At 45.9% G+C, this 57,671-nt stretch carries 54 protein-coding genes and 1 tRNA gene (2 of these 55 cut by a window edge); 25 read left to right on the top strand and 30 right to left on the bottom strand.

What is annotated here, in order from left to right; translation table 11 throughout:
* The 3 genes from bicA to QUA80_RS04935 all read right to left on the bottom strand — a co-directional run.
* Nucleotides 1–159 carry the start of a bicarbonate transporter BicA gene (gene bicA, locus QUA80_RS04945; RefSeq protein WP_333421963.1) on the bottom strand. The gene continues 1,515 nt to the left of window position 1, outside the view, so the window shows 159 of its 1,674 coding nt (coding positions 1–159); it begins with the start codon at nt 157–159; its stop codon lies beyond the left edge, outside the window.
* A gap of 486 nt (nt 160–645) precedes the next feature.
* Complete coding sequence (locus QUA80_RS04940) at nt 646–1,593, bottom strand: glycosyltransferase family 2 protein (protein ID WP_333422036.1); 948 nt, start codon at nt 1,591–1,593, stop codon at nt 646–648.
* 243 nt (nt 1,594–1,836) lie between these two features.
* The gene (locus QUA80_RS04935) at nt 1,837–2,307 is read right to left on the bottom strand and encodes a tetratricopeptide repeat protein (protein WP_333421961.1); all 471 of its coding nucleotides are present in this window, start codon (nt 2,305–2,307) and stop codon (nt 1,837–1,839) included.
* A 75-nt stretch (nt 2,308–2,382) separates the two neighbouring features.
* Between QUA80_RS04935 and QUA80_RS04930 the strand changes: the two genes are divergently transcribed.
* The gene (locus tag QUA80_RS04930) at nt 2,383–3,807 is read left to right on the top strand and encodes a glycosyltransferase family 4 protein (protein ID WP_333421960.1); all 1,425 of its coding nucleotides are present in this window, start codon (nt 2,383–2,385) and stop codon (nt 3,805–3,807) included.
* A 37-nt stretch (nt 3,808–3,844) separates the two neighbouring features.
* On the top strand, nt 3,845–5,752 hold the full coding sequence (locus QUA80_RS04925) for a hypothetical protein (protein WP_333421958.1): 1,908 nt from the start codon (nt 3,845–3,847) through the stop codon (nt 5,750–5,752).
* A 304-nt stretch (nt 5,753–6,056) separates the two neighbouring features.
* Here the strand turns inward: QUA80_RS04925 and QUA80_RS04920 are convergent, their stop codons facing one another.
* Nucleotides 6,057–6,263 (bottom strand): hypothetical protein, encoded by a 207-nt coding sequence (locus tag QUA80_RS04920; protein ID WP_333340977.1) that lies wholly within the window; start codon nt 6,261–6,263, stop codon nt 6,057–6,059.
* 260 nt (nt 6,264–6,523) lie between these two features.
* Nucleotides 6,524–7,159 carry a uracil phosphoribosyltransferase gene (gene upp, locus QUA80_RS04915; protein ID WP_333421956.1) on the bottom strand — a complete coding sequence of 212 codons (636 nt, stop codon included), beginning with the start codon at nt 7,157–7,159 and terminating at the stop codon, nt 6,524–6,526.
* A gap of 627 nt (nt 7,160–7,786) precedes the next feature.
* Here upp and QUA80_RS04910 point away from each other — a divergent pair.
* Entirely contained in the window at nt 7,787–8,359 is a 573-nt protein-coding gene (locus tag QUA80_RS04910; protein WP_333421954.1) for a DUF4360 domain-containing protein, read from the top strand.
* Between the two features lie 135 nt (nt 8,360–8,494).
* On the opposite strand, the gene QUA80_RS04905 is transcribed toward QUA80_RS04910, so the two are convergent.
* The 5 genes from QUA80_RS04905 to QUA80_RS04885 form a co-directional block, all read right to left on the bottom strand.
* A complete protein-coding gene (locus QUA80_RS04905) occupies nt 8,495–9,742 on the bottom strand; it encodes a URC4/urg3 family protein (protein ID WP_333421952.1) in 1,248 nt (415 codons plus the stop codon).
* The gene (locus QUA80_RS04900) at nt 9,739–10,821 is read right to left on the bottom strand and encodes an adenylate/guanylate cyclase domain-containing protein (RefSeq protein WP_333421950.1); all 1,083 of its coding nucleotides are present in this window, start codon (nt 10,819–10,821) and stop codon (nt 9,739–9,741) included. The genes QUA80_RS04905 and QUA80_RS04900 overlap by 4 nt, the downstream gene beginning before the upstream one ends.
* Before the next feature lie 84 nt (nt 10,822–10,905).
* Nucleotides 10,906–12,153: a GTP cyclohydrolase II gene (locus QUA80_RS04895; RefSeq protein WP_333421949.1), complete on the bottom strand. Its 1,248-nt coding sequence runs from the start codon at nt 12,151–12,153 to the stop codon at nt 10,906–10,908.
* A gap of 370 nt (nt 12,154–12,523) precedes the next feature.
* Nucleotides 12,524–13,432: a class I SAM-dependent methyltransferase gene (locus QUA80_RS04890; protein WP_333421947.1), complete on the bottom strand. Its 909-nt coding sequence runs from the start codon at nt 13,430–13,432 to the stop codon at nt 12,524–12,526.
* Between the two features lie 114 nt (nt 13,433–13,546).
* Nucleotides 13,547–13,675, bottom strand: coding sequence for a hypothetical protein (locus QUA80_RS04885; protein WP_333421945.1), 129 nt, complete (start codon nt 13,673–13,675; stop codon nt 13,547–13,549).
* A 101-nt stretch (nt 13,676–13,776) separates the two neighbouring features.
* On the opposite strand from QUA80_RS04885, the gene QUA80_RS04880 reads away from it, so the two are divergent.
* A complete protein-coding gene (locus QUA80_RS04880; protein WP_333421943.1) occupies nt 13,777–14,040 on the top strand; it encodes a hypothetical protein in 264 nt (87 codons plus the stop codon).
* A 603-nt stretch (nt 14,041–14,643) separates the two neighbouring features.
* On the opposite strand, the gene QUA80_RS04875 is transcribed toward QUA80_RS04880, so the two are convergent.
* Nucleotides 14,644–15,552 carry a class I SAM-dependent methyltransferase gene (locus QUA80_RS04875; protein WP_333421941.1) on the bottom strand — a complete coding sequence of 303 codons (909 nt, stop codon included), beginning with the start codon at nt 15,550–15,552 and terminating at the stop codon, nt 14,644–14,646.
* A gap of 113 nt (nt 15,553–15,665) precedes the next feature.
* Nucleotides 15,666–15,794 (bottom strand): hypothetical protein, encoded by a 129-nt coding sequence (locus QUA80_RS04870; RefSeq protein WP_333421939.1) that lies wholly within the window; start codon nt 15,792–15,794, stop codon nt 15,666–15,668.
* 101 nt (nt 15,795–15,895) lie between these two features.
* Here QUA80_RS04870 and QUA80_RS04865 point away from each other — a divergent pair, with 101 nt between their 5' ends.
* Nucleotides 15,896–17,233, top strand: coding sequence for a cytosine deaminase (locus QUA80_RS04865; protein ID WP_333421936.1), 1,338 nt, complete (start codon nt 15,896–15,898; stop codon nt 17,231–17,233).
* Between the two features lie 198 nt (nt 17,234–17,431).
* Nucleotides 17,432–18,106, top strand: a complete 675-nt coding sequence (gene queC / locus QUA80_RS04860) for a 7-cyano-7-deazaguanine synthase QueC (RefSeq protein ID WP_333421934.1) — start codon at nt 17,432–17,434, stop codon at nt 18,104–18,106.
* A gap of 248 nt (nt 18,107–18,354) precedes the next feature.
* Here the strand turns inward: queC and QUA80_RS04855 are convergent, their stop codons facing one another.
* Nucleotides 18,355–18,867: a tetratricopeptide repeat protein gene (locus tag QUA80_RS04855; RefSeq protein WP_333421933.1), complete on the bottom strand. Its 513-nt coding sequence runs from the start codon at nt 18,865–18,867 to the stop codon at nt 18,355–18,357.
* Between the two features lie 186 nt (nt 18,868–19,053).
* Between QUA80_RS04855 and QUA80_RS04850 the strand changes: the two genes are divergently transcribed.
* Both QUA80_RS04850 and QUA80_RS04845 read left to right on the top strand, forming a co-directional pair.
* Complete coding sequence (locus QUA80_RS04850; RefSeq protein ID WP_333421931.1) at nt 19,054–19,782, top strand: hypothetical protein; 729 nt, start codon at nt 19,054–19,056, stop codon at nt 19,780–19,782.
* 45 nt (nt 19,783–19,827) lie between these two features.
* Nucleotides 19,828–20,442, top strand: a complete 615-nt coding sequence (locus QUA80_RS04845) for a hypothetical protein (protein WP_333421929.1) — start codon at nt 19,828–19,830, stop codon at nt 20,440–20,442.
* A gap of 33 nt (nt 20,443–20,475) precedes the next feature.
* On the opposite strand, the gene QUA80_RS04840 is transcribed toward QUA80_RS04845, so the two are convergent.
* Nucleotides 20,476–21,927: a hemolysin family protein gene (locus QUA80_RS04840; RefSeq protein ID WP_445302202.1), complete on the bottom strand. Its 1,452-nt coding sequence runs from the start codon at nt 21,925–21,927 to the stop codon at nt 20,476–20,478.
* Nucleotides 21,928–21,994: 67 nt separating this feature from the next.
* Nucleotides 21,995–22,687, bottom strand: coding sequence for a hypothetical protein (locus QUA80_RS04835; protein WP_333421928.1), 693 nt, complete (start codon nt 22,685–22,687; stop codon nt 21,995–21,997).
* Nucleotides 22,688–22,873: 186 nt separating this feature from the next.
* Between QUA80_RS04835 and QUA80_RS04830 the strand changes: the two genes are divergently transcribed.
* Nucleotides 22,874–22,946, top strand: a tRNA-Ile gene (locus tag QUA80_RS04830).
* A 262-nt stretch (nt 22,947–23,208) separates the two neighbouring features.
* Here QUA80_RS04830 and pyrR read toward each other — a convergent pair.
* The 3 genes from pyrR to QUA80_RS04810 all read right to left on the bottom strand — a co-directional run bounded on the left by pyrR (nt 23,209) and on the right by QUA80_RS04810 (nt 26,222).
* Complete coding sequence (gene pyrR / locus QUA80_RS04825; RefSeq protein ID WP_333421926.1) at nt 23,209–23,742, bottom strand: bifunctional pyr operon transcriptional regulator/uracil phosphoribosyltransferase PyrR; 534 nt, start codon at nt 23,740–23,742, stop codon at nt 23,209–23,211.
* Between the two features lie 269 nt (nt 23,743–24,011).
* The gene (gene cbiB, locus QUA80_RS04820; protein WP_333422032.1) at nt 24,012–25,091 is read right to left on the bottom strand and encodes an adenosylcobinamide-phosphate synthase CbiB; all 1,080 of its coding nucleotides are present in this window, start codon (nt 25,089–25,091) and stop codon (nt 24,012–24,014) included.
* A gap of 687 nt (nt 25,092–25,778) precedes the next feature.
* Nucleotides 25,779–26,222 carry an Rrf2 family transcriptional regulator gene (locus tag QUA80_RS04810; RefSeq protein ID WP_333421924.1) on the bottom strand — a complete coding sequence of 148 codons (444 nt, stop codon included), beginning with the start codon at nt 26,220–26,222 and terminating at the stop codon, nt 25,779–25,781.
* A 265-nt stretch (nt 26,223–26,487) separates the two neighbouring features.
* Between QUA80_RS04810 and QUA80_RS04805 the strand changes: the two genes are divergently transcribed.
* From QUA80_RS04805 to QUA80_RS04770, 8 genes are all read left to right on the top strand, one after another.
* Nucleotides 26,488–26,877: an AbrB family transcriptional regulator gene (locus QUA80_RS04805; RefSeq protein ID WP_333060228.1), complete on the top strand. Its 390-nt coding sequence runs from the start codon at nt 26,488–26,490 to the stop codon at nt 26,875–26,877.
* Nucleotides 26,878–26,998: 121 nt separating this feature from the next.
* Entirely contained in the window at nt 26,999–27,157 is a 159-nt protein-coding gene (locus QUA80_RS04800; RefSeq protein WP_333421922.1) for a hypothetical protein, read from the top strand.
* 408 nt (nt 27,158–27,565) lie between these two features.
* Entirely contained in the window at nt 27,566–27,748 is a 183-nt protein-coding gene (locus QUA80_RS04795) for a hypothetical protein (protein WP_333421920.1), read from the top strand.
* Between the two features lie 377 nt (nt 27,749–28,125).
* Nucleotides 28,126–28,350 (top strand): hypothetical protein, encoded by a 225-nt coding sequence (locus QUA80_RS04790; protein ID WP_333421918.1) that lies wholly within the window; start codon nt 28,126–28,128, stop codon nt 28,348–28,350.
* A gap of 111 nt (nt 28,351–28,461) precedes the next feature.
* Nucleotides 28,462–28,725, top strand: coding sequence for a hypothetical protein (locus tag QUA80_RS04785; RefSeq protein ID WP_333421916.1), 264 nt, complete (start codon nt 28,462–28,464; stop codon nt 28,723–28,725).
* A 91-nt stretch (nt 28,726–28,816) separates the two neighbouring features.
* Nucleotides 28,817–29,041 carry a hypothetical protein gene (locus QUA80_RS04780; protein ID WP_333421914.1) on the top strand — a complete coding sequence of 75 codons (225 nt, stop codon included), beginning with the start codon at nt 28,817–28,819 and terminating at the stop codon, nt 29,039–29,041.
* A gap of 17 nt (nt 29,042–29,058) precedes the next feature.
* Nucleotides 29,059–29,220, top strand: a complete 162-nt coding sequence (locus QUA80_RS04775) for a hypothetical protein (RefSeq protein WP_333421912.1) — start codon at nt 29,059–29,061, stop codon at nt 29,218–29,220.
* Nucleotides 29,221–29,328: 108 nt separating this feature from the next.
* Complete coding sequence (locus tag QUA80_RS04770) at nt 29,329–29,460, top strand: hypothetical protein (RefSeq protein ID WP_333421910.1); 132 nt, start codon at nt 29,329–29,331, stop codon at nt 29,458–29,460.
* A gap of 17 nt (nt 29,461–29,477) precedes the next feature.
* Here QUA80_RS04770 and QUA80_RS04765 read toward each other — a convergent pair whose 3' ends face one another.
* Together QUA80_RS04765 and QUA80_RS04760 are read right to left on the bottom strand one after the other, a co-directional pair.
* On the bottom strand, nt 29,478–30,869 hold the full coding sequence (locus QUA80_RS04765) for a hypothetical protein (RefSeq protein ID WP_333421908.1): 1,392 nt from the start codon (nt 30,867–30,869) through the stop codon (nt 29,478–29,480).
* Nucleotides 30,870–31,044: 175 nt separating this feature from the next.
* Nucleotides 31,045–32,148 (bottom strand): site-2 protease family protein, encoded by a 1,104-nt coding sequence (locus tag QUA80_RS04760; RefSeq protein WP_333421906.1) that lies wholly within the window; start codon nt 32,146–32,148, stop codon nt 31,045–31,047.
* Between the two features lie 503 nt (nt 32,149–32,651).
* Here QUA80_RS04760 and QUA80_RS04755 point away from each other — a divergent pair.
* Complete coding sequence (locus QUA80_RS04755; protein ID WP_333421904.1) at nt 32,652–33,725, top strand: DUF3616 domain-containing protein; 1,074 nt, start codon at nt 32,652–32,654, stop codon at nt 33,723–33,725.
* Nucleotides 33,726–33,805: 80 nt separating this feature from the next.
* On the opposite strand, the gene QUA80_RS04750 is transcribed toward QUA80_RS04755, so the two are convergent.
* Both QUA80_RS04750 and QUA80_RS04745 read right to left on the bottom strand, forming a co-directional pair.
* Nucleotides 33,806–35,449: an AAA family ATPase gene (locus QUA80_RS04750; RefSeq protein WP_333421902.1), complete on the bottom strand. Its 1,644-nt coding sequence runs from the start codon at nt 35,447–35,449 to the stop codon at nt 33,806–33,808.
* A 188-nt stretch (nt 35,450–35,637) separates the two neighbouring features.
* On the bottom strand, nt 35,638–35,922 hold the full coding sequence (locus QUA80_RS04745; RefSeq protein WP_333421900.1) for a DUF2470 domain-containing protein: 285 nt from the start codon (nt 35,920–35,922) through the stop codon (nt 35,638–35,640).
* A 144-nt stretch (nt 35,923–36,066) separates the two neighbouring features.
* Here QUA80_RS04745 and QUA80_RS04740 point away from each other — a divergent pair, with 144 nt between their 5' ends.
* Both QUA80_RS04740 and QUA80_RS04735 read left to right on the top strand, forming a co-directional pair.
* Entirely contained in the window at nt 36,067–36,375 is a 309-nt protein-coding gene (locus QUA80_RS04740; protein ID WP_333421898.1) for a type II toxin-antitoxin system HigB family toxin, read from the top strand.
* Between the two features lie 37 nt (nt 36,376–36,412).
* Nucleotides 36,413–36,829: a transcriptional regulator gene (locus QUA80_RS04735; protein WP_333421896.1), complete on the top strand. Its 417-nt coding sequence runs from the start codon at nt 36,413–36,415 to the stop codon at nt 36,827–36,829.
* Nucleotides 36,830–37,091: 262 nt separating this feature from the next.
* On the opposite strand, the gene QUA80_RS04730 is transcribed toward QUA80_RS04735, so the two are convergent.
* The 4 genes from QUA80_RS04730 to QUA80_RS04715 all read right to left on the bottom strand — a co-directional run bounded on the left by QUA80_RS04730 (nt 37,092) and on the right by QUA80_RS04715 (nt 47,564).
* Nucleotides 37,092–39,269: a flotillin family protein gene (locus QUA80_RS04730; RefSeq protein WP_333421894.1), complete on the bottom strand. Its 2,178-nt coding sequence runs from the start codon at nt 39,267–39,269 to the stop codon at nt 37,092–37,094.
* A gap of 142 nt (nt 39,270–39,411) precedes the next feature.
* Entirely contained in the window at nt 39,412–40,044 is a 633-nt protein-coding gene (locus QUA80_RS04725) for a response regulator (protein ID WP_445302201.1), read from the bottom strand.
* Between the two features lie 81 nt (nt 40,045–40,125).
* Nucleotides 40,126–41,157: a response regulator gene (locus tag QUA80_RS04720; protein WP_333421892.1), complete on the bottom strand. Its 1,032-nt coding sequence runs from the start codon at nt 41,155–41,157 to the stop codon at nt 40,126–40,128.
* Entirely contained in the window at nt 41,154–47,564 is a 6,411-nt protein-coding gene (locus tag QUA80_RS04715) for an AAA family ATPase (protein ID WP_333421890.1), read from the bottom strand. Before QUA80_RS04715 ends, QUA80_RS04720 begins: the two co-directional genes overlap by 4 nt.
* 505 nt (nt 47,565–48,069) lie before the next feature.
* Here QUA80_RS04715 and QUA80_RS04710 point away from each other — a divergent pair.
* The 5 genes from QUA80_RS04710 (at nt 48,070) to QUA80_RS04690 (ending at nt 49,586) form a co-directional block, all read left to right on the top strand.
* Nucleotides 48,070–48,474, top strand: coding sequence for a Nif11-like leader peptide family natural product precursor (locus QUA80_RS04710; RefSeq protein ID WP_333421889.1), 405 nt, complete (start codon nt 48,070–48,072; stop codon nt 48,472–48,474).
* Nucleotides 48,475–48,520: 46 nt separating this feature from the next.
* The gene (locus QUA80_RS04705; RefSeq protein ID WP_333421887.1) at nt 48,521–48,748 is read left to right on the top strand and encodes a hypothetical protein; all 228 of its coding nucleotides are present in this window, start codon (nt 48,521–48,523) and stop codon (nt 48,746–48,748) included.
* Nucleotides 48,749–48,824: 76 nt separating this feature from the next.
* Nucleotides 48,825–49,034 (top strand): hypothetical protein, encoded by a 210-nt coding sequence (locus QUA80_RS04700; RefSeq protein WP_333421886.1) that lies wholly within the window; start codon nt 48,825–48,827, stop codon nt 49,032–49,034.
* Between the two features lie 24 nt (nt 49,035–49,058).
* On the top strand, nt 49,059–49,322 hold the full coding sequence (locus tag QUA80_RS04695; protein ID WP_333421884.1) for a hypothetical protein: 264 nt from the start codon (nt 49,059–49,061) through the stop codon (nt 49,320–49,322).
* A 123-nt stretch (nt 49,323–49,445) separates the two neighbouring features.
* A complete protein-coding gene (locus QUA80_RS04690; protein ID WP_333421882.1) occupies nt 49,446–49,586 on the top strand; it encodes a hypothetical protein in 141 nt (46 codons plus the stop codon).
* Between the two features lie 52 nt (nt 49,587–49,638).
* On the opposite strand, the gene QUA80_RS04685 is transcribed toward QUA80_RS04690, so the two are convergent.
* From QUA80_RS04685 to QUA80_RS04670, 4 genes are all read right to left on the bottom strand, one after another.
* Nucleotides 49,639–52,626 carry an NHLP bacteriocin export ABC transporter permease/ATPase subunit gene (locus tag QUA80_RS04685; RefSeq protein WP_333421880.1) on the bottom strand — a complete coding sequence of 996 codons (2,988 nt, stop codon included), beginning with the start codon at nt 52,624–52,626 and terminating at the stop codon, nt 49,639–49,641.
* Between the two features lie 373 nt (nt 52,627–52,999).
* Nucleotides 53,000–55,210 (bottom strand): NHLP family bacteriocin export ABC transporter peptidase/permease/ATPase subunit, encoded by a 2,211-nt coding sequence (locus QUA80_RS04680; protein ID WP_333421878.1) that lies wholly within the window; start codon nt 55,208–55,210, stop codon nt 53,000–53,002.
* Between the two features lie 148 nt (nt 55,211–55,358).
* Nucleotides 55,359–57,146 carry an NHLP bacteriocin system secretion protein gene (locus tag QUA80_RS04675; RefSeq protein ID WP_333421876.1) on the bottom strand — a complete coding sequence of 596 codons (1,788 nt, stop codon included), beginning with the start codon at nt 57,144–57,146 and terminating at the stop codon, nt 55,359–55,361.
* 504 nt (nt 57,147–57,650) lie between these two features.
* Nucleotides 57,651–57,671, bottom strand: the final stretch of a protein-coding gene (locus QUA80_RS04670) for a PhoX family phosphatase (RefSeq protein WP_333421874.1). Its footprint extends 2,331 nt past the window's final position; the window shows 21 of its 2,352 coding nt (coding positions 2,332–2,352); its start codon lies beyond the right edge, outside the window; the stop codon is at nt 57,651–57,653.

Here is a 57,671-nt window from a genome sequence, read left to right as displayed (position 1 = left end):
GAAGCCAACGCAAATGGCACCGTACAGTCCCCCGATCGGCCCGATTCCCGAAGCGACCCCGAAGGCGAGGGCAAGGGGCAGCGAGACGATGGCAGCCGTGACACCGCCGAAGATGTCGCCCTGGAGATTATTGAAACTAATCCGATTAGTGATTGACATGAGTGGTGCATTAATAAACTAGACAGAATTTAACAATGCTGACTTTTGGCCCTTCACCGAGTTTCAGGGCCAAAGCTTTCCCGAATGGCAAGATCGATAACAAAAGCAGGGCAGACCCAAAGAAAGATCTGTATTTGTGCCCGATCGATGTCAAAGTCGTCAATACTTAATTTTCAGTATTTCTTAATTTATTAATTTAATGTAAAACGTGTCCGATCAAATTTTTATTTTTTGCCAACTCTCGGAACGATCCGCGGCAAGTTCTCTATCTAGTAAAATCTGAGCAAATCTCAAGGCCAGACCACTCCTTGCTATAAGTAAAATTAATATATATTATTTTTTGATTGTGATTATTAGTAATGACTATTAAGCTGTCGCGCATCTAAATTAGATTTTTAGGGCGGGCGGGACGCCCAACCCCTACTCCCCACAAGACTTTTAATAAAAATTACTATACAAATTAGATGGACGCCAGCTTATTGATGGTTATTTCACCAACTCCCGCACAAACTCAAAAGCCCTTCGACGCAACTCGACGGGCAGCAGCGACAATCCCAAACCCGCCCACATTTTCGCCTCAGAAACCGACTTTCCAGCCCAGACCATCGATCGCCCTTTTGCAGTTTCACCAACCTCAATCAGCCGCAAACCCAGCGCTAATTGAGTTTCGGCAATCCTGTTGAGCCTGGCTGTTTCCAACTTCTCGGAATCAAATTCGTAACCGATCAAATAGCGCAATTTATCGCTCAAATACGGAATTGCCCGATCGACTCCTTGCTGTCCTGCATGAACTCGATACTCCATCAACAGCTCCGGCAAGTAATAGCACTTTTTGCCCGCAATCGCAAGTCTCACAAACAAATCGTTATCTTCGCAATTTTGCAAATTCGGCCGCAGAAATCCTACTTCTGCCAGCGCGCGGCGGCGAAACAAAGTTGCCCCTATTTGCAAACTTTGTCTCAGAAAAACTGTGGAAAGCAAATCTTCAATAATTCCAGGCGACAACTCGGTACGGCCCCACCGCTGCGAATTAATTTTCGTCTGGTTTTCATCAATATAATTGTGAATGTCGATCACCCAGTGATCTGTACTGACAAAATCAATGCTGGAGTCTCGATCTAAGATAGCAGATGTGCGCTCTAGAAATTGCGCGCTCAGGCGATCGTCATCGTCAAACTTGATAAAATATTCGCCCCTTGCCGCTGCAAAGCCCGATCGCATATTATTGCTTTTGCCGATATTCTGCGGGTGGCGAATGTAGCGAATCCCGCGATCGACAAATTCCGACATCAACAGAGGAGTGCTGTCAGTAGAACCGTCATCGCAGATAATTAATTCAAAATCTGTATAAGTTTGATCTAGCACGCTGGCGATCGCACAAGCCAGCAGATGCACTCGATTGCAAGTAGGAATGCAAACGCTAATTTTTGGCACTAACTTAGACAATTTTAGATTTTGGATTTTGGATTTTAGATTGCGGACAAAGGAAGACAATCATTGATTTTATTGTATTTTTTATATCTCGCGACGATAACTCAAGCCTTCTCTCGCGACGATAACTCAAGCCTTCTCTCGCGACGATAACTCAAGCCTTCTTACTTCCTCCTTCTTACTTCTTCCTTCTTACTTCTTCCATCCGTTACATCCCGTACATTGCTCGTTGCCGAACTTCCTTTTTTAACTCAAACGAGCCGTACATTCGAGAATTAACTTTTGGTTCACCAAAGCAAACGGTTGAATTTCCAAAGCGCGGCGAAAAGCTTGAATAGCATTTATGTATTCTCCCAAGGCAGCGTAGCACAAACCCAGACCGTGCAGCGCCCCAAAATGCACCGGGTTCAGTTTGAGGACGGTTTCGCAGTCGTGGATCGACTTTTGATAATTTCCTTGGGTATAGTGAAGTACGGCGCGTCGGTTCCAAGCTTCAGCAAAATCCGGCGCTTCCGAAATCAGTTGTGTCAGCAAATCCAAGGCGCCGCTAACATCGCCTGCATCTAGTAAAACTTGCGATCGCCTGAGAATTTGCATCCCATACTCACCCTTCTGGTTAAACCAAGTGCGCCAGAGTTCTGTAGTTGCCCGATCGCGCACGCTTTCGTCGGACTTTTTCAAGTCTTCCAGCAGCGCGTTAACAGATAATTCGTCCATAGGTGCGAGGATTGTTAAAAAGATTCGATCGATCAATTTTATCGCTTGGGGGCAACTTTATTTATCCGACATCCCATGAAGATTTTAATGCTTTCCTCGACTTTTCCCTATCCGCCAAGCCGCGGAGGAACTCAGGTAAGGACGTTTAATTTATTGCAATACTTGAGCCGGCGGCATGATGTAATTCTCGGCACTGTGCGATCGCCCGATGTCACCGATTCACAAATCGACACATTGCGCCAGCAAGTTGCAGAATTAGCAGTTTTTCCCAACCCGCAAGAACCCCCCCAACCCCCCCTTGTCAAGGGGGGGCTAACTCTGCACCAGAGGCTTGAGGAGGGCTTCTTGGCTTCCCCGCAAGAACCCCCCCAACCCCCCCTTGTCAAGGGGGGGCTAACTCTGCACCAGGGGCTTGAGGAGGGCTTCTTGCCTCCCCCCCTCAATCAGGGGGCGACTGAAGGGGGGTTCTCTGAAATAATAGGAAAATTCCACAGATTCGGTCGATTTTTGTTGTCCGGGACGCCTCCCAACGTACTCTCAAGCTACTCCCAAGCAATGCAGAATTGGGCAGACGAGTTGGTAACAGCAGGCAAATGCGATGCTGTCACCTGCGAACACAGCGTTAACGAGATTTACGTGCGTCCGGAATGGCGGCAAAAAGTGCTGACAGTGGCAAACATTCACAGTTCTGTTTGGGGAACTTGCAGGGAAATGTTAGCAACCGGCACCTCCGAAAAACCCCTGCGCGATCGACTGAATTTACCGCTACTCGCCCGTTACGAAAAACGCTACTGTTCCAAATTTTCCCGCATTGTCGCGACAACATCCACAGACAGAGAGCAACTCCTAGAATTGCTGTCGCCTCCGGTTAGGGTGCGAGGAAAACAGGGTTTTTTTGTACCTCCCATAGATGTAATTCCTAACGGGGTAGATTTGGCCGCATTTCCGTACCGGTCGATCGATCCGGGAGGACATACCTTAATTTTTGCAGGCGCAATGAACAATTTGCCGAATATTGACGCGGCGCGGTTTCTCACTTTACAAATACTGCCGCCTTTGCAGCAGCGCTATCCCGATGCTACCCTCACCTTAGTAGGGGCTTCGCCAGTCCCGGAAGTGCTCGCCTTGGGGAAACTCCCGGGAATTCAAGTAGTAGGTCGGGTGCAAAGGGTGGCAGAATATTTGCATCAGGCTGCTGTTTGTGTGGTGCCGATGCGGATTGGTTTTGGAATTAAAAATAAAACTTTGGAGGCGATGGCTGCGGGAACCCCTGTCGTTGCTAGCGATCGAGGTTTGGAGGGTTTAGCCGTCGATGGCGGCCCACAACAGATAAAGGCCTTGCGGGCGAACAAAGTTCAGGAGTATGTTGAGGCGATTACCAGTTTGTTTGAAAATCAGCAGCTAAGACAGGAACTCTCTGTCAGCGCTCGATCGCTCGTTGAAAGCCAATACACTTGGGATATCATAGGTCGGCAGTACGATCGGCTATTGCAATTTTAAACTCTAAATTCTAAAATCTAAATTCTAAAATGGGACGATGGAACACAAAATTAACACCTCAAAAAATCGAGTCAAACCCCCAGAAAATCGCAAAGTTGCTCCTCCTCCGACAAGACGCCGCCGTCAAACCCGCCGCCCCAAAAATCTTCAAGAGTCCCAGCTTCCAATACCTCTTCCCCTAACTCCCGCCAGATATCCCTGGAAAAGACTGGTAGCTAATTTGACAGCCCTCAGCGTCTTGTGCGGCTGCTCTGCTTTGATGGGAGGTGGCGCTTGGCTGAGTTACCAGCTCATTGTCGATCCTAATGGCAACAAATTGATCTCTCAGTTTGTGCCTGGATGGTCGCGCCTGCCTACAGGTAGCAGAGATTCGATCCAAACTCTCGATCAAATCAAAGCCAGCATCCGCAAATTGGGATTTATAACCGGAGAACCCCTGCCGCTTCCCGTCGATAATTCTATTTCCGATTTGCTCTTGCCAGTGATGGTAGAAAGGACTGTTAACGCTTCTACTGTTTGCAAAAATCCTTGCCGTCAAATTGTCGAACTTCGCGTGTACCAGCGGGTGCAGCTTCCCGATCGCGATTCCGATCGAGAGCAGTATTTTCAGTTAGCAAGTTCTCTGAATCTAGAAGGCCCTGCGGAATCTTTTGTCATTGCTTCTTTAGCTGACTCTACATCTAACAATCAAGCCTCCAATCAGTCGCTACCCCTAACAGAACTGCGCCGCTTTGACGGAAAGCCCCCCGCCTCGGGCATTTGGTTTAATGTCAGCGGTAAACTGGTGCGGGGCGACAAGAAAATTCCCTACGGACAAGTCGTTCGCTACAACCCCAGCCAAAATCATTTAATCTCGCTTTTGGATTGGGTAAGTGCGGCCGGACAACCGCCGAATTGGCAACAAATTGTTAAGGGTTCAAATCCGCAGTTGGCGATCGACCAAACAGTAGGTTTAGAGCCGCAATTTACCCTTTATCAAATTGGCCCGCGCAAATTTTTGCCGAACCCCGTTCAGTTAACCGCGATTTCTTTAGAAGAAATTGCCTTCAATGACGAGACTTACAAAAATGGGCTCCGACTTGCCAAAAGCGGGCTGTGGTCTCCAGCATTAAATGTCATGCGTGTGGCGAAGGGGAAAGCCGGCAAAAATTGGCCCGCAGTCGCGCAAGCTCAGCTAGAAACGATCGAATTTCACGCTAAAATTACTCGGGCTCAGGCGATCGCATCTTGGGCCAGTCCCGGTCAACAAGTTCTCGCAGAATTGATCGACGGCCGCTGGAGCGAAGCTTTGCAAGTATTTGAAGCCGATCCGAGCAACAGTCACGAAATTGCCACAACCCTCAAAAATGACGGCGGGCGGATCTGGAACCGCATAGACGCCGCCTTGAGAGTAAATTCCGCTGACGCCGATGTCAAGGCTTGGGGCGCGCTCATTGTAGCGTCTCAAGACGGAACTCGCGAGGCGATGAATTGGCTCGACCAGCAATCAGATACTGACAGCGAAACAAGAACTCGAATTCGGAATTTAGTCAATAAACTTGAGGAAGCAGTTTCTAAGGCTGAAAGTTTAGAAAACCACAAGAGTCAAATTATGGGTTCTGCTACTTTAATTAGCAGTATCAATCCCGCTGAGTGGCTGGAACCCGAACCGAAAAACGAGTTAAAATTGGCAGGACAACAAGTTTGGTATCAGGTGCAGGTAGCGAGTTTTTACGACGGCAGCCGCTGGGTTAATTCGCCCTTTTCAGACGTAGAAGTGCGCTCTTTTCCTGCTACTCAAGTCAAGTGGCTCTGGGGGCGGCTGGGATTGCAGTCTGACCCCAAGATTAAGATTGAGGTAGCGATGGCTAACGGTCAACAAAGAGTCGCTGTAGGAACGGTGAAAGCAGTGCAGGTTCAAGACGGAAGTCTGCGCTTGCTAGCGGCGGTTGACAGGCGATCGTGATTTGGCCCAAAGCATTCGGCAGAGAGAACAGTTCTAGACGCACTCTTGACACGAAGAAACCGGGTTTTTTTACCGTTTCTGCCGATTGCAACAGAAGTATTTTCGTAAAAAAACCCGGTTTCCTTCCACCCGTGCATCCAAAACTAGGAACCAGGAAAATCCTTTCTTCTCCCCCTTCCGCAACTCGTCGAGAGGCGCAATCTCAAAACCCTTCCCCTCCCCACTGATCGCTTTTGGACAACAATGCAGACAAAAATTTTGTTAATTTAATTAACGCCACTTGCGCACAAAAAACTCAGAGATGTCAAAGCGCGCCCTTTTTAGAGAGTGCTGCAATCATCTGCCGTTTCACCGCTTTAGCCCAAAGCTCAAACTCCAAACTGTTGATATTGTTAATTTTCACTGCCTCAACAGGCTGATCGGGGGCTTCCTTCTGTGCTGTAGTCTCCATTGTTTTTTTCCTCGTCCAAAAATTGTTAGTAGTCGATCGCAAACGGTTAGTGTCATACATCTATTTTATGAACTAATTCCTACTATTAGTTACACTAAAGGCAGAGATTTGATTCATAAAATGCAGTAAATACATCTCCACAATGCAGTTTCCGAATTTAATGTCAAAAAATCCTACAACCATTGCTATGTATAGGTTTTTCCTGACATTAAAATGTTACAATTTAGATTGTATGGCAAGCTCAAACCAATAGTTATGTTAGTAAACTTATTTTTTAATGAATGTATTGGCATATACCGCAGAAAATAATTTTATTGAATTCACATAGTGCCGTAAAGCCGATCGCCCGCATCTCCCAGTCCGGGTACAATATAGCCGTGCTCGTCCAAACACTCGTCAACTGCCGCCGTATAAATCTGCACGTCAGGATGCTGTTCGTGAAAGTGCCCCACTCCCTCCGGTGCCGCTAGCAAGCACAAAAATTTAATAGACTTCGGATTAACTTCTTTCAGCCTATCTACTGCCGCGACTGCTGAATTACCAGTAGCCAACATCGGATCGACAATTAAAACATCTCGCTGTTCGATATCTTGGGGAACTTTGAAATAATATTCGATCGCCATCCGAGTTATCGGATCGCGGTACAAACCAATATGTCCTACCCTCGCTGACGGAATCAGTTCTAAAATACTATCTAACAGTCCCTGACCGGCGCGCATAATCGAAATAATCACAATTTTCTTTTCTGCAGCCAGCACCGGTGCATTCATTTTGGCGATCGGCGTTTCTATTTGTTCGTATTTTAGCGGCAAATCTCGCGTCACTTCATAGGCTAGCAGCATTCCAATCTCTTTCAGCAGTTGGCGAAATTTCGCCGTGCTCGTTTGAGTTTCCCGCATGAGAGTTAACTTGTGCTGTATCAAAGGATGGTCGATGACAATAACTTTAGCACTCATTTTTTTAAACAATTAATCTGCTTTATTATACCTTATCAGTCGGGACGCACTCTTGACACTAAAAAAATTAGGTTTCTCCCAGCCCTGCGTCCAAGAATACTTATATCAAACCCTATTGAAAATACGAATACCGCGCCAATAAACTTCCCTCCTAAACTTGCCTTTCATCTGTGCAGCGCGACACTAACTAATGCCAGGTTTGAAAATTACAAGTATGTCGTTTTCTCGTTTCCTCTCCTTCCCGCGCTCTTCCTGAGAACGCAGATCCGGGTTCAAAAGCCTCCCGACCGGTCTAGCTGTCTTGCACTTCGTCCAAGCCCACTAACCTTGCACTTCGTCCAAACCCACTAACAAAGATCCGGATTCAGGCACCGGAATTTTCCGGAACTTTCACCAACAGATATGAATCTTAAGAAGTATCAGCAGAAAATATTTTTTTTCGGTTAATTCACTAATCGAAAAAAACTGAACGGGAACTGCACATGAGGTCGTAAGCTTGGCTTGACTGGCTTTTCATATTTCAACATGAAGGCGGTCATATTCAAATGTAAAAAAAATTACCTAAATTCAGTTCCATTTTTTTAGGGTGCTCCTAACACACAACAGAACTTATTAAGGAGAACATCCATGAAGTTTGTAAAACTATTGCTAGCTACGGCATTAATGACTGCTTCTATCAGCCCCGCCTTAGCTAATCCTGCCGTTCAAATTTTAGGTGCAAGCTACGGCGGTAGCGGTTGCCCAGATCGCTCCGCCAGCGTCAGCGTCAGCCCCGACGGTCAAGAACTCACCATCCTATTTGATAAGTTTGCAGCCCTAGGAAATGTCTCAGCAGAAAGCCGAAAAAGCTGCAATCTGAGCATTCCCATCAAAGTACCCCAAGGCTTCCAAATTTCTATCTACGATGCTGATTACCGCGGCTACGTTGCTCCCAAAACCACAGGCAACCTGCGAGCAGAATACTTTTTCGCTGGAACCCGCGGCCCAGTTTTTAATCGGAATTTCAGTGGTGAAACTAACTACAATGTTCGAGATAGCTTAGCCACTGTAGCTGATGTTTGGTCTCGCTGCGGCGACAGTGTAAATATGCGAGTAAATGCTGCGATGACAGCCCGCGGTGCCGGCATGGCCACCGTTGACTCATTCGATTTGGCTCATCGCGGCTTAGTTTATCACGTCAAATATCGCACTTGCCGCTAAGCAGCTTGTGGGAGTGTAGTGTGAGGTATAGTTTTCAGGTTTAAATTTTGAATTTTGAGTTTTAAGTTGGAAGAGGGAATAATTTTCCCTCTTCCTTCTTTTTCGCTCAGCTTCGCCGCTATAGCCGTCTTCCCCTTAAAACACAGTGCCGTCACTTTCAATCTGAATTGGCGGCACTCCACCAGCCCTCAATTCGGCGGCAATTTTCCGCCCCGCCGCCCAAGTTCCTCCTTGCAAAATCTTCACCAGCGGCAATTGTTCCGCACTCAAATGCAGCTTTTCTCGAATAGCTGCGGCAATTTTATCTAAAAGATTCACAGTGAGCGATCGCCATTCCACTATAACTTCCGAACCCGGCAAGTAACTCTGTTCAAAAATAGCCGAATCTTTTGCCTGCAGCAGCCCGATATCCAAACACAAACCGCCGTTGCGGTACTCCGGCAATCCCGTTAACTCATCCAATCCAGCGACTTCTAAACCAAGTTTTTGCAGCGGTTCCAACAGCGAATAAGTCAACCACTGCGATAGTTTGTGAAACGGCACGAATTCATCTCCCAGATTTTCTCCTGTTAAGGCCCGATGCCGCCAAACATCGCCTAAATTAACTCCACCAATTGCATATCTTCCCGGCCAAATTTCCCCAAAACCTGTCAAAACAGCGCTCAACACTTCTGAAGCCTTCACAGTTTTGACTCCAGAAACCCGACTGTCGAGCAAGTATTTTGCCAAATTGCCGGGACGCGGGTTTTCGCTACCAAATAATAATGGATGCTGGCAAATCGCATTCCCCAAACGCTGCAATAATTCTAATCTGCCTGTTAAACCAACTAGCGGATTGTCTGGACTTACCTGAAATCCAGCAGCTAAGGTTTCTAGTTTTAACTGAGAAAGTCCGCGATAATCAGCTTGCCAAGGAAAATCGGGATTGCTGGAAAAAATACCTTGACAAAACATCCGCAAGCTGGCTATTGCTAACCCTTCAGAACGGCGGTAAACCTGTCCGCTTTCGGATTCGCAATACTGCCAATCTGCACCAGCACCAGCATCGAGCAAAACGCTGACAATTGCTAAATCAAATTTGATTTTAGCTTGCTCTATGAGTGCAAATTCGGCTATTGCTGCATCCAATTCTGCGACGCGCTGCAGGTTGTCGGCTTCAAAATGCCGCCAGCGACTGTGAAAGGGAATGTTAAAATCGGGATACTGTTGGCGCGTCGTGTCAATTACATAATTTGCTGCTTTGTCGAGTTGGGATAAATCGACGCGGAAGTAGCGGAGTTTGTCAAGGCGGGCTAAATCAAAAAGCCGATCGCACTTTTGACGAATAGCAGCCGGCGTTCTCAGATATTCTACAGTCTCAAGTTCACTATTGCCCAACTTCATACTACCAAACACCGGTAAACATCGTTTTCTTGAAAAAAGTCAAACTGACTGTAATCTAAAAGATTATCTAAAATCGCATTTTTATCGATTTTTATCAGCTTGTATTCCCACTTCGAGCCGCTGACTTCGCGTTTTATTTGCTCGGAAACTATGACTGAATTTCTTTCTCTACCCGGAGTTACTATTTTACTTAAATCTTCCAGCCGATCGGCTATATTAATATCTTTTCCGTAAGTGCAAGACCGAAATATATATAAATTTCCCTTAGCAACTCCCACCGACAAGCCGCAAGGTATTTGATTGGCGTGAATAAACAATTTCCAATTCTCGCACAGACTTTCCATTGCTGCTAAGGCTGAATGAGATTCCGGGAAAGTCAACAAATGCGAATCGCCAACAATACTCCGAATTGTGCCGCCGTATTCTTCGCAAATTGTTTTTTCAAAAGTATCGAAGTTAGTGAGCAAATATTCAACATCTTTTATAGAATTAGATTCTTGATAAGCTATAAAACCTCTCAAATCTGCTTTAATTATTGCTTGATTTTTTATAATTCGCGTTTTGTAACTTTGGTCAATTTTGTAAACTTTTTCAGGTTCGCTCATCCCTTTCAAAGAAAACTCGTTGACAAAAGATGTTTGCACTTCTGCTTTGTTGAGCGCCAGCCATGCTGCTTGCGACAAATATATTTCATCCGGCGGAGTTACTGATTCTATGCGCGCTGTTAAATTTACCGTATCGCCAAAGATATCTTTATCTTGATGCAAGACATCTCCTAATGTAATCGACACGCGGATAGCCAATCGTTCGTCGTTCGCCTTGCTAGATTGTTGCGCTCTCAATTCTTGCTGCATTTCGATCGCAGCCACAGCCGCCGCTGTGACACTTGGAAAAATCATCCAAAACGAATCACCCTCCCCTTTAATCACGCTTCCTTCATTTCTGGTGCTAATATCTGAAATAAAATTTTTATGTTCGTTTAACAAACTACTTAAGTCCGACTGAGATAATTTTTTTACTCTGGCGGTATATCCGCAAATATCTGTTTTTACGATCACAGTAGAACGCAAATTAGCCATAACCTACCCTGACTGATCAAAAACCAGCAATAAATTTATGTGACCGAGACGCGATAGTTCGCGTCCGATCGCGTCTTGGCCCTCTCAATCTCCTAAATCGCGTCCGACCGCTTCTGCAAGAATTGTAGCATCTGGCACAGGGTCGAGCGTGTAGTAGCCGGCGGCTTTTTTGGCGACAATTTCGACTTGTGCGTCTGCAGGAATCCAATCTTCTGGAATGGGGATGCGATCGACCACCTGAATGCCAGAATTGATAATCGCATTGTATTTCATATCGCTCATCGAAACTAAACTGTCAATGCGAGAGATCCCCAACCAGTGGAGCACGTCTGGCATTAGTTCTTGAAACCGCATATCTTGAACTCCCGCAACACATTCAGTGCGAGCAAAATAGGCATCAGCTCGATCGCCCCCTTCCTGCCGTTTTCTGGCATTGTACACCAAAAACTTAGTCACTTCCCCCAAAGCTCTCCCTTCCTTGCGGAAGTAAACAATTACCCCAGAACCCCCGGATTGTGCAGTTTGGATGCAAATTTCAATCCCGTGTACCAAATAAGGGCGGCAAGTGCAGATATCGGAACTGAAGACATCTGAACCGTTGCATTCATCGTGTACCCGTACCGCCAACTGCTTGTCCGGGTCAGAAATATTCGCGACATCGCCAATGATATAAATCGTAGTTCCGCCAATTGGCGGCAAGAAAACGTGCAAGTCAGGCCGCGTCACTAAATCCGAGAACATTCCGCCTGTTTGCTCGAACAGAACACGGCGAAGAACGCTTTCTTGGGCGCCGATCCGCCGAGCAATTCCCGGCAAATACCAAACCGGGTCGATCGCAATTTTAGTTACTGCTAAATTGCCGCCTTCTTTGACTATTTTGCCATCAACTTTTACTCGATTTTTAGCGATGGCATCTTGCAATTCCGGCATATTAATGTGAGCTTTAGTTACAGCAATTGTCGGTCGAATATCGTATCCCTGCTGTAAAAAAGAAGTATAAATTTCGCTGACCAAGCCTCCAAAGGGATCGAGAGAAACAATCAAATCGCGATCGCCCCAACTCGGGTGCGGCCCGATGTGTGCGGCCGGAGAGGTGTTGGTAAAATCGGGGCGGTGATCTGCTTGGAGTGCACCAGAAGCCACTGCTAGCGCGCGATAAACAGAGTAGGAACCCGAATGAGTGCCGATCGCATTCCGGTGAGACGATTTGCTGAGGCTGCCAATCACAGGCCCCCGTTTCAGCGGATCGATTTCTCCCCAGTAAATGGGATGAGGTTTTGTGCCAGATCTGTCGGGATGGGATGTTAAAACTATATGCTTGGGTTTTGACACAGTTGTTTTTGGCTCTTGCTATAGATGGTGGCGTTGGTTGTCAGCCGAATCGCAATCTGAAACAGTGATTCATCATACCAACAGTACACACCTCCCTAGTTGAAACAATCCCGCTACACACACAAAACCCTATGTCGGCTTGGGTTTCAGGATAACAGGAGGTTTTCGTTGGATTTGATATAAGTCCAGAGTTCGCTCTTTTCCAGTATAACCAACACCAAAGACAGCACAACTGCCAAACGCCAATTTTGAAGTTTTAACAGATGCGAAAAAAAAAGATTTGAGATTTTGAGCCGCCCACGTGCAGTCAATCTCAAATCCCAAATCTCCAATCTCAAATTTCAAATCGAATATTTTTGCTCAAAACGCCTTAATCCAGGCTTTGAGGGTGACAGAATTCCATTAAAATTGCCTCGCCTTCGCCGCGCGAGTCCAATTCCTGCGCCACCCGCTTGAGATAGTTTTGCGACAGCAAGCGGCTGGAAATTTTCTGCGGTATAAACCAGCGATGGCGCCACCGCAAACAAAGCGAAAAAGCCACCGCTTCTGGAACAGAATAAGTGGAGTGCCGCCGAATTTGCAAGCCAGCAACTTCTCCTGCTTTACTCAGAGTTTTGGAAGTGAATTGTATGATGTTGCGCGGGAAATAAGTGCTGTGCCACCGCCAGCCAAGCAGGCGCGCCGATTCGCAGTCAGCGTTCGGTACAGCTACCCAAATATAACCGTTGGGTTTCAGTAATTGCCTCATGCAGTTGAGTGTTCCGGCAGGCGAAGGTGTTGCCATCAAAACGTGGGAACAGGTGATAACATCAAACTTTTCCTCGGTACCGTTTTGTGCGATATATTCTTCCAAAGTGCCTGTAAAAACATCGAGTCCGCAATCGCGGGCCGCCGCTGCCGCAGATTCCCCAGGCTCAACCCCTTTAACTTCAACTCCCAGCTTTTTGAAGACTTGCAGAAAAGAGCCTCCGCCGCATCCTACATCCAACAACCGCTTGCCGACAGGGATAGGAATGTGCCGGTATTCGCCCCGCCGCTTTGCTTCTTCAACTACTCGTTCCTCATCCTCAACGCGAGTGTTGTAGCACAGATAATCTGGCGGATAATATGGAATCAACTCCTCCCATGTAGGTTGGGGATTGAGAAATCTTAGCCCGCAATCCTCACAGCCGAAAAGCGACCATTTCAGCGGTTCTTTAGGAGCATCCGAAGTGCCAGCTTTGTTACGGAAACGGATATTTTTTGAATTACAAACAGGGCAATTTGTCAGTTGTTGCATGGTTCAGTTTCAGAATTTGTACAGTTTCTAACAGTTGCTAATGGCAGTCGATCCACCACAATTAATTACCATTAGTTGGGCTGGTAGAGTGCACGCCTGGAAGCAGATCGAAAACTAGGTTTCTTTGCAAATTAGTAGTTGTAGATACCCGGTTTCTAGATGCTCGGTTTGTTGGCGATCGACCCCCGATCGATCGGCACTGTACGATTTTATGTCTAAAGGGTTAGACTGAGAAGGTAGCATTTGTTACCAAAAAATACAGCGGACGCTCAACAGACAATGATTGTCGGTAGCGTTTTTGCCGTAGCGCTGAATTCTTAAGAAAATACTAACTCACAAAATTAATGTTGCCAAGTAGATCTAATTATTTACTCAAAAATAGTCGCGTACCCGCGTCTCTTCTAGAGATGAAATCGCTCGCCCCGTCAGCTTCTACTGTCGCCACAACGGGGACTGAGAACAATTTTTGTGCGGTGGATATCGAAATTGCAGCGGGTACGATCGCTCAAATTATTCCATCAGGTACAGAACATTTATTCCCAATTACAGATATCCCAACTGTTGATTTGTGCAATCGGTTAATTTTGCCTTGTTTTAACGAGAGATGACTCTCCCTCCTCGCTACTTGCCTTATAGCATTTTTGATTTTTGATTTTTGATTAAAGAATTGGGAATGACTTACTGGATAGGGGTTTGGATCGCGGGCAACCGGCGTTGCATTATTTTTAGAAAATGGTATTAATTAGAATTATTTGACCGGGCTTGATACGATCTCGTGTCCGGTAGATTCGTTATTGTATAATTTCATACCGCTCGGCATGGCGGTTCGCCAATACCTTTAATTTCCCAACCGCCAGTCGCTCAGTAGGGGCAAAGTTTATAGATACTTTGGATGTGAATGATATATGCAGGCGCGAAGCGGCCCGTACAAATATTGTGGTTAATTTACCGGACACGATTTAAGCGATTAACTGGGCTTGATAAGCTTTGCTCGCCGGCTTTCATTATCTTGTTGTGTTCGAGGTGGGGGGAGGGGGAGAAAGTCCAATGCGGAGAGTATTCTTGCTAGTTTTGATACGGAGAAATATACAATTTCAATGCCCAACCGCTGATTAAGCGATGTGAAAACAATCAAAAAAGATTTGAGATTCTGAGCCGCCGACGTGCGGTCAATCTCAAATCTCAAATCGAATATTCTTGCTCAAAACGCCTTAATCCACGCTTTGAGGGTGACAGAATTCCATTAAAATTGCCTCGCCTTCGCCGCGCGAGTCCAATTCCTTAGCCATGCGCTCAACACGCTCGTCAGAAAGGAACAAGCGGCTAACTTTGTGCGGTACAAACCACCGATAGCGCTGCCACAAACAGATAGAGTAACGAAGGGCATCCGGCAAAGAGTAAGTGTAATTGCGCTGAATTGCCAAACCTGCCTTTTCGCCGGCTAGAGCCAATGTTTTTGGAGTGTAACCGATCAGATTGTAAGGATAATCTGTGCTGTGCCAGCGCCAGCCCAGTTGCCGCGCGTATGGGCTGTCCGCGTTCGGTACAGCCACCCAAATGTAACCGTTTGGAGCCAGCAATTGCCTCATGCAATCGAGTGTTTCTGCAGGGAAAGGCGTTGCTCCCAAAACGTGGGAACAGAGTATGACATCAAACTTTTCGTCAGTACCTTTTTCTGCAACGTATTCTTCTACAGTGCCGGTGAAAACATCGACACCGCATTCGCGGGCCGCTGCTGCTGCTGAGGAGCTAGGTTCAATTCCTGCTACCTCAACTCCCAGTTTTTTGAAGACTTGGATAATGGAACCTCCGCCGCATCCCACGTCTAACAGCCGCTTGCCTACAGGGATAGGAATGTGTCGGTATTCATTGAGTTTTTTGGCTTGTTTTACTACATCTTCTTCCTCTGGTACGTAAGTGTTGTAGCACTGCCAGTTCTCTGGGTAATAATCGCTCAGTTCATCCCATGTCGGGCGGGGATTGACGAATACTAAGCCACAATCTTCGCATCCGTAAACTGACCATTTAGGAGCCTCTTTTGGTTGACGGGCTGTCCCGGCTGTGTACCGGAAGCTGATTTTTTGGGAGCTGCAAACAGGGCAATTTGTAAATTTTTGCATGGTTCAATTTCAGAATTTGTACAGTTCTAACAATTGCTAATGGCAGTTGATTCACCACAATTAATTACCATTAGTTGATCTGGTAGAGTGCACGCCTGGAAGCAGATCGAAAACTAGGTTTCTTTGCAAATTAGTAGTTGTAGATGCTCGGTTTCTAGATGCTCGGTTTGTTGGCGATCGACCCCCGATCGATCGGCACTGTACGATTTTATGTCTAAAGGGTTAGACTGAGAAGGTAGCATTTGTTACCAAAAAATACAGCGGACGCTCAACAGACAATGATTGTCGGTAGCGTTTTTGCCGTAGCGCTGAATTCTTAGGAAAATACTAACTCACAAAATTAATGTTGCCAAGTAGATCTAATTATTTACTCAAAAATAGTCGCGTACCCGCGTCTCTTCTAGAGATGAAATCGCTCGCGCCGTCAGCTTCTACTGTCGCCACAACGGGAACTGAGAACAATTTTTGTTTGGTGGATATCGAAATTGCAGCGGGTACGATCGCTCAAATTATTCCATCAGGTACAGAACATTTATTCCCAATTGCAGATATCCCAACTATTGATTTGTGCAACGGGTTAGTTTGGCCTTGTTTTGTCGATATGCACGCGCATTTAGACAAAGGCCACATTTGGGAACGATCGCCCAATCCCGATGGAACTTTTGCCAGCGCGATCGACACAGTACGCGCTGATGCCGAAAAAAACTGGAATGCAGAGGATGTTTACCGGCGGATGGAGTTTGGCCTCAAATGCAGCTACGCCCACGGAACCAAGGCCATCCGCACTCACATCGACAGCGCAGGGGAACAGGGAACCGTTAGTTTGGGAGTATTTGAAGCGCTGCAAGCCGAATGGGGCGATCGGCTGATCTTGCAAGCAGTTTCCCTGGTTTCCCTCGACTATTTCCTGACACCAGCCGGCGAAAAATTAGCCGATCGCATAGCCCAAATCGGCGGCAGTCTCGGCGGCGTCGCCTATATGAATCCCGACTTAGACAAACAACTCGATCGAGTTTTTGCCTTAGCCAAAGAACGAAATTTAAACCTCGACTTTCACACCGACGAAAACGACGATCCAGATTCAGTAACACTGCGGGAAGTCGCAAAAACCGCCATCCGCCACGAATTTTCCGGTCAAATTATCTGCGGACACTGCTGTAGTTTAGCCGTACAACCCTCAGATTTAGTAACAGAAACTCTGGAATTAGTCAAGGAAGCAAATATCGGCATTGTCAGCTTGCCGATGTGCAACCTTTACTTGCAAGACCGAGAATCTGGGCATACACCGCGCTGGCGGGGAGTGACACTGCTGCACGAACTCAAAGCAGCCGGAATTCCCGTTGCAGTTGCTAGCGACAATTGTCGCGATCCGTTTTACGGATTTGGCGATCACGATGTTTTGGAAGTCTTTAATATGGCAGTCCGAATCGCCCATTTAGATAGACCTTGGGAAGATTGGCAGCGCACAGTCACAAAAACACCAGCAGACTTAATGGGATTGCCGAATCTAGGAAAAATTGCCGTTGGTTTACCAGCAGATTTAATTTTGTTTAAGGCGCGGAATTTCAGCGAACTGTTATCTAGGTCGCAGCGCGATCGCACAGTTTTGCGGCAGGGTAGAGAAATTGATACAACTTTGCCCGATTACCGCGAACTAGACGACTTGTTGCAAGTTAGGTAAGGTGTGCTTCGGCGTGCTGTTTTCCTGTTAGCGTAAGGTGCGCCGCAAGCACCCTACATTGTGAGGGTATAGCGCAGTTTCTTGTTAGATCGGGACTGGCAAGATGCCCGTCCCGTGAATTATTGAGGACTGCTATCTTGTCAATTTGCAACTGATTTGATATAAATATAAAAGCTGATGCAATCGAGGATGTTTTAAGTGAAAGCAGTTATTTTATTGTCGGGAGGGCTGGATTCCTCAACTGTTTTGTATCAAGCTAAAGCCGACGGCTGCGAGTGTTACGCGATTTCGTTTGACTACAAGCAAAGACATCGGCGGGAGTTGGAATCAGCAAGGGCGATCGCACTTTCAGCCGGTGTTAAGGCGCATCAGATAGTAAACTTTGACCTGACGCTGTGGGGCGGTTCGGCTTTGACGGATAATCAGATGGAATTGCCGATCGATCGCACTCTTGGAGAAATGTCCCAAAACATCCCAATTACCTACGTTCCAGCTAGAAATACAATCTTTCTCAGCTTTGCCCTCGCCTACGCAGAAACTCTAGAAGCCGATCGCATTTACATCGGTGTCAACGCTTTAGATTATTCCGGCTATCCCGACTGCCGCCTCGACTACATCCAAGCCATGCAGGAAGTATTTCGGTTAGGAACCAAGCAGGGCAGAGAAGGAGAAGCTATTAAGATTATCACACCTTTGATTGAACTTAAAAAAACAGAAATTATTCAATTAGGCAACAAATTAGGAGTTCCTTGGGAGCAAACTTGGTCTTGCTATGCAGGCGGAGAAAATGCGTGCGGCGTTTGCGATTCTTGTCGGTTGCGGCTGGCGGCTTTTGAGGAATTGGGCTTGAAAGATCCGGTGCCTTACGCTTAAATATGACTTACGCACGACGGCCCAGAAACCGGGTTTTTTCGAGTCTCTTCGCTTCCGCCCGCCGAAACGGTAAAAAACCCGGTTTCTAAGCATCGCAGCGGGTGGTCAGAAACCGGGTTTTTTCGCAAGAATATATTACAGATGGCAGAAGCTGCCAAAAACCCGGTTTCTTGGGTTTTGATGCGTAAGTCCTGCATGACTAAAATTTGAAAAATTGATTGTTAATTAGTTTTGAATCATCCGAGTGCTTATTTACCTTTCGGCTCATCCTCAACTTTCGGTTGACCCTGGTCTTCCTGTTCAAACCTAATTTCATTTTGCAGCGAATTCAATGGGACTAAAAGCATATCAGCTATTTGCGATTGTCCTCTAGCCCTGTAGATATCTATAGCTTTCTGAAAATCTTCTGCTGCACCCTGTAGGTTTCCTAATAAAGTTTGAGCATCAGCGCGAACAATATGCGCTTCTGGAAAGCTAGGATTGAGATTAATTGCTTGAGTTAAAAGTTCAACTGATTCTTTATATTGTCCTTTGCGAGCAAGGTCGAATCCTTGTTGATAAAGTTCTTGAGCTTTCATAGCATTTCTTAATTTCTGCTGTTCATCGCGCTTGCATAAAGGATCGAGTCTATTGACTTTACCTGATGAATCAAGTATAAAACACCCTGGTTCTTCCTGAGCATTCGCTACAGTCTGAAAAAGAGCTAGAGACACAATAATGACAGAAGAAAAAGCAGATATTAGGTAGCGGTGTTTCAGCATTACTGGTACTGTTTCAATATTATTTATTGTAGATGTTTACCATACCTGCCTGGTTCCAAATGTGACATCGGTTATGGCAATAAGTTATTTGTATCACTTACAATAAAATAGCTCAGCTCGTAACATCCTATAGATCGCACTCTGCAATCAATTTCGCAAGCATCATTTTGTAAGTATCATTGGAGCTTGAGCTATACGAACTACGTTCAAAAGACTGCTGTATTTATTGGGGTAGCAACTGCTATTAATGGACTTACTTGTGCAGCTCAGGCTCAGTTCTGTGCAAACCCTTCTCATACAGCAGCAACCAAAGCTAGACTCGATCAACTTGCCAATAGTCAAGGGATACCAATCAATCAAGTTGGACGAGCTTTTCAAAACTTTGCACTAGCTACCATCAGACCAGGTACTACAATTCCAGAGAATTTTAGGTTATTTCCTTCACCAGCAAGGGCAGCGGCCACAGGTGGTGCTATCCGAAATGTAGAACCTGATGGAGTTCTTCCACTTGTGTTCGTAAACTTTCCAGCAGGCCCAACTGAAACATATCCTGATAGCGTTTTCTATGAGGCCAAGGCACTGCAAGGAGGTCTTCTCCCCCCTAATTACCAAGATTATCAAATTCTCGGTTTCATTGATGCGCTCAGTAACAGCCCTGCCAAGACAGCAGGCAAAATACCAGCAATCATTTTTCTCACTAGCGCCGATATCAAGCAGATTAGTAATGCTACAATAGCAGAAGCTACAGTGAGAGGTGTAGCTGTCTGGCACGCTATAGGTTGTGAAATTCCCGGCAGCTTTAATCAGCTCCAACTAGGTGAAGCCTCCCTGAAAAATTCCGAAGTCTACTTGATCCAGCTAACGCTTCCAGAAGCAGTAGGCCCTGGAATCCCCGGAAGGCTTTTCATTAATTAAAGGTTAATTATCTACTCATTCATAGCTTACTCAATGGTGAAAATCATGTCTATTGAAGAGCGCCGAGGTATTGAAACAATTGACAGAAACCAAAATCTACTTCTCGTTCGCGCTCCTATTGAGTCAGTGGCGGAAAAATTTAGTAGGGCGAGACGTGCGGATGTTTGGGAACGGGATATATACGATCGCGAAATCGAAATTACGGCCGAAAGCTATATTGTATTTCAGTTCCGAGGACATCCTTGGACGATCGTTGAGCAACTGAATCATCATCCCGGTTCCCTTGTATTTGGAGAAGGAGATGCTATCACCCTTTCCTGGTTCCTATCCACTCGCGCCATCTACTACAAATGCAGCGACACTTGCGGTTATATTGGTTATAACTGCTACGAGAGAGGTGCATTTGCTGAGATGCTGTACTTTGAGGAAGAAATGGATCTCCTATTCCTCTCTGATTTTCGTGAGGTTAAAGCTGAGGACATTGACAGTGCCTTTCGCTTTACTTACGCTTTTATGGAGGAGCAAGATATCTATATCCCCTACGCATATTACGAAAATGTGAAGGTTGGCGATCGCATTAATTTGCGCCCCAAAGGCCCGACGTTAGATGATTTAGTACGCAGCGACTTCGAGCGAGTAGATTATCTAGGTATTCGCTAAAATATGCTCAACTAGAAATTTTCGCCGCACCTTTCAACCCGCTATTCTTTCGCCTTTCCCCACAACTTCCCCATCCGCTGCTGCAATTCCATCTAAAGTTCGATCGCCCGCAGCCCCTTCCAACAAGTGAATTTGAAGTTGATCCAACCGCGGCCCGGACACAGAAACAACCGTAAGTTCCACATTTTCGCCCCGCCAAACTTCCCCAGCAGCCGGCATTCTTTGCAACTGATAACTCAGAAAACCTCCAATTGTCTGATATTCGTCAGTTACTGGCAAATCCAAATTCAATATTTGATTCACATCATCTACATTTAACTGCGCTTGCACTAAATAAGTGCGATCGTCCAATACTTGCAAAGCAATTTCTTTGCTGTCGGGCGACTCGTAGCTGCGGCCGATAATTTCGGCAATCAAATCCCTCAGCGTCACTAACCCGGAAATGCCGCCAAATTCATCGACTACGATCGCAATTTCTTCCGACGAACTCTGCATCAAAGGCAGCAGTTCCCCCAGCAGCATCATCTCCGGCACAAACCTCACCGAACGCATCCAAGGTAAAATTGGCGTGTCGGGAGATAGCAAACCTTCAGCTAGGGGTTTCGCAAGTTGTTTGAAGCCAATAATGCCGATAATTTCGTCTAAAGAATCTCCCGTCACGGGATAGCGGGAATGGTGAGAAATCGCCATTTCGTCGAGCAAAGTTTGAAAGGTTGCCGTCTTGGGAAGTGCGACAATGCTAGGCCTGGGCACCATTACTTCTTCTACCCAACCTTCGCCAAATTCAAACACGTTGTTAAGCAGTTCTCGCTCTTCTGCTTCCAAGCCGCTTGATTCGCTGGAAGTAGCTATAATTAATTGCAGTTCTTCGGGAGTAACCGGTCGGTGTCTTAGGTCGTATTCGATGCCCCCAAACCGCAAGAGCGATCGAGTGGATTGATTGAGAAACGACACAAAGGGATTGAACAGACGGGAAATCAATAAACTCGGAGGTCCTAAACTTCTGGCCAACTGTTCGGAATACAGTAACGCTACAGATTTGGGGAAAAGTTCGCCGAGTACGATTTGCAGGTAAGCTAACAGGAAAAAAGTTACTATTGATATGCCCAAAGAATGGGCGATCGCAGACTTGATGTAAATTGGCAGCGGCAAACAGCCGATCGCAGCTTGGACTAGCACGGCGATCGTATCTTCCCCAATCCAGCCGAGAGCTAAACTAGAAAGAGTGATTCCCAACTGCATTGTCGATAGCAATCGCTCGATACTGTGCTGCAAAGATTGAACAGTTAGAGCTGCAATATCGCCAGCATCCACTAACTGATTGATGCGCGATCGGCGTACCGTCACCATCGAAAACTCAGCCGCCACAAAAAAAGCATTGATCCCAATCAGCAGCAGCACTGACAGCAACCGCGACAGCACCTCTGCCCAAGTCATCGCGGGTAAATCAGATATCTCCTGCACTCTCGCCCCTAAAAGTGACACAACGCTCCCTAGAACAACTTTCTCGATCAAACGTGAGAATCCCTCTGGAGGTTTTGCTCCTTTTGTTTTACTTCACCACTGGAATGCCAGATATTTGCAACTGAAGTTTTTGACCTGGATAATCTGTCAGCGTCAGCGAAACTTCCTTAGCATTTTCCAGCAAAGCTGTGGGAATACTCACCGTACCGTAATACACCTGCCCGTTGGGGGGCAGTTCGGCCGGCAAATCCTCCGCAGTCGCGCTCAGGGCCCGGCCGCGATCGTCAGTGACGTTCAAGAAACTGTAGAGAAACCTCACAGCTTGGGAGCCTTCGTTTTTCATGCTCACGTCTAGCAGCATGGAATTGTTGCGCTGACTGGCAGCGCTTACCTCCAAGGTTATTCCCCCGTCGCGACTGTTCAGGGGAAACTTGGCGCTGGCATTTTGTGCAGCCGGTTTTTTGGCTGTGGCTGGTTTAGAGCTTGCCTTGTCTGTTTTAGTATTTGCCCCGGCCGTTGTTTTTTCTGGATCGCGACCTTCTACCCGCGCTTTGACGGTTTTGAGAATGTCTTTTTCTTTCAAAATGCTCACTTGGTCTTTGCTAGCCACAGTTCCCTGCTTGCCGCTGCCAGCATTGTTGCTGGGGCGAATATCGGGTTGAGTCGTTCCTTTCAAGGCTTCGCGACCTATAGTAAATCCCCAAACAGAACTCGTCACGCCTGCTCCAAACATCAGAGCCAGGAGAACTAGAGTCAGCACTACCGTCGAATTCACTGCCATTGCCTATAATTTTATGCCGAGTCCTAGAAACTGCTTTGTCCGGTCGATCGGCTTGCCTAAGAGCGGCTAACAGGCGATCGGGGACTCAGCAGATCTAAAGATTTTGATTTTTGTTCTCTAGTTCTAGCACGGACTGAGAAATTATGTTATAATTCATTTTGAGTTAGGTCGAACAAATCGACTTAACGGCAGTTGGCCGAGCGGTTTAGGCAGCGAACTCATAATTCGCCCCAGGCAGGTTCAACTCCTGCACTGCCGATTTTTAATAACTTAGGACGCTCAGCGCGCGAAAAACCCCGTTTCTTCCTAGAGGCTTGCTTACCCAAAAGCCCCTATTCTGGTATAAACCGGGTTTTTTACGTTGTCAGCGGGCGGAAACGAAGTATTTTGCTCGGTGATGGACGCAAAAATTGGCTTGACGCGCTAGTTACAGCGCACCCTAAGTAGTTTATTTAGCTGGACTTTGTTTAACAGTCATTTGTGCCCAATCTAAAATCTAAAATCTAAAATCTAAAATCGTATTATCTCTTAATTAACTCCACTCCGTCCCGCCCGTCGAGTTCTTGAACGTAAACCTTAACTTGTTCTTCCTTTGCAGTCGGCAACTTTTTACCTGTAAAATCCGGCTGAATCGGTACTTCTCGGTGGCCGCGATCGACTAATACCGCCAACCAAATTTTCTCCGGCCGCCCGTAATCGTTTACCGCATTCAAAGCCGCTCGAGTCGTTCTGCCTTTATAGATAACATCATCTACCAACACCACGGTTTTGCCCGTCAAATCGAAAGGAATTTCTGTTTTAGCCGGTGTCCGCATCGCAACTCTATCCAAGTCATCTCGGTAAAAGGTAATATCCAAAGCGCCCACGGGTACTTTGACTTGTTCGAGGACTTCAATTTGATCGGCCAAAATTTGAGCTAAAGGCACTCCTCTACTATGAATCCCCAACAGCACTAACTCCGAGGGGTTCCCTGATTTTTCTACAATCTGGGAAGCGACGCGGGTGAGAGTGCGCCTCACTTCATCAGGCGATAAAATTTCGATAATTTTAGTCATTGGTTGCTGCGAGCTAATTGTTGGCTGTTGGCATATCGAACAATTTGAGATTTGAGATTTGAGATTGTAGATGGACTTGACAGATGAATCTGGGGGTTTGAACTCAGGTCAAAACTTTTTTTTACTCCTGTCGGTGGCGGATCTCTGTCTTCTGCTGGACTTACCTCGAACGGATGAAAAGCAGATGCTGCGATTGCAAGGCTTGGAGCGCGAACAATGACACAAATACGTTATTTATGCCTCCGGGACTGTTCGGGTAAGGCGATTAGTTAGCGGCTCAAACATAATAAGGTATAAAAAAGCAATGATAGTCCCAACCAAATCAGAAAGCAATACCGAGTTAATTGCAATGCTTGGCAAATTAGCGGCGCTGTGATGGGGTGAACCGGCTCGCCTAACAGCGGTTTGTGTTTGAGAACTCCGCGATAGGAATTAGTACCTCCTAGTTGCACTCCCAAGATGGCTGCGTAAACGCACTCGCTCCAACCGGAATTCGGACTGGCATCTTTAACAGCATCTCTCTGACAAATTTGCCAAATGTAAATCGGTTTGCCAGATATAAGGGCTAAAGTAATCACTGTTAGCCGACAAGGAATCCAAGTCAGCACGTCTTCTAGTTTGGCGCTAAACCATCCTAAATCAGTGTAGGGCGCTTCTTTGTAGCCGATCGTAGAATCTAATGTGCTGGCTGCTTTGTAAGCGATCGTCAAGGGGACTATAGCACTCACCCACATCGAGTTAGGATCGATCGGCCGAGCGGTAACACTTAATAATAGATGCGGCAGAGCGAACCCAAGTAAGGCATAAAATAGCGGTGCTGTCACGCCATCAACTGCATTCTCGGTTACAGTTTCTAACAATGCTCGCAGAATTTCAGGCTCCGATAAGTTTTCGGTATCCCGGCCGACGTAAAGGCTCAACCGTTCTCGCGCCTTGACTAAATCTCCAACATTTAAAGGTGCTAGCACATCCTCCGCAGCCGCCCTCAAACTGCGACCTGCAAAACAGCTTGCCAGCAAAATGGTCTGTATGGCAATACCTAAAAGAGGATGCACCCAACTAGCAGCTTGGACGATCGACCAACTGACAGTATAACTGCCTAGAATCAGCCCGATCGCTAGTATTGTACCAGCACATCGTAGCAGCAGTTTGGGCCGATCGCCAGCGGGACGATCGCCTGCTTCAGGCATTTTGCCTGCGGGATTATTCCATATATTAAAGACAAGTCGAGTATAGCTGTCGATCGCCCAACCCATCGCCTGCACGGGATGCGGCCAACCCCAAGGATCGCCGATCGAATAATCCAACACCGCAGCTAAAATCACAACAGGAAATTCATCCGGCATCATTATATATTGTGTCAAACTTGATAGTCCGTCAATCGATTTTAGATTTTAGATTTTAGATTTTAGATTAAAGAATTGAAGAAAGCGACCCCACCCATCGATCCGGGGGCTGGCGATGGGGAGCGAGGAGCTGTTTTCTCGCTCCACGGATGAATCCGGGGGCCCGAACCATCTTGCTTGATTGTTAGAGCAGGAGCGCTCGCAATGGTAGCGCAGGTTTTAACTGCTGCTGCCTTTAGGGACTGTAATTTTTGAGAGGCAATTTTAACTGCTGAGATTACTTTCGTCGCGCAGCAAGTGTACGTTCTCCTCCCAATTAACACCGTCAAAGGGTAGGATCTGAAAGTGTTCGATGGCATCTGAGTCAACAGAGCGAATGATCGGGATGCGATCGGGGGCGATAGAACGAGTGAATGTCGCAAATTCGGCAGAAAGTATGTTGAGCAGTTCCTGTATTAAATGTATAGGTTGTCAAAACATCTTCGCCACGCTCGCAAGGTAAAACGTTCCGGCTGCACAATGAGGTGCAAAAATCCCTTCTTTTTACAGATAGAGCAGTTGCAATCAGATGCTTCGTGTTTGTCAACGGCGACAAGGAAGCGGACAGCACCGCAGCGTGTGCCTCCAAAGTAGGTAACAAGTGTTGCGTCCATGTGTGCTTGCTGCCGATCGCATGAATGAACTTACCATTTAAATGATAAAGCTAGTTTCTTCCCCAAGAGCCGCTTGCCAACTGCGGACATCATAGTATAAGTCTTCGAGGGAAATACTGTACAGCGCTTCGGCAAGTTTTTTGTGCAATCGGTTCCACAAACTGAATGTTACCCAGTCCTCTGCTTGCGTCGCGTCGGGAAAATGTCGAGGTAAAGGTTCAATAGTTTCACCTACAGCCTCTAAGATTTGTCCTAAAGAGATTTGAGCGGGCTCGCGGGCTAATTGATATCCTCCTTGGGAACCCCGAACTGATTGGACTAAACCGGCTCGTCGCATTTCAATCAGCAATTTTTCTAGATAAGGAGCCGGTAACTCCTGTCGCTTCGCTATCGATTTCACCGATGTCGGGCCAAAGCGAGGTTGCAAACTTAGATCCAGTAATGCTTTGACACTGTAGTGTCCGCGTGTGGTTAACTTCATGGGATTTTAAGAGCGGGGCAAATATTTAGCTAGCTGATAGCTGATAGCTTATGCTACCGAGTTTAGAGATTGCTCGCACCGGCTCGAGCTACTCCTCAAGAAAGACAGCAGGTTGTTAAAAATATTTAGATAATAGTGGTTAACAATTGAGCCGATCGGTGTAATATGGTTTTACGACCAGCTATAAAGCTAAAGTTTCTTGGTCCAACCAAAAACCAACCGAGAAAAAATCCGTACACCAGTTGAATATTTCAGGACTCAGTAAATGGCTAAAAAGAAAAATATCGAACCCCTTGAAGGCGAAGATCTGATCAAAAAGGTCAAAGACCTAGAGAACCTTACCAAGGAAGAAAAAGCTAGAGCCTGTGGCTACTATACCGTTACCAAGAATGGCGTAGAACGGGTCAACATGATGAAATTCCTGAATGCGCTGATTGATGCAGAAGGCATTCAGCTAGACGGGAAGCAAAACGGCAACGGACGCGGCGGACGCTCTGCCAGCTATCGGATTAGCGTTCAATCTAACGGCAACTTACTGATTGGAGCTGCCTACACCAAACAAATGGAACTCCAGCCGGGAGATGAATTTGAAATCTCTCTGGGACGCAAGCACATTCACCTGCGCCAAATCGATCGAGAAGAAGAAGTAGCCTAGGCCTTTACCACTTGCTTTGACTTCTTGCTTGAACTTCTTGCTTGAACTGGTTGGTTTGACTTCAAGCATTGACTGCAAGCAGAGAGTTGGCTCTGAAATCTTTCTGTGAGCCTAAAACAGTATGGCTTCTATAGATGGCAATGGCTGGACAAAAGCCACTGCCACCACTTTATATTTTCCGAGAATACCTATTCTCGCCCCTCGCTATATCCGTTTGGACAAGCGGGGGATTTTCCGCGTAGCTGTTAAAGAGAGAGAAGTTAGGCAAAGTATGGTGTAGGGGATTTAACAGATATAACGGATGGATGTTTGGCAGCCGATTGTGTACGGGATTGAAGGGATGTAACGGATGAACCGAAGAGGTTTGAAGGAAGAATTAGGTTTGGTTGAGGTAGGCAACCCAACCTACCAAGAAAATGGCGGAGGTATTCTCAGCTAACAGTGCGTAATACCAGTTGAAAAAAAGAATGCCACTGTAGCTAAGCTCCAAAGCACGAGCTCGATCATTCATCCCCAATTATTTAACCTAAAATCTAAAATCTAAAATCTAAAATTGTATAAGTCTCGTGCTTGCTCGTGATTTGTGTGTGGGAGTTATTTTGAGGGCAAGCAAACAGCCTCGATCGCCCGTAAGTGAAATTACAGGCTGGAACAGTTAAAGTATTAGGAAGCAATTAGTCACCAACCTATGCCGTTGCCGGGATGGGCGAGCAAAACTTCTCAACAGCAACCAAAAATCCCCCTGCGTCGCCTTCTAGTTGCCTCTTTTGTGCTGCAAATCGTCGCAGCAGGCGGGATTGTCGGGTATCTGTCGTTTCGCAACAGACAAATAGTACAGACGTGGATGCAACAACCCGGTCTCTGCACGTAATTCGGTCATATAGGCTCGATCGCGACAGCGAGAAACCGGGTTGTTTTGGGAAGCGTGCGTCCATGACTGTCGTAGTGGAAGAGTGCGCCCAGAAATCGATCGCGGAGATGGGGAAGAGAGTTGAAAAAAAGCTAACTGCTGTTGTTGAAAATACCCACTGAGTAAATCAACTTAACGCTGAATCGATCGACTGCGGTCAATTAAACTTAAATAGTCCTGGACGCACGATCGTTTAGAAACCGGGTTTTTTTTTTACGAAAACGCGCGTTGTAGACCCCAGATTCGGTAAAAAACCGGGTTTCACCGACCCGGATGCGTAAGTCCTGTTAAAATTAGAAAGGCTCCATCCTCGGGGAGACAAGTTTGTCTGGCAGCAAATGCGATCGTTTAAAAGCATTCAGTGGATATCCTTCGGTGCTGAAAAATCAGGAGAATATCTCGGCATTGGCCGCCACCCTCACGACAACAGCTTGCAAATTCTCGCAGCTAACGAGTCTACCAACTCTCAGCAAATTTACTTCGCTACAGACAAAAGAGGCACTGGCACGGCCAAATTAAACGCAGAAGCCGGAACCTGCGATGCCCGCCTGCGCCCCTGGTAAAAAGAAGCTGTCGCAGCTAACAAACCGATTTGGACGAGTATTTATCCGGGTTTTACTCCCGGGACTGTTTTTATTGCTGCCAGCCAACCGAGTCGCGATCGAAATGGTAAATTGCTGGGAGTTAGTGCCGTAGATTTTTTGCTCTCGGAGTTTCAGCAATATCTCCATCGCATCAAGTTTAGCAAAACGGGACAAATTTTCGCGATCGAACGATCGCGCTTGCTGATTGCCAGTTTGAGTCAAGAATCACCCTTTAGAAAGATGTCGGGAAAGCAGCAACCGCTATTGACTGAATATTTTAGAGAGCCAAACTCCCGTCCTTGGCAGCGCAACCGAGTATTTGTACGATCGCTTCGGGGGTTGTGGCGAGATTGAGCAGCAGCAGCAACTGAAATTTAGGCGAGACGGGCAAGAAAATTTTGTGGAAGTGCTGCTGTTTTCGGATAGTTACGGTTGAAACTGGCTGATGGCGATCGCAGTTTCCGAATCCGATTTCATGGCGGAAATTAACACAAATACCCGCCCTAAAATTTTAGTTTGTGTGGCGGTGCTGCTGCTAGAGACAATTGTTGGAGTGCTGACAGCTAGGTGCGTAACGCTACCGCTGCGACTCAACGAAGCAGTTAAAGATATCGCCGCCAGAGAGTTCGATCGCGCTGTTGCTGTCAGTAGGATCGAGTCGGCGAATTAGCGCAGTCTTTCAACGAGATGGCACCTCAACTGAAAAAGTTTGTTCCAGCTTGGGCAGAAAGTGAAGAAAAATTTGCCCAACTGGTAGAAAATTTGCCGGTTGGAGTATCCGCGATGATTCCGGGCGGCGCATTTATTTTCATGAAGGCGGCGGGAGAGCAAATAGTGGGTAGGGGATAAATGCCCGATGCTAACGCACAAGAGCTAGCACAAGCCGATCGAACTTATATAAATTAGCGAACAATGTTCCCGGAGAAGTTTACATAAGCTAATCCGCATTTAAATTGCATGGTAAAAGAAAATTTCACTTTTGTGGGGAGTAGGGGTTTGGCAGTAAATCCCGCCCTCAACATACAATTTAGCAGTACAGCTTACCCTATAAATTTGCTGTCGGGTGCGAAAGGCGCAGCTAATGACTAATGACTGATGACTGATGACTAATCTTTATCTTTTCTGAGTTGTTTGTGTTGAGAAAAAACTCGACAGTTTTTGAGGTCAATAAACAACTGTTCTTCTTCATGCTTGTCTGACATATTCACTAAATTATACTGAACATTTTCTCCATAAATAGTTAGAGAAATTTGGCTAACTTCTAAAAAATTAATCAGCCACTGACATTCAGTATCCGAGTTATCTTGATAGTATTGAATTAATCGAGCACAACAAAGTTCAAAGTAGGTTCGGGAATGCGGTGAAATCAAAATTATTTTGAGAATTAGTATTGCTAGTGTTAAAGGATTTAGTTGAGTGGCAAACAGTAGAAATAAGGCTGTTGGTTCCCCGAAAGTTTCCACAGTCAAACATTTAATTAGATAATTGCAAGTTCTTAGATGCAGGCCGCTCTTCAAAATTTCTTCGTCATTTTCTGGATGAAACATCTCTAAAAGATTAATTATTTTTGCTTGGTAAATATCTGTACGTAAAAATTTCCCTTGGTAATCAAATAAATACTTAATTAGAGATTCCTTAAACTGCTTGTAGGTAATATTTTGACTCTGACTAAGAAAAATATTTGCTAAGCTGCGATAACTGAAGGCTCCTCGATTGACTAAAATTAGTTTGATTAAACGCAGGGCTTCATCTCCTAAAAGTGTGGGATTATGATAATTTTTTAATTGAGATGCGGCAGACTGAGAGCGAGAGGTATACATTGCTAGGTCAAACTTATACTTTTCTTTGAGCTGCTGCGACAATACTCTGGCAGTTTGGCGTTCTTCGGGGGCGTTGTTAGCATCTAGATATTGAGCTGCTAGCAAATAAGGCTGATAGCGAGAAGTCCAGTGATTTTGTAGCGGCTGGTAGTCCGCGTACTTTAATACAAATAACTTGAGGTCTTCATAGTCTTTGGTGCTGAGAAAATTGGTCAGCCACACTCTCAGTATTTTGAGACAATTGTCCGGGTCTGGTTCGCTAAAGGTTCTCTCGCTAATAATTTTAATTAAGTCGCGAGCAAGTTGGTATTGTCTCTGAGTGATCCAGTTATTTAATAAGATGTAACAGCAGCGTTTAAATAAGTTGTTAAATTCTAGTTGACTGTCAAATTCAATTATTGCGTGTAAAGCTTGAATTAATTTGGGGTTGGCTGGAGGAATCAGGTGGATAAATATTTTTTTAAATTGCTGCAAAACTATTTCGGCTGTCGAGTTTTTGATGTGATATATAAAAAATTTGTAAACGATCTCTTGAGATGCTGAAACAGTCAGCTCTGCATTGTTTAATTGAGCGGTTGGTTGAGGCGCGATCGCGTCGGGCAATATATGGTTTGTGAGAGCAGGGAGAACTTTTGACTCTGTGGTTTCGGATTGAGAGGAAAAGTGCTGAGATGGCATAGCGTCCTCGCTCAGATGATCGATAAACTATTATAGTTACGATCCTTGATTTGTAGCGAATAATTTAGTGTTTGACTGGACTTTTGTGCAGCTAAAACAGTTAATCCCCCCGATCGCCCTTTTGGTAAGGGGAAATCGAGGGGGTTAACTATTATTTGTCAAGTATCTGAGGATATCAAGCAGGGTTAGCTTGGGCTCGTTTTTGCAGCAGGCGGGCAATTTCAGCTTTTTCTACAAGTCCGACGAGGACACCGTTTTCCCGAATGACGGGGAGTTCTTGTACTTTTAGCTGTTCCAGAAGGGTGACGACTTCGAGGAGAGATAATTCTGGTTTGACTGTTGTGGAAAATTCGATCGGCTTCAGAAGTTCTTTAACTAAAACTTCGGGCCAGGTTCCGGTAGGAATGGTTTTGAGGTCGTCTAGGTCGATCGCCCCTACCAATTGTCCCGCATCGTCGGTAACTAAGAACCTGCGCCATGTTTGAGCCTTACCGATCACGTAATTGTTGGCAAATTCTCTGAGGGACAAGTCTTGGGAGACGATCGGGCTTTCGGGGGTCAAAGCATCTGCGGCTGTCAGGCCTGCCAGTTCATTTTGGACTGTGGCATATTGGGCAGATTGACCGGCATTTTGCAGCAAGAACCAACCGATTACTAGATTCCAAATATTGCCGAAGATGCCTGTACCGATGGCGATCCAACCAATTATTTGACCGACGCGGCTGGCAAAAATTACGCCTTTGTAAGGGTTGCCGGTAATTTTCCAGACGATTGCTTTGAGGATGTTGCCGCCGTCGAGGGGCAAACCGGGAATTAAGTTAAATAAGGCTAAAGCTAAGTTGATGGAAGCTAAAAGTCCGACGATGGCGGCTGCGGGGCCTGTGAGACCGGCACCGATACCTATTGCTGCTAACAAACCGGATAACAATAAGCTGACCAACGGGCCTGCAATGGCTACCCAAAATGCTTCGGCTGGCGTTTTGGATTCTCTTTCCAAATTAGCCAGTCCGCCAAACAGAAATAGCGAAATTGATTTCACGCCAATTCCCTGTTTGATGGCTACCCAACTGTGTCCTAATTCGTGGGCTAAGACGGAAGCAAATAACAGCAACGCTGTGAATAATCCCAGCATCCAGGGCGCTACGGGGCCCAATGCGGGAAACAGGGCAGCTAATGCACCGCCGTACTGCCAGGTTACTAAACCCAGAACTAGAAACCAAGATGCGTTGACAAAGAAGGGAATCCCAAACAGGTTGCCGACGCGAAATGTACCGTTCATAATGGCTACCTCTGATTTTATGAAGGAGAGGTTTTTCTCTCTGTTTCCTTATCGTAACGAAACGTAACGGCAATGTTAATGCTTCAATTAGGGTGTTATCCGTCTGTGGAGGTTCGGTTTGCTAATCACCGCCGGCTGCGGTTGGGGCCACCAGGGGTAAAAACTCCTGTCTCAAAGCGGAATTCCTCGGTATGAGGCTTGAGGAGGATATCTTTTTTAGTTTTCAGTCGGTTTTAACTCAAATCTTGCACCTGTGTCACGAACAGGCTTTCGGGCCTGTGAAGCGAGAATTAAATTTTATTGTGGGGAGTAGGGGTTGGGCACGCGAGCCCGCCCATAAAAGCCTGATGGAGAATGGTGCAACATCTTAGTTTTAAACGAATGCAAGCTTTGAGACGGAGAATTAAGTCGCCGATGGACTATTAGACCTGTGGCAACTTAGGAGTTTCAAGCCAGTTTAGCTATAATGACTGACCGTAACAATAGTTTTGATGCTAATAATTATGCCAGAATCTTTTTTGCTCGGTCGGCTGCTGCTGCAATTCAACAGCGAAGTCGCTGATATTATTACAGACTTATCCGCTGTTGCTTTCACTCCCGATGGTCATTTGTGGCTGGGTTCCGATGAAACGACTTCGATCGAGCGGTTGTCGCCTGTCGCGCCTCATATTTTTGGAGAACATCAAAGATTTGCGATCGCAGATTTTCTCCAACTTTCGGGAGAATCCGAAATCGATATTGAAGGAATTGATTTCAGCGACGATTACCTTTGGGTGGTGGGTTCTCACAGCACCAAACGCAAAAAAGCTAAAGGCAAAGACCCCGAAAAAGACATTGAAAGATTAGCACGAATAGAGACAGAAGTCAACCGCTATTTGCTGGCGCGCATTCCTATGAAAGACGGGATTTTGTGCGAGTCAATTTCCGATCCAGACAATCAAAGGGAACAGAAAGTTGGATGCCTTCAGCGGACAGAAACGGGCAATTTGCTGACAGACGCGCTCAAAGATGACAGCCACCTCGGTCTATATTTATCTGTGCCGATTCCGAGCAAAGAAAATGGCTTTGATATTGAAGGGTTGGCGGTGCGCGGCGATCGCATTTTTCTGGGTTTGCGGGGGCCGGTGCTGCGGGGTTGGGCGATAATTTTAGAGATAGAAGTTGAAGAGGCCCAAGCGGGAGTTTTAAGGCTTAAGGCGATTGGGGAAGGAGGGAAATTGTACAACAAACATTTTGTTGATTTGAACGGTCTGGGCGTGCGAGAATTGTGCTGGAACGGGGAAGATTTGATGGTTTTAGCCGGGCCGACGATGACTTTATCTGGGGAGATGAGGGTTTGTCGGTTAAAGGGAATTTTAGGGAGATCGGGCGACAGTATTACTCGACAAGATGGGGTAGGTTTGGAGGTATTGTTTGACTTGCCTTTTAAGGTTGGTGCGGACAATGCTGAGGGGTTGTCGCTGTTTCCGTATTTGGGGGGGCAGAATTCGCTGTTGGTGGTTTACGATTCGCCGGATGCGGGGAGAATGGTTGAGGGAAATTCTATTTATGCGGATATTTTTAGGTTGGGTTTGTAGTGAGGAATTTAGTCCGAGCAAGTTTTGGTGAATCAGGAATAAGGACTAAAGTCCTGACTGCAAACAGATGGGAAATTAAGTTAATTGTCGTCGATCGCATCCATTCCCCGCCGCTGGCTGTAGCGTTTCAATTCATCAATTAAGTGAGTATCGTTAGATGCTGTTCTCGCGCCGGCTTCCGCCGCCCACCGTTTCAAATCTTCAATTTGCGATCGCGCGATCGCAGCTAAAGGTACTGTATCCTCGATCGACCTTAAAATATCCTCAGTCATTAAATCCCGGCGCTGTCCGTTGACAAAAGTGCCAAAAGCCCGGTACAATCCGTCAATTACAACTTGCTCGATTTCTGCACCGCTAAAATTCTCAGCGCACTTCGCCAAAACCCCCAAGTCAAACTCCCGCAATCTAGTCGGCCGCAAACGCTGCAAATGCACTTTAAAGATATCTTGCCGTTCCGATTCTGAGGGCAAATTCAAAAAGAAAATTTCATCAAACCTGCCTTTTCTGAGCAACTCTGCCGGCAAAATCCGCACGTTATTTGCAGTTGCGACAATAAACACCGGACTGGTTTTTTCCTGCATCCAAGTTATCAAACTGCCGAATACCCGTCGCGAAGTTCCCGAATCGCCGTCGCTGCCGCTGATAATGTTGCCGAAGGCTTTATCTATTTCATCGATCCACAAAACGCAAGGTGCGATCGCCTCTGCTAATTGTATCATTTGCCTGACGCGGCTTTCGCTTTCCCCGACCACGCCGCCAAACAATCTCCCAGTATCCAACCGCAGCAGCGGCAAACGCCATTCGCAAGCAATAGTTTTCGCAGATAAAGATTTGCCCGTTCCTTGAATTCCTACTAACAAAACTCCTTTCGGATTCGGTATACCGTAGCGGCGCGCTTCGTCAGTAAAAGCATCTTGCCGCATCTTTACCCACTGTTTCAAATTCTCCAATCCGCCCACACTTTTTAGGGATTCTCTGGAGTTAAAAAACTCCAAAATGCCCGTTTGGCGAATTGCTTGCTGTTTTTCCTCCAAAACTCCGTCAATATCTGACTCGTTAATTTGCTGTTTGGCGGCCAAAGCTTTAGCCAAAACCCGCCCGATTCTAGCCCGACTCAAACCCTGACAAGCTTTAACCAACTGTTCCCTTGCTAAACCGCTAACTTGCAACTGTTGTGGCTTTTCTACAACGTGGGAAATTAAGCTGTCGATTTCTTTCACGTTGGGTAAAGGAAAATCAATAACTGTGACTTCTTCTTTCAATTCCTCCGGCAATTCCAGCGTGTGAGAAGTAAGAACTATAGTTTTTTTGCTGCGCTTCAATTCCCGCGTTAAATTCCGCAATTCTCGCACTACCGCCGCGTTTTTTTCGCTGTATGGATATTTCAAAATTGGGTGCAAATCCCGCAGTACAAATATGGTATATTCTTCTACAACAGTCTTGCTGACGCGATCGAGCGCGGCCATTACCGAACCTTTCCCAGAACCGTTATCCTCCCAGCCCCGCACGAGATCCCACAACAATACTCGGCGCGCGGGAGTTACTTGCAGCGCTACTCGGGCAATTACAGCCTCGATCGGTTCCTCCTCCGCGCCGACAATGTACAGCAGCGAATAGCGGGCGCGAATCATCAAATCTAGTCGCTTTACCAGTGCCTCGAAAGGGTTATTTTGACTGCCCTTGACGGCATCAATTTTTCTAGGTATGGAGGAAGATTCTGTCATTTTATTTGATATTTTAGAGATAAATTAAACTTTATTAAATATTGTGTTGGCAGTCAGGACTTTAGTCCTTAAAAAAAATTAACCGAACTACAGGTTTGTACTAAGAACTTGAGTTCTTAACAACTTTTAAACCAGACTAAAGTCCGTACTGCAAACGTTAAAATTATAACAGAATAGTGAGTAGTTGGCTACTTAGCAACTTTTCGAGCTTGTTTCACCATTTCAATGAGAGTGTGGTGAGCATCTTCGGCGTCTTTTAAAGTGCGATCGAAATTTACTCTGACGGGCACTGTTTCGCCATTGACTTTAGCGGTTAAATCCATGCCGTTGGCATCAATAGCGAGCATTTGAGCTTCCGTTGCCTGCGGTTGGTCGCCAAATGCTTGAGCGTACAGCACGACAGCACTAGCGTGGTCTTCGTTCATGTGAGTGCAGATGCGATCGCTAATCTCAGTGGAAAACTGTTCTGACATGGGGAGATTCCTCAGATGCAATATCGCTCGATTGTACTGCGAATCGGAGTTGACAAAATACTTCGCAATTTGCTAAGATGAAATTCAAATGATTTTAGCGACAGTCCAATCGATGCGTAAATTTGTTTGTTATCGAGGAACTGTATGCACGTTATCTCTCAATCAGCACTCAGGAAATTCTGGGAAAAGTATCCTGATGCCGAAACAAGCCTGCGCTATTGGTACAAACTAGCAACAACAGCAGAGTGGTCAAATTTAGCTGAAGTGAAAGCAGTTTTTTCCTCAGCCGATATAGTTGGAAACTTTACTGTGTTTAACATCAGAGGTAATAACTACAGACTGATTACCTTCATAGATTATGAATATCGACCTAAAAAGGTTTTTATTCGAGCTGTACTTACCCATGAAGAATATGATGAAGAGCGATGGAAAAAAGACCCGTGGTATCAATAATAGATAATGTTCTACTTTCTTAATATTGCATAGTCACATGAAAAACTCTAGCGCTTATATCGAACTACTCAAAACATTTCCGCCGCGACCCATAACTGCTGAGGAGGAGTTAATGGCAACTCAAGAAGCGATCGACTCTTTGTTAGATAAAGGCGAACTGACTCCCGACGAACGCGACTACCTCCACGTACTGGGAATGCTTGTTTACGAGTACGAGCAAACTTTAGAACCCATACCTGACATTTATGGGATAGAACTATTAAAGGCTTTAATCGAAGAATTTGATCTGAGACAAAAAGACCTAGTTCCTATTTTTAAAACAGAGTCTATTGTCTCAGATATCCTCCATGAAAAGCGCCAACTTACAACGGAACACATCCAAAAACTTGCCGAGTTTTTCCGCGTCTCGCCGGCTGTTTTCTTTCCGCTGCATCCAGTTAAAATAACTGCTTGAATTTTCCGCAAGCTTTTCGTTTGTAGTCAGGACTTTAGTAGGTTGGGTTGAGGAACGAACCCTACGCTTCGCTCCGCCCAACTTGGGGACTCGTTGAGAGTTGGGTAAAGATCGCGCTCAACCCAAGAAGCTACAAACTTGTATTTTGAAAGAGGTAGGTGGGGATTTACGGTTGGGCGGGGGCGGGTTTATGAAATTATCTGTTTTAGGGACAGATGGTTGGTGAACCCGCCCCTACAGTGCTCACTACAAACTGCACAGCCTAACTAAAAGATCGATCGTCAAACGGCAATTCATCAAACCGCGAATCAATATCAGACTCAGAATTCCCAACAGGCGAATTAGCGCGAGATGCCGGCGGCTTTGCTGAATGCACCTTTGCTACTGGTAACTTGGTCGCAGATTCCAAAACAGTCTGCTCGGATTTCTGTAAATTAACTAATGGTAACTCCCCGCCATTTTCTCCATTTTTGCTAGTTTGATTCCACATCATCATTCCCAGCAAACCATCAACCAAACCGCCACCGCTACCGTTGCCTGTTACCGCAACATCCGGCACAACTCGCACTTTGCGATCGCCTATAATTTGCATTAACTGCAAAGCCGTATAACCGGAACCTCCCAAAGCTACAACACCCGCGCGATAAGCTTCAGCTTGAGCATTTCCCTTCACCCGAATCGACTCAGCTTCGCCTTGAGCTTGTTTAACCTGAGAATTGGCTTTCAACTCAGAAATCTTCACGCCTTGTTCGGATTTCACCATCTCTTGCTGAATCTCAGCCAGCGCCGTTTCCCGCACCAATTGTTGCCGCTGAGTTTGCGCTAATTGCTGCACCTCATAAGTCTTGCACTGTTCCTCAGCAATTTTGCGATCTGTTTGAGTTTGCATCAACTCTGCAGGTGGCAAAATATCCCCGATCAAAGTATCAATTGCCTGCACGTCGTAGGTACGCAAAGCTGCTTTGATATACTCGGCTGCTTCCGCTTGCCTGCCGCTTCTTGCCGAGAGAAAATCTAATACAGAATAAGCTTGAGCCGAATTGCGGAAATAATTCCCAATTGTCGGCTGCAAAACGTGGTCTACTAAATTCTGCATCGAACCGACGCGAGAGATGACTTTTGGAGCATCCAAAGCGCCGACATGAATAATCTGAGCTACTTCTAAATCAAAGGCAAAACCGTCTTGAGAACGCACGGTTAAAGACGAAAGTTTAGAATCGTAACTGTGCCTTTCTGTTTTACCAGACCAATTCAATACTATATTAGTAGTCGGCACTAACTCTACTTTTAAAATGCGAGTGTTCAGCGGATGTTTCCCCGGATAAAGAGGTGTCACCCACACCCCTTTATTGCCGACATTTACTAAATTTCCGTGAGTGAAAGCAGCGCCGCTCACATCTTCCGAGGTTTTGCCGACATAAGAAATCACGGCGCCGACATAGCCGATCGGGATTTCCGTCATCGGCACTTGTTCCACCCCGACAAACCAAGGGTTTAAATTCCAAGAACCCGAAAGCAAAACCTGCTCTTGCAAGCCGCGCCGCCCGCCGCCGCTGATAAATTTCTGGGCGTTTTGGAAGTTGTCGTGATTCGGAATAATCGGGCCGGCAATTTCGCCATCTTGAATTGGAACGCCGTCATAAGTTGTCACGACTCCCACTTTATCTGGAGCAATTTTGTAGAGTTTCAACTGTTCCGCTGTCATCCCGTGTTTGGGAGCATTAGCTGCTGTAATTACCGTAAATAATGCTGTATTAATTCGATAGCTGCCCCCCGTTAGGATGCCGAGTTGGCGACCTTTTTCTCCGCCACCTTTAAGAAATTTGCGAGCATCTTGAAAATTGTCGCATTCTGTGATTTTGCCTAGGATGCGCTGTGGCGGAATCGACTCGCCGGCGGCGGCGATAATCAGGGCAATTTCACCTTGGGGAACTACAGTCAGAGACTCTTTGCGAACGTTGTACTGCAAAGGCCAATAACCCCAGTGCCAACCGGGGGGTAAAGTATCAGCTTGATATCCCGCTTCTCCGTTTAAGGCAATTAAGTCTCCCGGCGGTAAAGACTTGCCGCCGAAGCTAAACTTTTTACTGACAATGCCAACTTCGCGATCGCCAATTACTACCAATCCGCCAAAAAATAGCGGCAGCACCAGAATAATTATCATACCGCCGATCGCGATCGGGATAAATCCGCCCGGATCGAGCTGCATTGTCTGCACGGGAACAGTGCTGCGTAACTGCCCTAACTGCAAGCTAGAATCTGATTTTGCGACTAGCTGAGTCGAGGTTTGATTTGCGGGGGGGATATTGCTAGCTGCTAATACCGGCGAGGGTTTCAAACTGCTAATTGCACTAAGAGCTAAAGACGCCGAAACAGCGGCTGCAAACTGTTTTAAAACGCGGACTTTGACTTGAGATTTGGACAAAAATGAATAAAGCATTTTTTTTGAGCAGGGCTAATTTGTCCTAGGAGTTCCAGCTTAGCCTTACTAAAAAGTTTTTACATAAAACTTAAGGTCTTATTTATCATTATTTGCCGTCATAATAGTCATATTTCTCGGTAAAAAAATACTGACAATTAAACTACATGCTGACAATCCCGCGTTTTAATGCGGAAATAGCGGCCTGCGTGCGATCGCTAACTCCCATTTTGCTCAAAATATTGTTGATGTGAAACTTGACGGTACTTTCGCTGATGTGCAGAACTTCACTAATCTCGCTGTTGCTTTTACCAGCGACTATGAGGCGGAGGACTTCTAATTCGCGATCGCTCAATTCAGGCCCACTCAGGCGATCGGCTAATTTAACACCCACTGCTAGCGGAATGTACTTTTTACCCTCAAAAACCGCCCGAATTGCTGCTAAAAGCTCCTCTGGTTCCGCATCCTTAAGCAGATACCCCTTAGCACCCGCTTGCAATCCGCGATAGATGTTTTCATCGCCGTCATAAGTCGTCAGCATCACAATCCGGGCGCTGGGAAACTCCGCACAAATCGCAGCAATGGCGGCGACTCCATCCATCACCGGCATCCGCCAATCCATCAGCGTTACATCGGGCTGATATTCGCGGAACATTGTAATAGCTTCTTGGCCGTTGCTTGCTTGCGCCACAACTTTAACATCTGATTCATAATTCAGCAGCGCCACTAAACCTTGCCGCACAATATAATGATCGTCGGCAATTAAAACGCGAATAATATTTGATTGGTTAATCATGTTTACCCTGTTAATTTTATCAAAAAAACTGAAATTTTTACTGCAAACTTACTATGTATGCTGCGAAATGTGTACCTTACTTTACTGGCGATTAACTAAAACTATAACTTCTGTTCCGGCTCCGGGGTGGCTGTTTACAGTTAGCTGCGCGTTAATGCGATCGGCGCGTTCTCTCATGCCCAATAAACCAAAGCCATTCCTAAAACAGATACTTTCGGTATCAAATCCCTGTCCGTTGTCTTGCACCCGCAAAACAAACTTCGATGTTTCGTATACCAACTCAATTTTGATAGCCGTAGCTTTGGCATATTTGAAAGTATTTGTTAATGCTTCCTGCCCGATCCGCAACAGATTATTTTCTACCTCTAATGGTAGGGAATATGCCGTGCCAACCACTTCAACAATAGTACGAGTATCAGTCTCTGATGACATTTGTTGAGCAATTTGGCTGAGAGCGCTATACAAGTCGCCATCTTCTAACAGTTGCGGGCGCAAACATTCTACGGATCGCCGTGCTTCAGCCAGTCCAGAGCGAGCCAATTCGCAGACTGTTTTCATGTGTGCTTGTGCTTGTTCTGGATTCGCTGCTATTACCCGTTCTGCTGCTCCCAAATGTATGATGATGCCTGTAAAAGTTTGCGCTAAAGTGTCGTGAATTTCCCGCGCCATGCGGTTGCGCTCTTCGAGAATATTTTGGTCTATGAGTTGTTTAGACATCCTTCTCAGACGCAATTGATTTTCCACGCGCACTAAAACTTCTTGTTGTTGAAAAGGTTTTGTAATGTAGTCTATTCCGCCCAGAGAAAATGCTTTTACCTTATCGAAAACTTCCTGCAAAGCGCTGATAAAAATTATTGGAATATCTTGAGTCTTCGGAGTAGATTTGAGCTGCTCGCAGACTTCGTAGCCATCCATGTGAGGCATCATAATATCCAGTAAAATTAAGTCGGGTAAGTTGGCATTGATAAAGTTAAGAGCTAATTTCCCACTGGGAGCTAAGCGAACTTTATACCCAGCGACAGATAGTATGCTGCTTAAAAGTTTTAAGTTCTCAGGACAATCATCAATAACTAAAATACTTTCTTCGCGGGTAAAACGGAGGTTTTTGTTCATGTCTCATCTCTTAATGTGTGTATTAAATTTAGCAACTGTTCGTACTGAAAATTTTTAATGCAAGCTGCGCTCGCCCTAGCTAATGGCTGATTGATTTCGCGAATTTGACTGATGACTGTTTGCATCTGTTCCACATCGAGGTTGCTAATGGCTTGCTGGAGATTTGCTACTAACTCAGGAGGCAATTCAGAAAAGGCGGTTTTTGTCAATACATTTACTTCATTTTCTGTGAAACTGGGCGCCGCATTTAGTTCTTCAAAAATGAATTGCACCCCGATATGTTTGTGCAGAGCATCAAATATGTTTGCTTCTCTAAATGGTTTGCGAATAAAATCATCGCAGCCGATAGAAAGGACAACGGCTTTCTCTTCCTCAAAACTACTTGCTGTTATGGCAATAATTGCTGTAGATTGACTTTCGATCCACCCGCCGCCGTTAACAAGAGAGGAGCTAGATGAGGCTTTGGCTTTAATTTGTTTGGTGGCTTCATACCCATCCATCACTGGCATTCGCATATCCATAAAGATTAAGTGCGGCGAATATTGCTCCCACTTTTCTATTGCTTCCATCCCATTTTTGGCTTCGTAAACTTCAAAACCGATCGCGGAAAGCAGTTGAACTAGCAGTTGGCGGTTGTCAAAAGCGTCGTCTGCAACGAGAATCCGATAGCGGGGTTGATTGGGCGCGATCGCCATAACTCGTCTGGTGGGCTGCTTCTGTTGGCGATCGGCACTTTCAACTGGATTAACTTTAATGTCAAATTTGAAAATAGTACCGCCTCCCGCACGAGAACTGACTGTCATTTCACCGCCCATTAACTGCACAAAAGAACGTGCGATCGTTAAACCTAATCCTGTCCCTTGTTGCGATTCTTCTCCGGTTTTGGTTTGAACAAAAGCTTCAAAGAGCTTGTCTAATTCACTAACATCAATTCCCGCTCCCGTGTCTTCAACCTCAAAGTAGATTTGACGAGCAAGCTCGTGATTGTGATTTTTAATTTTCACATAAATGCCGCCTTCGGATGTGAATTTAATCGCGTTAGAAAGCAGGTTAATCAAGATTTGGCGCAATTTTATTTCATCAGTTCGCACATATCGGGGTACGTCTGGCATCCGCTCTACTAATAACTGCAATCCCTTATTTTCTGCCGGAAGTTGGAACATATTTTCGATGTCGTTCAGCAGGCGGTGGAGGTCAAAATTGGTCTCGTTGAGAGTCGTGCGTCCAGCTTCTATTTTGGACAAATCTAATACTTGGTTAATCAGTTCGAGCAAATGTTCTCCGCTGCGGGTGATAATACTCAGGTGTTCTTGCTGTTCCTGCAATAGGTTAGAAGAACGATTCAGCAGTTGGGAAAAACCCAGAATTGCATTGAGGGGAGTCCGCAATTCGTGGCTCATATTTGCGAGGAATGTACTTTTTGCTCGGTTGGCTGCTTGTGCTGCGTCTTCGGCTCGTTGTCGCTCGATGATTTCTCGCTGGAGTTCGAGAGTGCGATCGCTCACTTGCTGTTCTAAAGTGCGGTTGTAATCCGCTAAAACTTTTTCGGCTTGTTTGCGATCGGTGATGTCTTGAAATGCGGCGATCGCATAATTAATTTTGCCCGTTTCATCCACAATTGGTGTGCTGGAAACTTCCAAGGAAACAATTTTATCAGGTCGGTGGAACTCTATATCATCTACTTTGACCGTTTCACCAGCCAAAGAACGCACGATTGGCATTTTTGCGGTTGGATAGAACTCGTTAGTTCCCGCGAGATAAAGTTGACAAGCTTCTGCTAATTTCTCAGTATTTGCTTCGGGTATTGTGGGAATGGCACTTAGTTGATGTGCTGTCTGATTTGCGTAGGTAATTTGTCCGGTGGTGTCATGCACGGCTACCCCGATCGGCATGGCATTGATAAATTGAGTGAGTCGGTTTTCGCGTTCTTTTACTTCTGCATAAAGTTGAGCATTGGTAAGTGCGATCGCTGCTTGTCCCGATAACAATTGCAAAACTTCCAGGCGATCGGGAGTAAAAGCTTGTGCGGTGAGGTTATTTTCGAGATAAACAATAGCAGCCAGTTGACCTTGATTCATCAAAGCCGCACACAAAATAGACTTAGGCTGACGTGCTTTAATGTAAGGGTCATTCGTAAAGTTACCTTCACGAGTGGCATCATTTAACACTAAATTTTCTTTAGTTCTAGCGACATAATTGATAATAGCTTCGGAAAGTTCCGGGCAATTTTCAACAGGCTGAGATTGCAACACTGTTATCCGTTCATCATTAATTGCACCTTCAGCTTCAATCAGCAACTTTCCCTGGGTTTCTAAAATTAAATATCCTTTTTGAGCGCCGACATTTTCAATCAAATTTTTCATCAATCTGGAGAGTAACTTATCCTGTATAATTTCGCCAGAAATGGCCTCGGAAGCTTTCATGATTGTAGCGATATCCAAGGAATCACTAGAACGGCTGCCCGTAGTTGATGTAGTGGTTGAAATGTTTTTATTTGTAGGTCTATCGATCGTAAATAATTGCGGGTATCGCGTTTCTAAATCTTTGACTTTAGCCGCCGCACCCCAGAGTTGATAGCAGTAACGGGATTCCTGCATATAAGCTTTGGCTGTTAATTCTTTACCCCTGGATAAATAGAACTTGGCTGCGAGTTCGTAAGCGAGGGCGGCTTCGTGGATGTACTCGTTTTCTTTGGCGAGGGAGATTGCGCGATCGTAACAGTCGATCGCCCGTGCATCTTTACCAATAACCCGATATCTTTCTGCCTCAACTAAATTAAATTTGTGCAAGTGATTCATCGGGGCGTGATGCGCCCATTTTTTCATTTTTTTCTGATTAGCCGTGACAGTTTTTAAACAGTGCTTTTGCTCCTCAAAAGAAGCATTAGAATAGAACGAAAGCTGAGCCAGCGACTCATAAAAATAGCAGTATGATACTTGAAGAGTTCCAGCAGCACTATCTACATACTGCATTGTGGAAGCTGCATTTGATACCGCTTCAGCATATTGCCCGAATAAATAACAGAGAATCATTTTATAAAAATGCAGGGCAAAAATCGAAGTGCGATCGTTAGCTGCCGTTAACAGTGATAGCGCAGTCCGTTCATCATAGGCTTCCCCAATTAAATAGCAGGGATTTTCCGACTTACCTAATAAATTAAAAACCGACTGCTTTAAAGGTTTAATCTGCCAAATAATCGGGTCATATTTTGATTGTTCTATTGCCTCGCCATAAGTAGCAATATCGTTCTCCAGCCCTAACAATTCAGCGCCGAAGAGGTACGAATAACCGCAGTAAGTTTGAGACGCACAAGCACGTTCTTCTACTTGTCCTGTTTCCAATCCGCTTTTGTAAGCCTCCAACAAAGATGGCAACGTTTCTTTAGCTGGCGCTTTCCAATGACGGATGAAGTCATTAAATGGAAGAAGGACTTTAGTTTTTAATTCTGGCTTACCAAATTGATCCAACATCCTCAATGCTAGCTGACCAAATTGATAACCACCTTCAATATCTCCCACCACTCCGCACAAAATTAATCCATAAACTGCATAAGCATGGAGAGACTCAGGATAGTTGCCATACTTTACAGATAAAATCACCTGCTTAAACACAATTAAAGGCATCAGTTGAGGGGCAACGCCATAGGCGACAGTAGCCATAAATGACAAGATACGCAGTGCAGCTTGTTTAGCAGGATCGCTTCCTTGAGGTAGATTGGCTAAATCCTCAATGCGTTTCCCAGCTAGGGTTAACTTAACTTCCAGCAATCCGATTATGCTATCTAGATTGTTAGGCTTTGCGGGCAGTTTGACTCCCAACTGCCTCAAAAATTCCAGACCCAGATTAATTGCTATATCTAGTTGATTTTTGGCAGCATGAGTGGCCATTTTTACCTCAATTACTTTAGCTCTGCCGAGGACTGTTTTAGCATTTTTTAGTACAACAGCACCTAAACTTTCCATGCGCTCGAAATCGCCCAAAAGGTAAGCTATCTCTGCGGCTTCTTGATGCAATTGCAAGCTGAGGTTGTATTGCACCAGCCAACTGTTTTCTCCCAGCAAATTTATGCCTGTTTGCAGGTAGTTGAAAGCTGACTGAAAAGCTGCTGATGCCTTGGCTTTATTGCCAGCAATCAGATTTAATTCAGCCAGTTCATCTTTTTCGGACCGATCGTAAATTAATTCATTGCCAAAATTCAGTTGATTAACTATGTCAAATATTTTTTCCTCTCTTCGCTCTTTCGGAGTATTTTGCAGCAGCATTTGCCCGATTTGTCTGTGGACGATCGGCTTATCTCGATCGGCAATTAGCGAATAAGCAGCTTGCTGAATTCTGTCATGAACAAATTTGTATTCTAGCGATTGGCTGCTGGGTAACTTCCCGGTAATTTCTAATTCCACATCTCCCATATTCCCCAGCAATACGACTAAATTTTCAGCAACCGCTGTGTACAAATTCTCCGCCGTTTGTCCCACAGATTTTTCGCAAAGTGAGGCTAATGTTTTCAGATCGAATTGATTGCCTATGCAGGCTGCTATCTTTAACGTTTCCTGCGTATTATCTGGCAGTTGTTGAATTTTTCCAGCCATCAATTCGACAACATTATCAGTGAAATTCCTCGCTTGAATTTCGTCTGAATCCCATTCCCAAATGAAAGCTATCGAATCAAATTGTAAGAGTCCTTCTGTATAAAGCGATTTGAGAAATTCATTCATAAAGAAAGGATTTCCGCCCGTCTTGAAAAACACTAACTCGGCAAGGGAGTTGACTCTTGCTTCCGGGCAATTCAGGGCATCAGCAATCAGTTGAGTCACAGAGGCTAAATCCAAAGGTGACAGAAAAATGCGATCGACTTTTGCTCCATTTTTGACAATCTCTTCAATTGTTAGCATTAACGGATGACCTGCGGAAACTTCGTTATCCCGATAAGCCCCAATTAAAAACAGTCCTGTTGACGAAGCATTCATCAGCAGTTGCGTCAGCTTGAGAGATGCCCCGTCAGCCCACTGCAAATCATCGATAAATATTGTCAGAGGATGTTCGGGTTGAGTAAAAACTTTAATGAAGTTTTGAAACACAAAATTAAAGCGATTTTCCGCTTCTGCCGCACCCAATTCTGGTGGCGCGGGTTGCTGGCCGATAATTAATTCAATTTCAGGAATCACGTCAATCAACACTTGACCGTTTATTCCCAATGCTGCTAATAGTTTTTCCCGCCATTCATTTAGATTTGCTTCGCTTTCTGTCAACAGTTGTTTGGCTAAATCCTGCAAAGCGCTGACAATTGCGCTGTAGGGAATATTGCGCTGATATTGGTCAAATTTCCCGGATATGAAATAACCGCGCTGTTGAGTAATCGGTTTGTATAACTCTTGCACCAAAGCTGATTTGCCGATACCAGAATATCCCGAAATCAGCATCATTGAACTTGTGGCACAGGCATCTTGCCTGTGACTGCTGACTGTTTCAAAAGCTGTTAGTAAACTATCAATTTCTCGCTCTCTGCCGTAAAGTTTTTGCGGGATTTGAAACCGATCGGAAATATCTTGACATCCTAGGGTAAAAACTGATATGTTGTTATGGCTGTCCAGTTGATTTAAACATTCTTCTAAATCTGCTTTTATGCCGATCGCACTTTGATACCGCTCCTCAGCATTTTTTCCCATCAACTTCATCACAATATCGGAAACAATTTGCGGAATTTCGGAATTAACCTGAGATGGAGACAAGGGCTGTTGAGCGAGATGACTGTGTACCAATTCCAGCACATCCTGAGTGTCAAAAGGCAATTTGTTTGTCAGCAGTTCGTAAAAGGTAGCGCCCAGGGAATAAAAATCAGTGCGGTAATCTAAACTGCGATTCATTCTGCCGGTTTGTTCCGGCGACATATAAGCAAGAGTTCCCTCTAAAATGTAGGGATTTTTGATGGTGTAATTCTCGCGCGTTAACTGCGTGGAAATGCCAAAATCGATGATTTTGAGTTGTCCGTTAGCTAGATTGAAGACAATATTTGAAGGGTTAATGTCTTTGTGAATGATGTGGGCGCTGTGAAGTTGTTGTAAACTTTCTGTGGTGGCGATCGCAATTCGCAAGAATTCTGCAATACTAAATTTTTGCTGCTGCATCCAAATTTTCAAGGATTCGCCACCAAAATCCTCGACAAACATCACCAGCGTGTTTTGATATGGCTGCAAATCATAGGCTTTTATACAGCCACTCAGATTCAAAGATTGTGTAATTTTATACTCTGTGCGATAGCGGGCGAGTTCTTGGGGTGTGGGATAATTTTCTTTAAGGACTTTGAGGATGACGGGGAGACTGTCGGGTTGTCGGAATGCTCGGTAAACCAGGGAGTTTGCGCTTTCATAGATGAGATCTGTGACTTCAACGCCAGGAAAAGTGAGCATATTCAGCCTGCGGTCAACTTTGCAGTCGAACATAGCATAAATTTGCTCCTCATACAAGATGTGCGTGAGCCATCAGTCGATTTGAGATTTGAGATTTGAGATTTGAGATTTGACTCCACATCTTAGATTTTAGATTTTAGAAGCCAAGACAGGCTTCCCAGTCAATACAGCTTGTTCGATAATATCAGTCGCTCGCTTGACTCCGGGCGCTAGGAGTAGTTTTTTGTGGGCGATCGCCCGATTTTAGATTTGGGATTTTAGATTTGGGATTTGGGATTTTAGATTTTACTCCACAGCTTCGAGTATATAGTTGTATGCGATCTGCGATACCTAGCCAAAAGTTCAGGAAATCTCCCCAACTAAAGATTAGTTAAAACAGGTATTTTTTTAGAGGTGCAAAACTAAACTTTGGGCTAGCGACTTCGGCGGGGTAATTTTATAAACTAAATTTACGAAAATACCAGCAATAGCTTAGCTGGGAAAAATAAACCAAGGAGCAAATCTCATGTCTTTTGAAGTGGGAAGCATCAATCATTTTTTTCAAGAAGTCTCGCAAGATCCCGAACTCCAGCTACAGTTTCGATCGATCGCGGATCGGGAAACCTTAGTAAATAAAGCTGTGACGCTGGGCAAAGAAAAAAGCTACAATTTCTCCTCAACAGAGGTTTCTGAGTGGCTGGAGTCGATCGAGACCCAATATCAGAGTCAGTCAGATACTTCAGGCGAGTTGTCTGACATTGAATTAGAGGCTGTTGCTGGTGCAGGAATTGTCGGAGCTGGTGTAGGAGGCTTTCTAGGCGCTCTAGGTGGATTTTTCGCCGGCCTTTTCACAGGAGAAGACCCCTTTAAGGAAGCAGCAAAAGGAGCTATTTCTGGGGCTGTAGTCGGTGGCCTGAGTCCTACACCGTAGGTCATTTTTGTCTAAATACAACACCAAAGTCACAAGGAGAAATCAGATGGACAGCAGCAATCATTTTTATCGAGAAGTCGATCGAGATTCAGCAGTGCAACAGTCGCCGACTAATCCTGTCGCTGAAGAATTGGACGAATTGGAATTAGAGGCGATCGCAGGCGGTTATTTTGATTATGATTACCTTAACTGGACAGCGGCGATTGTTGACAACAGCGGTTTCGATCCTAGAATTTATGGCGTCGTCGGAGTTGCGGGTAAAAAAGTTGGATAGCAGGCAACTTTGCTAGGAGTTGCTTCAATCACTTTTGGAAGCAAATTTCACTAATTATGTCAGGAGGAAACATCTGATGGAAAGCAACAATCAATTTTCGCAAGAATTACCGTCCGAGTTGTCCCAAATCACAGCATTCGCACCGGAAAATTCAACTAATCAAGAATTGGACGAATTGGAATTAGATGCGATCGCGGGCGGTATCCGTACTATCACAGTCAGCGGCGAAAAGCCCACATTTCGTCTAACAATCCCTACCAAAATTTTTGATTTGTTTCGTTCCTAACACAAATTAAAGGAGACAACATCGATGGAAAGCAACAATCGATTTTCCCAAGAAGTACCGTCCGATTTATCCCAAATCGCAGCATCCGAACCAGAAAACTCAAGCGCTGAAGAATTGGACGAATTGGAATTAGAGGCGATCGCGGGCGGCTGTTCCGATGCTGCCGATCGAGATCGGGCTGCCGGTATCCGTGTTATCACAACCAATTCACCAAGACCCAATATTGATTTTGGTTTGGTGTCTATGGATTTAATAGAAGCAGCGACCCGCGCTTTCGGCAAGCGGTAACCAGCAAATTGTACTTGCCAAATGCCGCTCGATAATGGATAAAATTCCCGAAGCAATCGCAGAGTATGCGATTGCTTTTCAGTTGCGCAATGACAGATATAACAATCCCAACCTACAAAAAATATGGATGCAATACAGCCAGTTTACCTGATGCAGCAAGTCCCCGATATGGGTAACACAACAATATTTAGCGTTGGCTTAGTTATCGCCTGCTTGCTATTGCTAATTTTGTTGTGGTTGCCCGATTTGCTAACAAAAGAATAATTAAATATGCCAAGAAACCCGGTTTCTGACTGCTGCGTTTTAAGTTTAATCCCTACTCCAACTGCCGCGCCACTAATCGAGCAAATAATCCTCCCTGTTTTACCAATTCCTCAAACGAACCGACTTCCACTAAGCGGCCGGCTTCAATTACATAAATGCGATCGGCATTGCGAATCGTACTCAGGCGGTGGGCGATGACAACTCGCGTCACATTCAACTTATCCAAACTCTCAGTAACGATCGCCTGCGTGCGGTTGTCCAAAGCACTCGTAGCTTCATCCATCAGGATAACCTTTGGTTTGACAACCATCGCGCGGGCAATTAACAATCTCTGCCGCTGTCCTCCCGAAAGATTCGTGCCGCCCTCGCTGACAACCGTGTGCATTCCCATCGGCATTTGTTCGATATCAGCCGCTAAACCGGCCATTTGCGCTGCTTCCCAAGCTTCCTCCTGCGTTACCACCGCCCCGCAGGTAATATTGTCAAACATCGAACCGGCATTAATTCTGCCGTTTTGCAGCACTACTCCTAACTGCCGCCGCACAGCTTGAACGTCGAGGCCTGCTAAATCTTGATTGTCGTAATAAACAGTGCCGCTTTGTGCGATTTCAAATCCCAATAACAGCCGAAATAAAGTTGATTTGCCGCTGCCAGACGGCCCGACGATCGCGATAAATTCCCCCGGTTGAATATTGATGCTGACATCATCTAAAATTGGGGGCCCGTCCTCCCGGTAGCGGAAAGTTGCCCTATCGACAGTAATTTGACCTTTCAAGCGGCCGGGATCGGCTTTTGTCGGGTCAGATTCCGGGATGCCCTGGACGATCGGTTTGGCTCGCTCCCACAGCGGTACAATTCCTAAAATATCAGTTAGGGTATTGCTCAAATCTGTGACGCCGGAAAGAAAGGTTCCGAAGGCGGAATTAAAAGCGAGAAACGTCCCCATATTCAGTCCGCCGCCTTCTGTTTGAGAAGTTTGCATGAACACAATTGCAAACCAAAACATCAGAATAGAACTTACTAACGGTAGCGCTTCGTTAAATACAGAAACGCTGTCGTCAATTCGTTTAATGCCAGTTCTTAGTTTAATTTGTTGGCTGTATTTTTTCGCCCAAGCTGCAAAGGCTCGCCCTTCGGCGGCCGCTACCCGCAGCTTTGATACTCCGTTAATTAGTTCTACTGTCAGCCCGTTAATGTCGCCTTCTCCTGTTTCCATCTGCCGCTCTTTTGGGATTAAGAGCAAGCTCGATGTGACTGTTACTATAACCGCAATAAGAGTTAAACCAATTCCGACTAAAGCCAGCGGCAGGCTGTAAACAAACATCAGCCCCAAATTCAGCAGGGAAAATATCGCACTCAAAAGTGTCCGCTGCGTCGCGCCGCTGAGTTGGGCGCGAATTTGATTTACTGCTAATAAGCGAGTCAGCAAGTCGCCAGAAGAATAGCTGCGAAAAAATGCCGGTTTTAATCTCAGCAATCGATCCCAAACTGCCGGCTGGAGAGTGCCGCTGGCAGCATTTTCGATCCGCAGCGTCAGGATGGTTTGGGCCATGCTAAATACAGCCCGTCCGATCGCCGCAACTAACAATACCAGCCCTAACTGCCACAGTAACAAACGATCGCTGTCAGGAATAGCATCATTGACCAAAATCGAGGTAGCTTGCGGCGTCACCATCCCCAGCAGCGTTCCCAATATCCCCAGCCCGAAAGCAATGATAATATCTTTTTCGTAGCCCTTTGTTCCGAACCGAAACAGTTCCGCAGCGTTGCGAAGCAATAGCGGCAGGGGTCGGTAAAACATGAGAGTTTCTGACGACAACTCTTGGGCGATTGCTTTAGTTACCCGTTGGCGGCTGCGGTCGATCGGATCGAACAATGTATAGCGATCTCCCTTACCGGGCAGCAAAGCTACCGGACGGTTTTCTAACTTTGTATAAGCAAGCAGCGGGCCGCAGTTCTGCCGCCACCAATCCCCAGCCAGCAGCACTCGCCTGGTGCGAAATTGGGACGATCGCGCGATCGCCTCCATCGGATCTTTAACCCGGCCCAAATCTTCGGAACCCGCCGGGGGATTGACTGTTATCCCTTGTGCCTTACCTACAGCCCCAGCAGCGATTAACAGCGGCGTTCCTTCCTCAGACAAGGCAGTTTTCCGGGGATGCAGCACCTCGGTTAACTGTCCCAAAGCTGTCTGAGTTACCTGGCGGTTTAGCTGTTCGCGTTCCTGAAATCGGCGAAATTCCTCTGCTTTTTGCTGGGAAACCAGCAAGTTCAAGCAGCAGCAGAAATACTCGTGCAGCAAAGCGAAACTCGCGCGCAGCCAGTCGGCATTTTCCACTTCTGCTGTTGAGAAAATTTGCACCTCAACTTCCCCGGATGCCGCCAGCAGCATATTCCCAGCCAGGGGAAATGCTGGGGAAGCGGAATTTAACTGCAATTCCCCGACACTCGCATCGCCCGATCGCACTTGCACCCAGACAACTGTTCCCGGGGGCGATCGCAGAATTTGACCGGGAAGCAGCGATATCTGCTGCGAGGCTGCTAAAACCGCAGTTTCTGGGGAAAATATTTCCTCCGGCGCGTGAAGCGGGTCTATCCCGTAGGGAATCGCCCGTTCTCCCAAATGCTGTATCCACCCTTCCACAAGCGATCGCATTTTGCTGTCACCCGCAGCAACTAAAGCGGCACAATCTGCGATCGCGATCGGTTCCAGTTCCGTTTCGGCGATCGCGATCGCCAGAAGTCCCCAACCTGGTTTTAAATTTTCTCCCCCCCCTTCTGCTTCTCCCCCCCTTAGCAAGGGGGGGTTGGGGGGGGTAGCAGCGCCGAACAAAGCCTCGCCTGCACCGACGCCGAACAGATAATGGCGGTTGCCCGCAGGCTTCTCACTTTGTATCTGGGCTGCAAAGACTGCGATCGCGCCCGTTAGCGAAGCCCTCGAAGAGGATCGAACAATCCATACCTGATGCGGGTCATTCAGCAGCAGCGGTTCATTGCCTTTAATTCGGTGCAGTTTCTTAACAGGATTTAGATCGAGCATAGCTAGTAATTGGCGATTAGTAATATCAAGTCGGGCAGGGGTTTAAAGCCTTGCCTCAAAGAAGACAGTGCGATCGAATCGATCGGGCTTACCCGAAGATCCGCCGGGGATTAAAATCCCCGTCTCATAGCTAAAGTCGGTTAAAACCGACTGAATAGCCAAATCAAACCATCGCTCATTTCAGTCCTCATAGCGAGGACTTTAGCCCGCCGGGGATTAAAATCCCCGTCTCATAGCTAAAGTCGGTTAAAACCGACTGAATAGCCAAATCAAACCATCATTCATTTCAGTCCTCATAGCGAGGACTTTAGCTATTAGACAGGGAATTCATTCCCTGGCGGACTATCGGGCTGGCGGACTGTATTTCTGCTATTTATTGTTCATTTCCAACCAAACGAGCATAAGCACCTCCCAGCTTTTGCAACTCCTCATGAGTCCCTCTTTCAACTACTTTCCCCCCTGCCAGCATAATAATTTCATCGCAATCTCGAATCGTACTCAAACGGTGAGCAACCACAATACAAGAAGTACCGCGACGCCTCAAATTGCGATCGATAATTAACTCTGTTTCAGCATCCAGAGCACTCGTTGCTTCATCCAGCACCAACACCGCTGGATTCCTGACTAATGCCCTGGCAATTTCCAAGCGCTGTCGCTGTCCGCCGCTCATATTTGTCCCCCCTTCATTGAGTTGAGCATCGTATCCTCCCGGCATATTCAAAATAAGTTCGTGAATTGCCGCATCAATGCACGCTTGCACTAAATCTGCTTCCGGTACTGTCGGGTCCCAAAGCGTGAGATTTTCCCGAACAGTGCCGGCAAATAGAAATATCTCTTGTTCGACCATTGCCAGCGAATTTGCTAGGATAGAACGGGGAATCAAATTGCGGGGAACCCCGTCAAATAAAATTGCACCATTCATTGGTTCGTAAAGACCGGTAACAAGTTTGGCAATAGTAGATTTCCCAGAACCGCTGCCCCCCACTAACGCTACCCGCTGACCGGGTTTTACGGTTAAGTTCAAGTTATCAATTAGCGGCGCTTCCAAGCGACTGTAGCCAAAACTGACACCGCGCAATTCAATCCAGCCCTGCAAATGAAAAGAATCTGCTGCAAGGGCGGCGCGGCCGTTTCCACTATTAAAAGAATCGCGGTCTGCTTCTGGATCGATCGGGTTTTGCAGAACGTCATCAAGTCGGTTTAAATCGGCTTCTAATTCTTGCAGAGTGCTGCCAAAATTGACGAGATTGTTGACTGGTCGGAGGAATTGTTGAGTGAGACTTTGATAGGCAATTAACATCCCGATACTCAAACCGCCGTTCATCACCCGCAAGCCGCCGACAACTAAGATAGCAGTTGCCGCTAATGCTGTTAAAAATGCTGGTAATATTGACAATATTTGAGTTGGCAAAGCCAATTCTTGCTGGGCGTTGCTCATTTTGGCATAGTACCCGGCAAACTTAGAAAATAAATCGAATTCTAAACCGCTAGCTTTGACAGTTTCAATAGATTGAATGCCTGCGATTGCAGCACCGCCCACCTTACCTGTTTCCTGAGCTAATCTGGTGTTAGCATCGACGCGGCTGCGGGATAAAGATTGCAGGGCCAAAAAGTTTAAGGCTGCAAAAACAGCCGCAACACTGGTTAATACCCAGTCGTACATCACCATAATTATCGCATAGAAAACCATCATCACCGCGTCGATCGCAGTTGCAGCAAGTTTCCCCGATAAAATTTCAGCAACCTTGTCATTAACTTGGCAGCGGCTGCTAATTTCACCTGCAAACCGCTGGGCGTAAAATCCAACAGGCAAGCGCAAAGTATGCCAGAGAAACTGTCCCGACATCGAAATCGAAAGCTTGTTTGCCAGCCGCCGCAAATAGAAAAGCCGCATCCGCGCTAGCAGCCCTTGAATAGCGGCGGCAAACAGCATTCCCAATATTAAAGGACGCAGCCACTCGTGACGGTTTTCGACGAGAATTTCATCTACAAAAATTTGGGTAAATGCCGCGCCAGCCAAACGGGGAACAGTCAGTAATAAACCAGCAATTAAACAAAATGCGATCGCCCAACGCGAACTTTGCAATCGGGAATCTAAAGCACGGGCAATACTCGGTTTTTTCCCACCCTTTTTAAACTCCGGCCCCGGCTCAAAAGTCAAAACAACGCCAGTGTAAGCAGACTTAAATTCTTCTAGAGAAACAGTCCTCGGCCCCGATGCGGGGTCGTTGAGGTAAACGCGCTTTTTCTTAATCCCCTCGACGACCAAAAAATGATTGAAATTCCAAAAAACAATAAAAGGCGGCGGTACAGCTTTCAACTCTTCGACAGTTTTTTTAAACCCTTTAGCATCTAAGCCGTAAATTCTGGCTGCTTTAAGGATATTAGAAGCTTTACTGCCATCGCGAGAAACGCCGCACTCGCTCCGCAATTGGGCTAAAGGTACCGGGTGTTCCCAGTAACTCAAAATAATTCCTAAAGCAGCAGCACCGCATTCTACTGCTTCCATTTGTAACAGGGTGGGAGTACGAACTCGCCTTAATTTGCGCGGTGTAAAAAACTTGTGAATCCAGGGAATTTTCATTGCTTATTAACGGGTAATTAGTAAATGAACAAGACTGACGCACCGGGGCTTAGAAACCGGGTTTTTTTACGAAAATACTTCGTGAGGGCGAGCAGATTAGGTAAAAAACCCGGTTTCTGACTACCCATGCGTCGCGTGAGTCCTGTTGTTAGTAAACTCCTGTCAAAGACCGAAAAATAGGAATCACGTAAGAAATCGGCGCTAACTGCCCAATTTGAACCCGAACTAGCGCCGTAGTACCGGGAGAAATCTTGAGAGGAGGCCCGTTCGAGGAAGACCATTTATAACCGCTGATAGTGTTCGGATCTTGTTGCAATTCCACAAATATTTGCACGGGAGCACCGCCGCCAGCGATGTTTTTTGCGATGCTGTCAGCCAAATTTTCATTGCCGATAATTGCCGACATATCTTGATTAGTAACCGGAAAAGGAGAAACTTGGGTTACTTTGCCGACAATGCCGCCGTAGCGTTCTCGCTTGACGACGCTAGGGGTAACTTGTACGGTCATTCCAGGTTTAATTTGCTTGCCGTCTCTGTCAGCAAAATAAACAAGACTGACCATTTTTTCGCGAGAATTCTCAGATTCAACTGTCCCGATTCTTGTACCGACGTTCAGCATTTGACCGGCAACGGCGCTAACTTCTAAAACGCGACCGTCGTATTGGCTGGTAATTTTGCTGTCGGCGGTCAACTGATTCTGCAAGTGGGCAATCTTGCGTTTAACTTCCTGAATTTGATTTGTTTGGGCGATCGACTTTTCTAAATCTTGTTGAGCGAGTTTGACCGCTTGGGTTTCCATGTCTTTAATCTTAGTTTTGATTTCGTCAATTTTGTTCAGATTTTGCAGGTACTCTCGTTCGGCGTTACTTTTTTGAACTTTAAGTTCTTGGAGATTGTTTTTAATTTCGTTAAGACGGTTGAGATTTTGCAGGTACTCTCGTTCGGTATTGGTAGCTTCAACCTTGAGTTGCTGCTTGCTATTTTTGAGGTCGTCAATTTTATTGAGATTTTGCAGGAATTCGCGATCGCTATTGGTTTTCTGAACGTCGAGTTCCTTTAACTGCGTTTCAATATCCGCTAGTTGCATCTGAGAGTCCGCGAATTCCTGTCTCGCTTGCAGCATTACATCTTCGCTGATCGCCCTCTCTTGTTCGTAAAGAACGCGGCGAGTTTCAAACCGCTGCTGCAAAGTTTCCACCAAAGAAGTGATGTGCTGTTTTCGCTGCAAAAGACTGTCGCGTTTTTTGGCGATCGCCGCGAGAGTTTGCTGCCGCAATATCGGTGCAACTTGTTCCCGCCGCAAACTTTCTTCCAAACTTTGCCGTTTTTCTGCTAATGCTGTCAGAGTTTGCTGCCGCAGTACCGGGGCAATTTGTTCTCGGCGCAAACTTTCTTCCAAACTTTGCCGTTTTTGCTCTAATGCGGCCATACTTTGCTGGTGCAATATCGGTGCAACTGACTCCCTATTCAAGCTTTCTTGAAGGTCTTTTTGCTGCTGTTCTAGGGTTTTTAATTCCAGGGCAATTTGCTGTTTTTGCAGCTTATTAGTATCTTGCTTTTGCCCTTGCAGTTCAGCTAATTTTGCTTTTTCTTGCTCTAACTGCTGCTTGAGGTCTAGTTTATCAATTCTACCGATTTCCTGACCCCGTTTGACAGCATCTCCCGGCTTGATATTGAGCTTTACCAATTGACCGGAACTAGCAGCTTGAAATTGCACGACTCGGCGGGGCAGAAGCAATACGCCTTGACCGGAAACAGTCAGCGGAATTCGCCCGATCGCACTCCAAACCCCCGCAGCAGCAACTAAACAGCCAATTGCAGTTAGTGGCAGCCACGATCGAGGACTAACCACCTGCATCATTTCGTCGAGGCGTTCCGGTGAAGATAAGCGATCGATCGCTTCAGTAGTGAAAAGTTTGTTTTGTTTTACCTGCATCAGCTAGTCCTTTCGAGAGTGCGATCGCGCTGTAAGCAGGGGTGTATTTGAAGGGGAAATTCCTTGCAAGTCAATTGAGGCCCAAACAATTTCCCAACAAACGTTCAAAGCTTCCGTACACTTACTTGAATGTTCTCACTCCTGTTTGCAGCTTGCCTGTAAAATTACTGTACGACAAATAACCCCGGCAACACCCTAACCAAGAGTAGAGTTTTCAGCTAACAAAAAGACCAGGTTACAGCCAGCTTTCAGACGGGGGAACGACCCGAACTTTCGGCTAGGTATCGCCCGCAACTACAAGCTGTACAACCTGCGATCGCCCCGAGTAGATCGATCGAATTTAAAGTTCAGCCTTCGAGAAGCTATATCGATCGCATCATAATTCTCAAAAAAATAGCAATTATCTGACTTGAACTCAGATAATTGCGCTTTTTTAATTACCCAACACGGCAAACCCATCAGGACGATGATTCTTGTGACAGTTCAAACTGCGAAATCCGCGCTTTAAACAAACTGACCCGTTCC

The organism is Microcoleus sp. F4-D5 (assembly GCF_036704885.1).
Classification (GTDB): Bacteria; Cyanobacteriota; Cyanobacteriia; order Cyanobacteriales; family Microcoleaceae; genus Microcoleus.
This window is presented reverse-complemented; position numbering and strand designations above follow the sequence as displayed.

What these genes read in the sequence shown, in the direction of transcription:
- QUA80_RS04935 (WP_333421961.1), bottom strand. Translation starts at nt 2,307, where the DNA reads ATGGACGAATTATCTGTTAACGCGCTGCTGGAAGACTTGAAAAAGTCC.
- QUA80_RS04775 (WP_333421912.1), top strand. Translation starts at nt 29,059, where the DNA reads ATGGCACCTCAACTGAAAAAGTTTGTTCCAGCTTGGGCAGAAAGTGAA.
- QUA80_RS04725 (WP_445302201.1), bottom strand. Translation starts at nt 40,044, where the DNA reads ATGATTAACCAATCAAATATTATTCGCGTTTTAATTGCCGACGATCAT.
- QUA80_RS04710 (WP_333421889.1), top strand. Translation starts at nt 48,070, where the DNA reads ATGTCTTTTGAAGTGGGAAGCATCAATCATTTTTTTCAAGAAGTCTCG.
- QUA80_RS04810 (WP_333421924.1), bottom strand. Translation starts at nt 26,222, where the DNA reads ATGAAGTTAACCACACGCGGACACTACAGTGTCAAAGCATTACTGGAT.
- QUA80_RS04885 (WP_333421945.1), bottom strand. Translation starts at nt 13,675, where the DNA reads ATGCTACCTTCTCAGTCTAACCCTTTAGACATAAAATCGTACAGTGCC.
- QUA80_RS04870 (WP_333421939.1), bottom strand. Translation starts at nt 15,794, where the DNA reads ATGCTACCTTCTCAGTCTAACCCTTTAGACATAAAATCGTACAGTGCC.
- upp (WP_333421956.1), bottom strand. Translation starts at nt 7,159, where the DNA reads ATGAGTGCTAAAGTTATTGTCATCGACCATCCTTTGATACAGCACAAG.
- QUA80_RS04920 (WP_333340977.1), bottom strand. Translation starts at nt 6,263, where the DNA reads ATGTATGACACTAACCGTTTGCGATCGACTACTAACAATTTTTGGACG.
- QUA80_RS04845 (WP_333421929.1), top strand. Translation starts at nt 19,828, where the DNA reads ATGTCTATTGAAGAGCGCCGAGGTATTGAAACAATTGACAGAAACCAA.
- QUA80_RS04835 (WP_333421928.1), bottom strand. Translation starts at nt 22,687, where the DNA reads ATGGCAGTGAATTCGACGGTAGTGCTGACTCTAGTTCTCCTGGCTCTG.
- QUA80_RS04730 (WP_333421894.1), bottom strand. Translation starts at nt 39,269, where the DNA reads ATGCTTTATTCATTTTTGTCCAAATCTCAAGTCAAAGTCCGCGTTTTA.
- QUA80_RS04805 (WP_333060228.1), top strand. Translation starts at nt 26,488, where the DNA reads ATGGCTAAAAAGAAAAATATCGAACCCCTTGAAGGCGAAGATCTGATC.
- QUA80_RS04700 (WP_333421886.1), top strand. Translation starts at nt 48,825, where the DNA reads ATGGAAAGCAACAATCAATTTTCGCAAGAATTACCGTCCGAGTTGTCC.
- QUA80_RS04675 (WP_333421876.1), bottom strand. Translation starts at nt 57,146, where the DNA reads ATGCAGGTAAAACAAAACAAACTTTTCACTACTGAAGCGATCGATCGC.
- QUA80_RS04750 (WP_333421902.1), bottom strand. Translation starts at nt 35,449, where the DNA reads ATGACAGAATCTTCCTCCATACCTAGAAAAATTGATGCCGTCAAGGGC.
- QUA80_RS04795 (WP_333421920.1), top strand. Translation starts at nt 27,566, where the DNA reads ATGCCGTTGCCGGGATGGGCGAGCAAAACTTCTCAACAGCAACCAAAA.
- QUA80_RS04740 (WP_333421898.1), top strand. Translation starts at nt 36,067, where the DNA reads ATGCACGTTATCTCTCAATCAGCACTCAGGAAATTCTGGGAAAAGTAT.
- QUA80_RS04930 (WP_333421960.1), top strand. Translation starts at nt 2,383, where the DNA reads ATGAAGATTTTAATGCTTTCCTCGACTTTTCCCTATCCGCCAAGCCGC.
- QUA80_RS04790 (WP_333421918.1), top strand. Translation starts at nt 28,126, where the DNA reads ATGCGATCGTTTAAAAGCATTCAGTGGATATCCTTCGGTGCTGAAAAA.
- QUA80_RS04875 (WP_333421941.1), bottom strand. Translation starts at nt 15,552, where the DNA reads ATGCAAAAATTTACAAATTGCCCTGTTTGCAGCTCCCAAAAAATCAGC.
- QUA80_RS04760 (WP_333421906.1), bottom strand. Translation starts at nt 32,148, where the DNA reads ATGAACGGTACATTTCGCGTCGGCAACCTGTTTGGGATTCCCTTCTTT.
- QUA80_RS04735 (WP_333421896.1), top strand. Translation starts at nt 36,413, where the DNA reads ATGAAAAACTCTAGCGCTTATATCGAACTACTCAAAACATTTCCGCCG.
- QUA80_RS04900 (WP_333421950.1), bottom strand. Translation starts at nt 10,821, where the DNA reads ATGGCTAATTTGCGTTCTACTGTGATCGTAAAAACAGATATTTGCGGA.
- QUA80_RS04865 (WP_333421936.1), top strand. Translation starts at nt 15,896, where the DNA reads ATGTTGCCAAGTAGATCTAATTATTTACTCAAAAATAGTCGCGTACCC.
- QUA80_RS04765 (WP_333421908.1), bottom strand. Translation starts at nt 30,869, where the DNA reads ATGCCATCTCAGCACTTTTCCTCTCAATCCGAAACCACAGAGTCAAAA.
- QUA80_RS04910 (WP_333421954.1), top strand. Translation starts at nt 7,787, where the DNA reads ATGAAGTTTGTAAAACTATTGCTAGCTACGGCATTAATGACTGCTTCT.
- pyrR (WP_333421926.1), bottom strand. Translation starts at nt 23,742, where the DNA reads ATGACTAAAATTATCGAAATTTTATCGCCTGATGAAGTGAGGCGCACT.
- QUA80_RS04715 (WP_333421890.1), bottom strand. Translation starts at nt 47,564, where the DNA reads ATGCTCACTTTTCCTGGCGTTGAAGTCACAGATCTCATCTATGAAAGC.
- QUA80_RS04705 (WP_333421887.1), top strand. Translation starts at nt 48,521, where the DNA reads ATGGACAGCAGCAATCATTTTTATCGAGAAGTCGATCGAGATTCAGCA.
- QUA80_RS04890 (WP_333421947.1), bottom strand. Translation starts at nt 13,432, where the DNA reads ATGCAACAACTGACAAATTGCCCTGTTTGTAATTCAAAAAATATCCGT.
- QUA80_RS04800 (WP_333421922.1), top strand. Translation starts at nt 26,999, where the DNA reads ATGGCTTCTATAGATGGCAATGGCTGGACAAAAGCCACTGCCACCACT.
- QUA80_RS04755 (WP_333421904.1), top strand. Translation starts at nt 32,652, where the DNA reads ATGCCAGAATCTTTTTTGCTCGGTCGGCTGCTGCTGCAATTCAACAGC.
- QUA80_RS04780 (WP_333421914.1), top strand. Translation starts at nt 28,817, where the DNA reads ATGGCGATCGCAGTTTCCGAATCCGATTTCATGGCGGAAATTAACACA.
- QUA80_RS04685 (WP_333421880.1), bottom strand. Translation starts at nt 52,626, where the DNA reads ATGCTCGATCTAAATCCTGTTAAGAAACTGCACCGAATTAAAGGCAAT.
- QUA80_RS04770 (WP_333421910.1), top strand. Translation starts at nt 29,329, where the DNA reads ATGGTAAAAGAAAATTTCACTTTTGTGGGGAGTAGGGGTTTGGCAGTA.
- QUA80_RS04925 (WP_333421958.1), top strand. Translation starts at nt 3,845, where the DNA reads ATGGAACACAAAATTAACACCTCAAAAAATCGAGTCAAACCCCCAGAA.
- QUA80_RS04690 (WP_333421882.1), top strand. Translation starts at nt 49,446, where the DNA reads ATGGATGCAATACAGCCAGTTTACCTGATGCAGCAAGTCCCCGATATG.
- QUA80_RS04720 (WP_333421892.1), bottom strand. Translation starts at nt 41,157, where the DNA reads ATGAACAAAAACCTCCGTTTTACCCGCGAAGAAAGTATTTTAGTTATT.
- cbiB (WP_333422032.1), bottom strand. Translation starts at nt 25,091, where the DNA reads ATGATGCCGGATGAATTTCCTGTTGTGATTTTAGCTGCGGTGTTGGAT.
- QUA80_RS04905 (WP_333421952.1), bottom strand. Translation starts at nt 9,742, where the DNA reads ATGAAGTTGGGCAATAGTGAACTTGAGACTGTAGAATATCTGAGAACG.
- QUA80_RS04695 (WP_333421884.1), top strand. Translation starts at nt 49,059, where the DNA reads ATGGAAAGCAACAATCGATTTTCCCAAGAAGTACCGTCCGATTTATCC.
- QUA80_RS04745 (WP_333421900.1), bottom strand. Translation starts at nt 35,922, where the DNA reads ATGTCAGAACAGTTTTCCACTGAGATTAGCGATCGCATCTGCACTCAC.
- QUA80_RS04880 (WP_333421943.1), top strand. Translation starts at nt 13,777, where the DNA reads ATGTTGCCAAGTAGATCTAATTATTTACTCAAAAATAGTCGCGTACCC.
- QUA80_RS04855 (WP_333421933.1), bottom strand. Translation starts at nt 18,867, where the DNA reads ATGCTGAAACACCGCTACCTAATATCTGCTTTTTCTTCTGTCATTATT.
- QUA80_RS04680 (WP_333421878.1), bottom strand. Translation starts at nt 55,210, where the DNA reads ATGAAAATTCCCTGGATTCACAAGTTTTTTACACCGCGCAAATTAAGG.